Below are 56,653 nucleotides of genomic sequence, written 5' to 3'. Positions count from 1 at the left end.
TCATGTACGCGGTCAAGAAGGTCGAGGACCAGATCGCGCAGCGGCGTCAGATGTACAACCAGGTCAACGAGATCCACGCCCGCATCAAGCAGTCGCGCGCCTGAGGGCCTCCTGACGAACGATTCCGGCCCTTCCCGGGTCGACGATCGCCCTCGCGCGCCCGAACGGGCCGAATCGTTCTCCCAGAGCGGTCGTGGCGCGTCGGGACGATGCGCGGGTCGCCGGATCCTGCCGGGCGCCTCGCGCACGGTCCGCCGCCTCGACGGCTCCTGACGACGGATTCCGGGGCTCCTGCCGCAGCGAACGCCGTCGGTGCTCCACCGGGGCCGGAATCGTTCTCCCAGCGCCATCCTCATGGCAGGCGCGCGACGCATGCCGGCCGATGAAGCGGCCGCTCCCGGAGACGATGGACCGGCGGGACCTCCGACGCATGCGCGACAATCCGCCAGCGCCGTCCTGAGCCGTCCTGACGACCGTTTCCGGGCCTCCGCCCCGGCTGCAGGGTCTGCGGGCGCAGAGAGGCCCGATTCGTTCGTCAGGAACGATCGTGGCCGTCCCGCCCGGGACGATGCCGTCGCCGGCCTCCATACGCCCTCCAGCGGCCCGCAGGACGGCCGGGCGTCCCAGGGCCTCCTGACGAACGATTCGGGGCCGTCACGGCGGCCGGCACGCGCCCGAGCTCCGCGGGGGCCGATTCGTTCTCCAGGAAGGGTCCTGCTGCCGGGTCGGCCACCGCCGTCGCCCGCCGAACGCGAGCACGGCACGTCACGGGGACGGCGACGGCGACGGCGACGGACAGCGGTCGGATCCGCTCCCGCGCGCTCCCGCAGACGGTCGCACCACGGACCCGTCAGGACGACTCCTGACGAACGATTCCGGCCCGTCACGCAGGATGACGCTCCGCGACCACCGCGGCGACGGCGCCGGGGCCCGCACGGGGGCCCGATTCGTTCGCCACGCGCCCTCCTCCTGGAGCCCGGCTCGAGGCGAACGGCACGCCCCGGGACCCCCGCATCGTCCCGGCCCTCGCGCGCGACACGCCCGCCAACCGTCCTCATGGCCCTTCTGAGGCCCTCGGAGCCCCGTTCGCTCACAATTGTGGAAAAGTCTGTGGACGCCCGTGGATGACGTGCTCCGTCCACAGGGGACGGTCTGTGAAGAACTACAAGGCTCCTGTGGTCGTTCGACAGCCCATCCCCGGCCCCACAGCGTGATCCCCAGGATCCACCCCCAGGGATCACACATCCCGATTCCTGTGATTTCCAGCGAGAACGTCGAGCATCCACAGAATCCACGGGCCCTAATACGACTACGAGCCCCTCTCTCATCCTTTGTCCACATGACCTTCATCAAAGTCCGCGCCCCGCGGCCCGTCCGCCGCCCGGAGGTGCCTACCGGCAACGTCCGACCCGTGGCATAGTCTGTGCTCAAACCTGAGGAGCAAGCATGAAGTTCACCGTCGAGCGCGACGTCCTGGCGGACGCCGTCGCATGGACGTCGCGCGCCGTGCCGGCGCGCCCCCCGGTTCCCGTCCTCGCGGGAGTGCGCATCACCGCGGACTCCGAGGGACTCGTGCGGCTCGCGAGCTTCGACTACGAGGTCTCGGCCCGTGGCGAGTTCCCCGCGGACGTCGAGGAGCCCGGCGAGGTCCTGGTGAGCGGCCGTCTCCTCCGCGAGATCGCGAACGCGCTCCCGCACAAGCCCGTGCACCTCTCGCTCGAGGGCACCAAGGTCTCCGTCACGTGCGGCGCCTCGCGCTTCACGCTCGCGACGATGCCCGTCGACCAGTACCCGTCGCTGCCCGAGCTGCCCGAGCACTCCGGCACCATCGACGGCGCCGCGCTGCAGCAGGCCGTCGCCCAGGTGACCTCCGCGGCGTCGCGCGACGAGACCCTCCCGATCCTCACCGGCGTCCGCGTCGAGATCGAGGGCTCGCACATCTCGCTTCTCGCCACCGACCGCTACCGCCTCGCGCTCCGCGAGCTCGAGTGGACCCCCTCGAAGCCCGACATCAGCGCGATCGCGCTCGTTCGCGCCAAGACGCTCGCGGACACGGCGAAGTCCCTGGGTTCCGGCGAGGTCACCGTCGCGCTCAGCTCGGGCCAGGGCATGGACCTCATCGGCTTCGAGGCTGGTGGCCTCGTCACCACGTCCCTCCTCATGGACGGCGACTACCCGCAGGTGCGCCGCCTGTTCCCGGACTCGAGCCCGATCACGGCGACGGTGCGCACCCAGGACCTCATCGACGCGACCCGTCGCGTCGCGCTCGTCGCCGAGCGCAACTCCTCCGTCCGCCTCGCGTTCGCGGAGGGCGAGGTCACGCTCGACGCCGGCCAGTCCGACGACGCGCAGGCGTCGGAGGCGCTCACCGCGCACCTCCACGGCGAGGCGATCACCGTCGCGTTCAACCCGCAGTACCTGCTCGACGGCCTGACCGCGCTCGGGACGGACTTCGTGCAGCTCGGCTTCACGCAGGAGACCAAGCCGGTCGAGTTCGTCGGCCTGTCGGAGCCGGGCGGTGACGTCGCGTCGGACTTCCGCTACCTGCTGGTGCCCATCCGCATCGCCTCGTAGTGCGCGTCACCCACGTCCAGCTCGCCGACTTCCGCTCGTACCCCGAGGCAGACGTCGAGCTCGGACCGGGCGTCACCACGTTCGTCGGCCGCAACGGCCAGGGCAAGACCAACCTCGTCGAGGCGGTCAGGTACCTGTCGGTGCTGGGCTCGCATCGCGTCGCCAGCGACGGCCCGCTCATCCGCTTCGGCGCCGAGCGCGCGATCGTGCGGGCGAAGGTCGAGAAGGACGGTCGGTCGCTCGGTCTCGAGGTCACGCTGAACCAGGGCCGCGCGAACACCGCGCGGCTCAACCGCGGCGCGGCACGGCCGCGCGACCTCATCGGGATCCTGCGGACCGTGCTGTTCGCGCCCGAGGATCTGGCGCTCGTCAAGGGCGACCCCTCCGGTCGCCGCGCCTTCCTCGATGAGCTGTGCGTCGCGCTGCAGCCCGCGCTCGCCGGCGACCTGTCGGACTACGAGCGCGTGCTGCGCCAGCGCACGTCGATGCTCAAGACCGCGAGGAACGCGCGCGGCGACCTCACGATGCTCGACATCTGGGACGAGAAGCTCGCGGAGCTGGGCGGACGCATCGTCGCCGCCCGTCTGCGCGCTGTCGCCTCGCTCGCGCCGCACGTGTGGGCGGCCTACCAGGACGTCGCGCCGGACGGCGGCGACTGCGCCATCACCTACGCGACGTCCCTGGCAGATCAGCTTCCCGAGGGTGCGGCGGAGATCGGCGCGTTGCTCCTCGAGCGGCTGCGCGAGGTCCGTCCCAAGGAGCTCGATCGCGGGGTGACGCTCGCCGGCCCGCACCGCGACGACCTCGAGATCCGGCTCGCGGGCATGCCCGCGAAGGGCTACGCGAGCCACGGCGAGTCCTGGTCGTGCGCCCTCGCGCTGCGCATCGGCACCTACGACCTGCTCACGTCGGACACCGGGCCCGACTCGGACGACGACGGCGAGCCGGTGCTCATCCTCGACGACGTCTTCGCGGAGCTGGACTCCGGGCGTCGCGCCGCGCTGGCCGCGCGGCTCGAGCGGGCCAGCCAGGTTCTCATCACCGCCGCGGTCGCGGAGGATGTACCCGAGGCCCTCGCGGGCCGGGTCATCCCCGTGACGAAGGGACGGGTGGGCGATGAGTGACGAGCGGCCGGACGATGCGCAGGCGACGCCGGCCGAGAACGTCGCCGCTGGTAGCACCGGCGATGCGGACGATCCGTTGGTGCCCGGTGACGCGGCGCGGCTCGCGCGCGAGGCCATGGAGCGCGCGAGGCAGGCCGCGCGTCAGCGCGGCGCCCGGCGCACGAGCGCGAAGCGCGGCCGCGTCCAGCGCGAGGACGCGCGCCGGTCGACCGTCCCCTACACGAACGGCCGGGACCCCCAGCCGATGAGCGACGCCGTCGCGTCGCTGCTGCGGCGCATGGGATGGACCGAGCAGATCGAGGTGTCCTCGGTGACGGGCCGGTGGCGCGAGGTCATCGGCGACCGCATCGCCGACCACTGCGAGCCGCTCGGCTTCGACGAGGGCGTGCTCACCGTCAAGGCGACCTCGACGGCCTGGGCGACGCAGCTCCAGATGATGTCCGGGCAGATCCGCCACCGCATCAACGAGGAGTTCGGCCGCGAGATCGTCAAGGAGCTCAAGGTCCTCGGACCCACCGCGCGGTCGTGGACCAAGGGGCCGCGCACGGTGAAGGGCAGAGGACCGCGCGACACCTACGGGTGACCCCAATTCCCAAATGTGAGCAACAGCACACCTTGTGGGTGGCATCAGTGTCGGAGGCCTCCGTAGAGTGGACACACATCCATTGGCGAGGCTGGGGGGCCGCGCGCGGTTGCCAATCGTGTTCAAACCTTCTCCACTCGTCGCGGGCACAGTCGCCCTACACGTGCATCGCTGATGGCTACGCCACATGCGTCGTTGACGCGAGCTGAGGAGAAGAAGAATGAGTGAGCAGCTTGCTCCCGAAGTGCCTGCACAGCCGCAGGCGCCTGCCAAGAAGGGACTCGCCGTCACGGCGCTGGTCCTGGGAATCGTCGCGATCGTCGGTTCGTGGATCCCGATCCTGAACATCATGTCGATCCTTATCGCGATCGTCGGCCTCGTGTTTGGCGTGATCGCCATCGTCAAGTCGCTGAAGGCAACCGCGGGCGGCAAGGTCATGGCGATCGTCGGCACGGCGCTTGCCGCCCTGGCGATCGTGCTCGCGCTCGTTGTCAACGCGGCGACGGTGGCTGCGGTTGACGATGCGCTCGATGAGGTCGGAAGCGAGGTCGTTGCGGAAGAGGCCGCGGATGAGGTCGTTGCGGAAGAGGCCGCGGATGATGTCATTGCCGATGAGAGCTCGGATGACTCGGCCGCGGATGACTCGGCCGCGGACGACACGACGTCCACGATCGAGAACGGTGACCACTTGGTGGGCGTCGACCTTGAGCCTGGCCAGTACCGTGCCGGCGTCGAGCAGGGTCTCTTCGAGGTCTGCATGATCACCCAGGAGGACGAGAACGGCGACATCATGGATGTCGCGACCGCCACCTCGGGCAACGTCATCCTGACGATCAAGGACGTCAAGGGGTCTGTCGCGAGCTTCGACGGTTGCGAGAACATCCAGTCGACGAACGATGTGCCGGGCGAGGCCGTGTCCGAGATCAGCAACGGCTACTACCTTGTCGGCGCGGAGATCACGGCGGGCAAGTACCAGGGTGTTGTCGACGAGGATGCGATCATCCCGGTTGGCCTGATTACGCAGTACAAGAAGGACAACTCGATCGTCGACGTCAACACGGGCGATTCGGGCAAGGTCATCTTCACCGTCAAGGACATCGAGGGCTCCGTCGTCAACTTCAGCGGTCTGAAGGACATCTCCAAGATCAACTGACAATCCAAGTGCACGACGGGCCGCGAACCTTGGGGTTCGCGGCCCGTCTATGTGTACCCGTCGGACGTCGCCGCGACGCCCGACGCCCTCCCGGACGCGCGCATCGTCCCGCCGCCGCGCCGATACGGACAATCCGTGACAAAACCGTGACCATCGTCGCGGCACTAAGTGCCATATATCCGGTATCGTCGATGCGGCGTCGGGGCCGGAGGCGAGCTGGGGGCGCCTCCGGGGCCCGCGCCGGAACCCGCCGCAGAGCCGCTCACGGGACGCGATGACGCTCAACCCCGTTTCTGCGGACCGTCGACATGGGCTGAACGGCCTGTGAAACGCGCCAGATCGCCCCTCAGAGCCACTAGAATGGGCCGAGATAGGACGGGACTTGTGCAAAGTCCCGTCAGCGGCTTGAAAGGCGAATCTGTGGCGAATAGCGAGGAGCGGGCGAACGAGCCCGCCTACGGCGCCGAGAACATCACCGTCCTGGAGGGCCTCGAGGCCGTCCGCAAGCGCCCGGGCATGTACATCGGGTCGACGGGTGAGCGGGGTCTCCACCACCTGGTCTACGAGGTCGTCGACAACTCCGTCGACGAGGCGCTCGCCGGTTACTGCGACACCATCACGGTGACGCTGCAGGCGGACGGCGGCGTCAAGGTGCAGGACAACGGTCGAGGCATCCCGGTCGACATGCACCCCACCGAGGGCAAGCCCACGGTCGAGGTCGTCATGACGATCCTGCACGCGGGCGGCAAGTTCGGCGGCGGCGGCTACGCGGTCTCCGGCGGCCTCCACGGCGTCGGCATCTCGGTCGTCAACGCGCTCTCCTACAAGGTCGAGACCGAGGTCAAGCGCCAGGGCTTCGTGTGGCGCCAGCGCTTCGCCGAGGGTGGCAAGCCGCAGGGCACGCTCGTCAAGGGCGAGGCCACCGAGGAGACCGGCACGCAGCAGACGTTCTACGCGGACCCGCTGATCTTCGAGACCACCGACTACGACTACGAGACGCTCCGCGCGCGCTTCCAGCAGATGGCCTTCCTCAACAAGGGCCTGTCCATCACGCTGGTCGACGAGCGCCCCGAGCACATCGCGGCGGAGGACGATGCGGAGGCCGAGGAGCAGCCGACGTCGCGCACGGTGACGTACAAGTACGACGGCGGCCTCGTCGACTACGTCGCCCACCTCAACGCCACCAAGAAGGCCGAGCTGGTCCACCCCGAGGTCGTGTCCCTCGAGTCCGAGGACACCGAGAAGAAGATCTCCCTCGAGATGGCCATGCAGTGGACCAACGCCTACTCGGAGTCCGTGTTCACCTACGCGAACACGATCTCGACCACCGAGGGCGGCACCCACGAGGAGGGCTTCCGCGCCGCGCTCACCACCCTGGTGAACAAGTACGCGCGCGAGAAGGCGATCCTCAAGGACAAGGACGACAACCTCACGGGCGACGACGTCCGCGAGGGCCTCACCGCGGTCATCTCCGTCAAGCTCGGCGAGCCGCAGTTCGAGGGCCAGACCAAGACCAAGCTGGGCAACACCGAGGCGAAGACCTTCGTGCAGCGCGTCGTGAACGAGCAGCTCACCGACTGGTTCGACGCGCACCCCAACGAGGCGAAGGACATCATCCGCAAGGCGATCCAGGCCTCGCAGGCCCGCATCGCCGCCCGCAAGGCGCGCGAGGCGACCCGCCGCAAGGGCCTGCTCGAGTCCGGCGGCATGCCCGGCAAGCTGTCGGACTGCCAGAGCCGCAACCCCTCCGAGTGCGAGATCTTCATCGTCGAGGGCGACTCGGCCGGCGGCTCCGCCAAGGCCGGCCGCGAGCCCTACAACCAGGCGATCATGCCGATCCGCGGCAAGATCCTCAACGTCGAGCGCGTGCGCCTCGACCGCGCGCTGTCGAACCAGGAGGTCCAGGGCCTCATCACCGCGTTCGGCGCGGGCATGGGCGAGGACTTCGACATCTCGAAGGCGCGCTATCACAAGATCGTGCTGATGGCCGATGCCGACGTCGACGGCCAGCACATCCGCACGCTGCTGCTCACGCTGCTGTTCCGCTACATGCGCCCCCTCATCGAGGCGGGCTACGTGTACCTCGCGCAGCCGCCGCTGTTCAAGCTCAAGTGGACGAACGCGGACCACGAGTACGTGTACTCGGACCGCGAGCGTGACGCGCTCCTCAAGGACGGTCTTGCCAACGGCAAGAAGATCCCCAAGGACAACGGCGTGCAGCGCTACAAGGGTCTGGGCGAGATGAACCACGAGGAGCTCCGCGTCACGACGATGGACCCCGCCACCCGCACCCTGCTCCAGGTCACCATGGACGATGCCGCGCAGGCCGACGAGATCTTCTCGGTCCTCATGGGCGAGGACGTCGAGTCCCGCCGCAGCTTCATCCAGCGCAACGCGAAGGACGTGAGGTTCCTTGACATCTGAGACCCCCGAGATGGATCACGGACGGATCGAGGCGGTCGACCTCAACACCGAGATGCAGCGGTCCTACCTGGACTACGCCATGTCGGTCATCGTCGGCCGTGCCCTCCCCGAGGTGCGCGACGGCCTCAAGCCCGTGCATCGTCGCGTGCTCTACGCGATGTTCGACGGCGGCTACCGCCCCGACCGCGCGTTCTCCAAGTGCTCGCGCGTCGTCGGCGACGTCATGGGCAAGTACCACCCGCACGGCGACAGCGCGATCTACGACACGATCGTCCGCATGGTGCAGCCGTGGTCGCTGCGCTACCCGCTGATCTCCGGCCAGGGCAACTTCGGCTCCGCCGGCAACGACGGCGCCGCGGCCTCGCGGTACACCGAGTGCAAGATGGCGCCGCTGGCCATGGAGATGGTCCGCGACATCGACAAGGACACCGTCGAGTTCGAGGACAACTACGACGGCCGCGAGCAGGAGCCCACGATCCTGCCGTCGCGCTTCCCCAACCTCCTGGTCAACGGCTCCGCGGGCATCGCGGTCGGCATGGCGACCAACATCCCGCCGCACAACCTCACCGAGGTCGCGGCCGGCGTGCAGTGGCACCTCGACCACCCGGACGCGAGCCGCGAGGAGCTGCTCGAGGCGCTCATCGAGCGCATCCCGGGCCCCGACTTCCCCACCGGCGCGACCATCCTGGGACGCAAGGGCATCGAGGACGCGTACCGCACGGGCCGCGGCCTCATCACGATGCGCGCGGTGGTGAACATCGAGGAGATCCAGGGCCGCATGTGCCTGGTGATCACCGAGCTGCCCTACCAGGTCAACCCCGACAACCTCGCGATCAAGATCGCGGAGCTCGTCAAGGACGGCAAGGTCTCCGGAATCGCAGACATCCGCGACCAGACGTCGGGCCGCACCGGCCAGCGCCTCGAGATCGTGCTCAAGCGCGACGCGGTCGCGAAGGTCGTGCTCAACAACCTGTACAAGCACACGCAGCTGCAGGAGACGTTCGGCGCGAACATGCTCGCGATCGTCGACGGCGTGCCCCGCACGCTCTCGCTCGACGGCTTCATCCGCCACTGGACGGCCCACCAGCTCGAGGTCATCCAGCGCCGCACCGCCTACCGCCTGCGCGAGGCCGAGCGCGAGGCCCACATCCTGCAGGGCTACCTCAAGGCGCTCGACGCGCTCGACGAGGTCATCGCCCTCATCCGCCGCTCGCCCACCGTGGACGAGGCCCGCACGGGCCTCATGGCGTTGCTCGACGTCGACGAGGTCCAGGCGACCGCGATCCTCAACCTCCAGCTGCGCCGCCTCGCGGCCCTGGAGCGCCAGAAGATCACGGACGACTACAACGCGCTCATGACCGAGATCGCGGACCTCAAGGACATCCTCGCGAACGAGGCGCGCCAGCGCACGATCATCTCCGACGAGCTCGCCGAGATCGTCCGCAAGTACGGCGACGACCGCCGCACGGTCATCCACCCGTACGACGGCGACGTGTCGATCGAGGACCTCATCGCCGAGGAGGAGATGGTCGTCACCATCACCCGCGGCGGCTACGTCAAGCGCACCCGCTCGGACCAGTACCGCGCCCAGAAGCGCGGCGGCAAGGGCGTCCGCGGCGCGACCCTGCGCAACGACGACGTGGTCGAGCACTTCTTCGTCACAACGACGCACCACTGGCTGCTGTTCTTCACGAACCTCGGCCGCGTGTACCGCGCCAAGGCCTACGAGCTGCCCGAGGGCGGCCGCGACTCCAAGGGCCAGCACGTCGCGAACATGCTCGCGTTCCAGCCGGGCGAGGAGATCGCCCAGGTGCTCGACCTGCGCAGCTACGAGGACGCGGACTACCTGGTCCTCGCGACCAAGCGCGGCCTCGTGAAGAAGACCGAGCTCAAGGCCTACGACTCCAACCGCACCGGCGGCCTCATCGCGATCAACCTGCGCGAGGTCGAGTCCGAGGACGGCGAGCTCAAGTCGGACGAGCTGGTCTCCGCGCGCCTCGTGTCCGCGGAGGACGACCTCATGCTGGTGTCGCGCCTGGGCCAGTCGCTCCGCTTCAACGCCAAGGACGAGGAGCTGCGTCCCATGGGCCGCGCGACCTCCGGCGTCAAGGGCATGAGCTTCCGCGGCGACGACGAGCTCCTCGCGATGGACGTGATCCTGGCCGGCACCGCCGTCGCGGGCGACGAGGCGGAGCTCGAGACGGACGACGAGGAGGCCCCCCTGGTCTCCGACGGTCCGTTCTCGTTCGTCGTCACGCGCCACGGCTACGCCAAGCGCACGAGCGCGTCGGCGTGGAACCCCAAGCACCGCGGCGGCCTGGGCGTGAAGGTCGCGACCCTCACCGAGGAGCGCGGCGACCTCGTGGGCGCGATGCTCGTCGAGGACACCGACGAGGTGCTCGTCATCATGGAGTCCGGCAAGGTCGTGCGCTCCGCGGTGTCCGAGGTGCCCGTCAAGGGCAAGAACTCGATGGGCGTGATCTTCGCCAAGCCCGCCAAGGGCGACCGCATCATCGGCATCGCCCGCAACGTCGAGCGCAACCTCGAGGCCGAGGAGGAGGCCGAGGCCGCCGAGGCCGAGGCGGACGCGGCGGAGACGGTCGAGGCCGCTCCCGAGGCCGAGGCTCCGGAGGCTCCCGCCGCGGAGTGATCCGATGACGTCCGAACGGGCCGGTCGCGCATGCGGCCGGCCCGTTCCGCGTCCTCGCGGGTATCCGCCGCCTATCCTCGGGTGATGGGCACGATGCGGTGGGCTCCGGACATCCTCACGGGCTACGAGGCCGCGGACCTGGGCGCTCCGTCCGCGGCACCGGCGGCGGGGCCCGACGGCGCGCTCGCCCGCACGCTCGTGCGACGGATCGCTGTCCCCGAGTCGCCGCGCGCCGTGGCGTTGATCGTCCACGGCTACAACGACTACTTCTTCGCCGCGCACCTCGCGGACGCGCTGACCGGGTCCGGCTGCGCGGCCTACGCGGTCGACATGCGCCGAGCCGGCCGCTCGCTCCGGCCCGGCAACCAGCCGCACCACATCGCCGACATCGACGAGCTGGGCGACGACATCGCCGACGCCGCGGCGGCGGCCCGCGACGATGCGGCGGCGCGCGGGCTCGGCGAGCTGCCGCTGATCGTCCATGCGCACTCGACGGGCGCCCTCGCGGCGCACGTCTGGGCGGGCGACCGCCCCCACCCCGCCCTTGCCGGCCTGGTCCTCGACGGACCCTTCTACGGGCTCGCGCTGCCGGCGTCGCGGCGTGCTTTGCTGGCCTCGATGCCCGCGGTCGCACGCGTCCTTCCCCGGCTGGTCGTCGATCCGGCTCGCTCGCCGTACACGGCCGGGCTCCTCGCCCGGGGCTGGACGTTCGACACCGCATGGAAGGACCCCGCGGGCGTCGGCGCGACCGCCGGATGGCTGGCCGCGACGAGCGCCGCGCAGAGGCGCGCCGCCCGGGGGCTGCCGATCGGCGTCCCGGTGCTCGTCGCATCGTCCGACTCGTCGGGCCCGGACCGCCCGGACAACCCCCGTCTGGGGAGCCAGGACACGGTGGTGGAGGTGACGGCGATCGAGCCCGTGGTCGCCGGACTCGGGATGCGGGCGAGGCGCCTGGTGGTCGCCGGGGCCGTGCACGACCTCGCCCTCAGCGCCCAGGTCCCTCGGGCCCGCTACCTCGCGGCGGTCGAGAGCTTCATCGACTCCGTGCTGCGCACGGATCGGAGCGAGGCACCTGCTGTCTGACCGTCGGGGCGCGGGCGGGCGGGATCGAGCCGCCGACGCCCGCGCGCGGCACAGAAACCGCTGGTAGCGTGCGAATCGGGGGTGATCATGGGCGCAGGGTTCGTGCTGACGGGGCTGCTGCTGGTGATCACCCTGGCGGCGGCAGCGGTCCTGCGTTGGGAGTCGCGCCCCGGTCACGCCATCGGGCTCGCCGTCTCCGCGGTCGCGATGGTCGGCGCGATCGGCCTGGGCAGCATCGTCGACCTGCGCGCCGCGGTCGCGGCCGAGCCCGACGCGCTGCCCTCGATCTCCACCCTGGTGGCGGAGGAGCCCGCCGAGGAGGCCACCGTGACGGCCACCCTCGAGGTGTCGTGGCTCGACGTCGAGGGAGACGAGATCCACGCCGCGATCCCGTGGCCGGCGGATGCCGGCGGGGTCACGGTCCGAGAGGGCGTGCCCACGGCCGTCGACGTCGACATGGCCGAGCTCGACCTGCTCTACTCGCGGCTGGGCCTGCTGGCGAGCGACGGCCGGACGTACCTGGTGCAGACCCGCGCGGGATGGCCGGCACGGGTCGAGCTGGACGGCGGCTACGTCACCGTCAGCTTCAGCTGACCGGCGCGGGTCCGGACGCGGCGACGCCGCACCGCCCGAGGGGACGATGCGGCGTGCCGGCGCGAGAGCGGCGGATCAGATGAACAGCGTGGTGCCGGACTCGTTGGCCTCGCCCAGGAAGGTCGCGACGCCGGCGAGCTCGACGCCGTCGAGCAGGTCGGACTCCGACATGCCGAGCAGGTCCATCGTCATGGTGCAGCCGAGCAGGCGGGCGCCGCCGTCCTGCGCGGACTTGATGAGCTCGGGGAGCGACGGCACGTCGTTCTGCTTCATGACGTTCTTGATCATCGCGGTGCCCGCGCCCATCATGTGCATCTGCGAGAGGCTGAGCTTCTCCGCGCCACGCGGCATCATGGCGCCGAACATCGTGTCCATCATCGACTTGTCGCGCTTCGGCGGGTCCGTCTTGCGCAGGGCGTTGAGGCCCCAGAAGGTGAAGAACATCGACACCTCGTCGCCCATGGCGACCGCGCCGTTGGCGATGATGAACGCCGCGAGCACCTTGTCCAGGTCGCCGCTGAAGACCACCATCGAGGTCTTGTTTCGTCCGCCGGCCGCCTTGCCCGTCTGGACCGGCTCGACGCCGCCCTTGCGGAAGGTGCCGACGAAGCCCGGGCCCTTGGGGTCGAGCGAGACGAGCGTGTGGCCGTTCTTCGCGGCCCACGCGGGGCCGTCGAGCGCGAAGCCCGGGTCGGAGACGGTCACGCGGACCTCGTCGCCCGCATCGGCCTTCTTCATGGCGTCCGAGAGGCGCATGATCGGTCCCGGGCACGCGAGGCCGGTGCAGTCGAGCTCGGTCAGCTGGCCGGTCGCGGCGGCGACGGCCGAGGCGACCGAGACCTTCTCCGCGTAGTTCTCCATCGGGGGCTGCGCGGAGTACTGGTCGGCGGGGTTGTCGTGCACGTGGCCGTACGTGGTCGAGCCGCCGGAGAGCGTCGCGACGTCGGTGAAGCCGTTCTGCACGAGGATGCGGTGCGCGAGGTACGAGCGGAAGCCCACCGCGCAGTACAGGCGGATCGGCTGGTCCTTGTCGGTCCAGCCCTTGATCGCCTCGCGGAACGTGGCGAGCGGCACCGACTCGGCGCCCGGCAGGTGGTGGATGCCGTACTCCTCGGGCGTGCGGACGTCGACGAGGCGGGCGCCGTCGGGGACCGGCCACTCCTCCGCGTACCAGAGGGTGAAGTCGCCGCGGATGGTGTTGGCCGCGACGAAGCCGGCCATGTTGACGGGGTCCTTCGCGGAGCCGAACGGCGGGGCGTACGCGAGCTCCTGCTCCTCGAGGTCGAAGACCGTGAGGCCCGCGCGGACCGCCATCGCGAACACGTCGAGGCGCTTGTCGACACCGTCGAAGCCGCAGGCCTGCGCGCCGAGGACCTTGCCGTCGGTGGGCGAGAACAGCAGCTTGATGTGCATCATCGCGGTGCCCGGGTAGTACCCGGCGTGGCCCGAGGGGTGCACGTGCACCACGCGGTAGTCGACGCCCGCGGCGTCGAGCTGGCGCTTGGTGGCGCCGGTGCCGCCCGCGACCATGTCGAAGACCTTGACGATGCTGGTGCCCTGCGTGCTCTTGTACTCGGTGTCGCGGCCGCAGATGTTCTCGGCGGCGACGCGCGCCTGGCGGTTCGCCGGGCCGGCGAGCGGCGCGAGGTACTGGCCGGGGAGGACGGGGTGCGGCGTCTCGACGGCGTCGCCCGCGGCGTAGACGTCCGGGTCGGACGTCTGCATGTGGAGGTCGACCTTGATGCCGCCGCGCTCGCCGAGCTCGATGCCGGCGTCCTTGACGAGCTGCACCGCGGGCTTGACGCCGGCGGCGAGGATCACGAGGTCCGCCTTGAGGACGGTGCCCGAGTTGAGCTCGACGCTCACGCGGTCGTCGCCGTCGCTGTCCGCCAGCGCCTGGAACGCCGCGGCGCCGGTGGAGAGGTGCAGGCCGATGCCGCGCATGCGCAGGTGCTGCTCGACGGGGATCGCGATCTCGTGGTCGACCGGGGGCAGGATCTGGTCGGACAGCTCGACCACGTCGACGCGCACGCCGCGGTGGTGGAGGTTCTCCGCCATCTCGAGGCCGATGTAGCCCGCGCCCACGACGACCGCGGTGACGGTGCCGCGCTTGCCGGCCTTCTGGGCGGCGAGCGCCGCGTCGAGGCGGGCCTTGATGCGGTCCATGTCGCCGATGCGGCGGAGGACCTCGACCGCGGGGTGGTCGATGCCGGGCAGCGGCGGGCGCACCGCGTCCGCGCCCATGCACAGCGCGAGCTTGTCGTACGACTCCGTGTACTCCTTGCCGGTGTCGACCTCGCGGGCCGTGACGGTCTTCTTCTTTCGGTCGATCGAGACGATCTCCGTCGCGATGCGGACGTCGATGTTGAGGGACTCGCGCAGGCTCTCGGGCGTCTGCAGCAGCAGGCGGGAGCGCTCGGAGATCACCTCGCCGACATGGTACGGGAGGCCGCAGTTCGCGAACGAGACGTGGTGACCGCGCTCGAAGACGACGATCTCCGCGGACTCGTCGAGGCGACGCGCCCTCGCCGCGGTGGATGCTCCGGCGGCGACACCGCCGACGACGACCAGCTTCATGGTTCCCTCCTGGGGGTCTCGAACCTGCTCATGACGATATCCCCCGGGGTATGCGCACCTGGGGGTATCTGGTCCCGGTTGGCCGATGCGCCGGGCGGGGGAGCGCGGGGCGAACGGCGCACGTTGGTACGGGTGGCGGCTCCGCCGGCCCGCAGACCTGCGCATCGTGCATGGGATCCAGCGTGGCACGGGGGTCCCGGGAGCGCAGGACGTGCACACGGATGCGCGCCGCGCCGGAGCCGTGATTTGAAGAAGTCAAAAAAAGGACGTACGCTGACCGTCATGACAGAGCTCGACACGCACGGGATGCTCCGCGGAGCCGGCCTGCGCGTCACCGAGCCCCGGCGCGCGGTGATCGAGGCCCTCTCGGGCCTGCCGCACGCCTCCGCCGACGCGGTCCACGCACGGGTCTCGCAGAGCCTCCCGGACGTGTCCCTGCAGACGGTCTACAACGTCCTCCACGACCTCACCGGTCGCGGGCTCGCGCGTTCGATCGAGCCCGGCGACCATCCCGCCCGCTACGAGCTGCGGGTGGGAGACAACCACCACCACCTCGTCTGCACGCACTGCGGTGCGATCGCGGACGTGGACTGCGTGGTGGGCCAGGCCCCGTGCCTGACCCCCGACGACGACCACGGGTACGCGGTCGCCGAGGCGGAGGTCACGTTCTGGGGTCTCTGCGCCGACTGCAGACATGCGGTCGTCGCGCCGTCCCCGGCCTCTGTCCACCTCTGAACGCCGCAACCACGAAGGAGCGCTCCCATGTCGGAGAAGTTCACCACCACCAACTCCGGTGCACCCGTCGCCTCGGACCAGCACTCGCTGACCGTCGGCAACAACGGCGTCACCTCGCTCACCGACCACTACCTGGTCGAGAAGCTCGCGCAGTTCAACCGTGAGCGCGTGCCCGAGCGCGTGGTCCACGCGAAGGGCGGTGGCGCGTTCGGCACGTTCACCACCACGAACCCCGACATCGCGAAGTACACGCGCGCCGCGCTGTTCCAGGACGGCGTCCAGACCGAGATGCTCGCGCGCTTCTCCTCGGTGGCCGGCGAGCACGGCTCGCCCGACACGTGGCGCGACCCCCGCGGCTTCGCGCTGAAGTTCTACACGACCGAGGGCAACTACGACCTCGTCGGCAACAACACCCCGGTGTTCTTCATCCGTGACGGCATCAAGTTCCCCGACTTCATCCGCTCGCAGAAGCGCCTCCCCGGCTCGCACATGCGCGACAACGACATGCAGTGGGACTTCTGGACCCTGCAGCCGGAGTCGGCGCACCAGGTGACCTGGCTCATGGGCGAGCGCGGCCTCCCCCGCTCGTGGCGCGAGATGCAGGGCTACGGCTCGCACACCTACCAGTGGATCAACGCCGAGGGCGAGCGCTTCTGGGTGAAGTACCACTTCAAGAGCCAGCAGGGCGTGCACGGCCTCACAATCGAGGAGGCGGGCCAGCTCGCGGGCTCGGACGGCGACCACCACATCCGCGACCTCTACGAGCACATCGAGGCCGGCGACTTCCCGCGCTGGGACCTCTACGTGCAGATCATGCCGTACGAGGACGCGAAGACGTACCGCTTCAACCCGTTCGACCTCACCAAGGTCTGGCCGCACGGCGACTACCCGCTCATCCCGGTGGGCGTCATGGAGCTCAACAAGAACCCGGAGAACTACTTCGCGCAGATCGAGCAGGCGACCTTCGCGCCCTCGAACTTCGTCCCGGGCATCGGCGCCTCGCCGGACAAGATGCTGATGGCGCGCATCTTCTCCTACGCGGACGCGCACCGCTACCGCGTGGGCACCAACCACGCCGACCTGCCGGTCAACTCCCCGCACGCCGCCGACGCGAACGGCCACTCCTACGCCAAGGACGGCGCGATGCGCTACTCGTTCGCCTCGCCCGACGCCCCGGTGTACGCGCCCAACAGCAAGGGCGGCGCGCACGCCGATGCCGCCCGTGCCGGCGACGCGGGCAACTGGGAGTCGGACGGCGAGATGGTCCGCGCCGCCGCGACCCTGCACGCCGAGGACGACGACTTCGGCCAGGCCGGCACGATGTATCGCGAGGTCTTCGACGACGCGGGCAAGGCGCACATCCTCGAGCAGATCACCGGCCACGTCGGCGCGGTGAAGTCGGACGACATCCGCGAGCGTGCGATCCAGTACTGGACGAACGTGGACGCCGACCTCGGTGCGAAGCTCCGCGCGAACCTCTCCGGCGAGGCGCCGGTCGAGGCCGGCGAGCCCGGCACCGGCGTGGAGCCCGTCTCCGTCTAAGCAGTCCGAACGAAGGCCCGGTCCCCGTGGGGGGCCGGGCCTTCGTCGCGCCCGCCTCGACTCCCGTGCTCGACTCCCAATGACGGATGTGACGCGCGCGTGCCCGCGTGACGGATGGGACCGTCGCACGGGAAGATGCGCGCCCCACCCGTCACATGTGTCATTGGGAGTCGACGGGGCGGCATGGGGAGTCGACGGGGCGGCATGGGGAGTCGACGGGGCGGCATGGGGAGTCGACGGGGCGGCATGGGGAGTCGACGGGGCGGCAGGTACCATGGCCGCGGCCGATGCCGGCCTCCCCTCCCCTCCGACGTGCGCGTCCGCGCGCGCTCACGCCTGTCTTGGACGGAGTCCCCCATGCCCACCGCCGACCGCACCGCGACCGGAGTCCCCGAGGCGACCGGCTGGCGCTCGCTGCGCCGCTACGCGTCGCCGCGCCTGCTGCGCACCGAGCTCGTCTCGGGCCTCATGGTGGCCCTCGCGCTCATCCCCGAGGCCATCTCGTTCTCGATCATCGCGGGCGTCGACCCGCGCGTGGGCCTGTTCGCCTCGTTCACGATGGCGGTGTCGATCGCGTTCCTCGGTGGCCGCCCCGCGATGATCTCCGCCGCGACCGCGGCCGTGGCACTCGTGGTCGCGCCCCTCGCGCGCGACTACGGGCTCGACTACCTCATCGTCGCCGTCGTGCTCGGCGGCCTCATCCAGGTGGTGCTCGGCCTGCTCGGCATCGCGAAGCTCATGCGCTTCATCCCGCGCTCGGTGATGGTCGGCTTCGTGAACTCGCTCGCGATCCTCATCTTCATGGCGCAGCTGCCGCACCTCGTCGACGTGCCGTGGATCGTCTACGTGCTGGTGGCGGCGGGGCTCGCGATCATCGCCCTCCTCCCGCGCCTCACCACCGTCGTGCCGGCGCCGCTCGTCGCGATCGTGCTGCTCACCATCGTCACGGTCTCCGCCGCGATCGCGGTCCCGACGGTCGGCGACGAGGGCGCGCTGCCCGAGGGCCTGCCCGGCCTCTTCATCCCCGACGTTCCGGTGAGCCTCGAGACGCTGCGAATCGTCTTCCCGTACGCGCTCGGCCTCGCGCTCGTGGGCCTCCTCGAGTCGCTCATGACCGCGAAGCTCGTCGACGACATCACGGACACCCACTCCGACAAGACCCGCGAGGCGTGGGGCCAGGGCGCCGCGAACGTCGTCACCGGCCTCTTCGGCGGCATGGGCGGCTGCGCGATGATCGGCCAGACGATGATCAACGTGAAGGCGGGCGGCGCGCGCACGCGCCTGTCGACCCTCTCGGCCGGCATCTTCCTGCTCATCCTCGTGCTCGCGCTGGGCGACGTGGTCGCGATGATCCCCATGGCCGCGCTCGTCGCGGTCATGATCTACGTGTCGTGGGCCACGTTCGACTGGCACTCGATCCGCCTCTCGACGCTGCGCCGCATGCCGCGCTCGGAGACCTCCGTCATGCTCGTCACGGTCGGCGTCGTGGTCGCCACTCACAACCTCGCGTACGGCGTCGTCGCGGGCGTGCTGCTGGCCTCGGTGCTGTTCGCGCGCCGCGTGGCGCACCTCGCGGAGGTCGCGGGCGGTCCCGTCGAGGACGGCGTCCGCCGCTACACCGTCACCGGCGCGCTGTTCTTCGCCAGCTCGAACGACCTCTACAGTCAGTTCGACTACGGCAACGACCCCGAGAAGGTGGTCATCGACATGACCGACTCCCACGTGTGGGACGCCTCGACCGTCGCGGCGCTCGACGCGGTCGAGCACAAGTACGCGACGCACGGCATCGACGTGGAGATCGTCGGCCTCAACGAGGCGTCGCGCGACTTCCACGGCCGGATCAGCGGTCACCTGGGCTCCGGCCACTAGGCGGGGACGATGCGGCGGAGCGTCAGTCGGGGCGCGTCACCGCGGCCTTGACGAGGTCGCCCGCCGTCGCGTCGGGCAGGTAGGCGCGCAGGATCGCGAGCGTGAGCGCGGGCAGCTGCGCCTCGTCCGGGTACATGAGGTACAGCGGGCGGTGCTCGGGCTTGAACTTGGCCTTGAAGCGCTCGAGGCTCGTGAAGCCGTAGTACGGCTCCATCTTGTCCGCGAGGATGTCGAGCAGGCGCTCGACGGTGCCCTCGACCTCGCCCGAGTAGCTGAGCGGGGCGGCCGACAGCGAGATGAACTCGTAGCCGGCCTCCTTGAACGCGACGGCGGACTCCGCGATGAGGAACTCCATGACCCCGCTCATCACGCCGTCGTCGAGCCGGCGCTTCATGATGTCGATGGTCCAGCCGACCACGTCGCCGTCGCGGTAGACGGGCAGCCAGCTCGTCATCCCGTGGACCGTGCCGTCCTCGTCGACGGCGACGTGCATCTCCACGTTCGGGTCGTCCGCCTCGCGCAGGTCGCCGAGCGTGAAGCCCATCTCCGGCAACGACTTGTCCCCCGCCCACTGCGCGGAGATCGCCTCGAGCTGGTCCTTGATGCCGCGAGGCGCGTCGCCGAAGCGGAAGGTCCGCATCGTCACGCCCTCGCGCTTCGCGCGGTTGATGGCCGAGCGGACGTCCTGCCACGCCTTGCCCTTGAACTCGAGGTCCGGCAGCCGCACCACGGTGTCCTCGGCGACCTGGATCGCCCGCCAGCCGGCGTCCTCGAGGCGCAGCCGCGCCTCGTCGCTCACCGCGAAGTACGCGAGGCGCCAGCCGCGCGAGCGGCAGAAGTCCGCGAACTCGGCGTGCGCGGCAGGGAGGTCCGCGGTGCGGCCCACCGGATCGGACAGGACGATGGCGGTGCCGCCGACCTGCTTGAAGCCCAGCGCGGCCGTGCCCTCCTCCGACACCCAGTGGTCGATGCCGTCCCAGCGGGTCATGTAGCCGATGCTCGTCATTGCCTCGGTCTCGCGCTGGATCGCCTCGAAGCGGTCGCGCACCGCCTCGTCGGTGGTGTGGCGGCGCGACGCGAGCAGCAGCCCGACGAGGAAGATCGCGAAGGCGGTGAACCACACGACGCCGATCGCGCTCAGCAGCGTGCGGGACAGGGCGGTGGTGCCCTCGATGCCGGTGGTCCCGCCGAAGACGCGGACCGCGGCCTCGCCGATCGCCGTGCCGAGCGTGGGCTCGGGGTCGAGCTGCGAGCCGAGGGCCATGATCGCGACCACCGTGAACGTCATGAGGCCCGCGACCGTGAGCAGGCCGCGCCGCCACACCGTGCGACGGCTGGCGCGGTCCGCCTTGACCGCGAAGTGGCGCCGCCAGCCGATGAGGAGCACCAGCAGCGCCGCGTCGAGGGCCAGGTCGAGCACGATCGACGGGGTGCCCTCGCCGACGGCCACCACGAGCAGGCTCGCGAGCAGCGCGAGCACGGTCAGCACGACCACGAACCACCACGCGCCCCGCCGGCCGCGGTGGAGCGCGTATGCGAAGGCCAGCGAGATGACCGCGCTGCCGACGAGCCCGAGCGTGGTGAGGCCCGCATCGTCCGCGGTGCCGCCGAACTCGAGGATGCCGCCCTCCCCCGGCCAGATCCGCGTGAGCAGCTGGTGGAGACCGCCGAAGGCGAGGATGACCGCGGCGGTGTCGCGGACCTCCTGGGGACCGAAGCGCCAGTCGAAGGGCTCGCGGGCGCGACCGACGATCCACGGGCCGATGAGGAGGCCCGCCCAGAACGCGATCGCGTGGGTGAAGTCCCAGATCTCCGCCGCGTAGAGGATCATCGCGATGCAGTAGAGCGAGCCGACGAGCCGCACGCGTCGCCGCCACAGCAGCGGCATGCCGGCGGTGGCGGCGCCGAGCGCGCCGAAGCCGCCGTTGCTGAGCCCGACGTCGGGCACGTGGGCCAGCGTCTCCGCCCATCCCACGCCCAGGGCGCCCAGGCCGAGCAGCAGGAGCGCGGTGCCGAGCACGGCGACGATGTGCGTGCCGAGCACCGCGAGCAGCATCCGCACGGTGCCGTAGCGCAGCTCGAGGAAGCCTCCGCCGACGCAGAACGTGCCGAGGATGAGGGCGTACATCCACGGCTCCGGCGCGATCGCGGCGCCCGCGAGCAGGTTGATCCAGTGCCCGTCGGCGAACGCGTCGAGGCCCCAGCCCCAGCGGTCGACGAGGCCCGACTCCTCTGCGGGGTTCCACAGGGCGCCGGTGAGGGCGCCGACGACGAGGACGACGACGGTGACGGTGATGGTGCCGGGCAGGCGGCGGGCGAGCTCGACGGCGCGCGACATCGCGGACTGCTCCTCGGTGGCGGTCGCTTCGGAGGCCATGCAGCCACGCTAACCGCGCACGGGGCTTCGGGCGAGGTCGAATCGCGCCGCGCTGCCAGGGGGAATGACCAGCGGACGTGCCTCGGTTACCCTTGGGTAGATGCCCGCGCACCCACGCGTGGATGACTGGAACGCCATTCGCGCGTCAGACGACAGGGAGCAAGATGAACGCGGACGACCGCACCACCACGTCGACCCGCGGCCTGTACACGCCGCGACCGACCGAGCCGACCACCGGCCAGGTGCCGTCGCGACGCGCGTTCATGCCGGTCGGCGACGCCGCCGCGGACACCGCCCCCGTGAGCGCGCAGACGCCCACGCGGACCCCGGTGACGGGCCAGACGCCCACCGCATCGTCCGCCGCGCCCTCGACCGGCTCGATCCCGCAGCGCACCGCGCTGCGTCCGCAGTCGACCCCGGGCGGCATCCCCACGACCACGCAGCCGGCTCCCGAGCGCGAGGCCGCGCAGCCGCAGGCCTTCTCCCCGACGGGCGCGCCCGCCGCGGTCCCGACCACCGACGAGCCCTCGCGCCTCGACGGCGCGGTCGGCGCCGGCAGCGCCGCGCTCGGCGCGGGTGCCGCGCGGGTCAAGGGCCTCGCGGGCCGTGCGGCCGAGAGCTTCAAGGCGGGCGACGACCTCGCCGTCCCGACCAGCAAGGGCGGCCCCCGCAAGGCCCGCGTGCTGCTGTCGCGCATCGACCCGTGGTCGGTGCTCAAGCTCGGCTTCCTGCTGTCGATCGCCGCGGGCATCATGCTCGTCGTCGGCGTCTTCGTGCTGTGGAACGTGCTCAACGGCATGGGCATCTTCGCGCTCGTCAACGAGTGGGTCGTCAAGCTGTTCGCGCAGGACTCCGAGATCGACATCATGCAGTTCTTCGACCGCAACAAGGTCATGAGCGCCGCGATCCTCGTGTCCGTGGTCAACGTGGTGCTGCTGACCGCCCTGGCGACCATCGGCGCGTTCCTCTACAACGTCGTCTCGTCGGTTGTGGGCGGCGTCTACGTCACCCTGACGGACGACTGAGCGGCCCCCGTCGCCGCGATTTTGTCTCGCGGCGACGGTGCGGTATCGTTTAACGCCGCGGCGGTGAAGCCGCGAGGGGCCCATAGCTCAGGCGGTTAGAGCGCTTCGCTGATAACGAAGAGGTCGGAGGTTCAAGTCCTCCTGGGCCCACCATGGTGATTCGATGGCTGCGCATCGCGCTCATCACCTTCAGATCCACTCCCGGATTGTGGGACGATGTCCTTCTTCCCACCACGGGGCCTTGGCGCAATTGGTAGCGCACCTGCTTTGCAAGCAGGGGGTTAGGGGTTCGAGTCCCCTAGGCTCCACCACTCGATGAAGGCCCTCGCTCCGGCGGGGGCCTTCTCGCCTGTCCGGGCGGGTGCCCCGGGGCGCTGTTCCTCCGCGGCGCCCGCACGCCGGACGATGCGCGACCGCGCGGGCGGCCTACCGCCCGAGCGTCCGCACGAGCAGCCGCAGCGCCTCCGCGCGCTCCCACGCGGCCGCGGCGTCCGCCGTCATGCCCCGCTCGAGCCGCCACTGCCGCACGCCCTCGTACGAGCGGACGTGGGACATGATCGTCTGGATGGTCTGGCCGAGCGGCGTCACCGGGATGGGCGACGTCAGCAGCGCGGCCCCGCCGGTCTCGGCCCAGTCGCTCAGCACCTGCGCGCCGAGGTTGTCGTGCTCCAGGCCCGCATGGCCGTTGTCACGCGTGCAGCGCAGCACTCGGCCGCTGAGCTCGTCCACGTGCACCACCGCGCCGCACAGGACGCGCCGCTCGGGCGGCGTGAGGTCGTGGGCGGGCTGCGAGAACAGGCGGTCGAGCAGCGCGGGCCGATCGATGGCGGCGAGCTCGTCCGTGGCCTCCGGTCGGGAGCCGAAGGTGCGGCGTGCGCTCGACCGTACGGCGACGGCGGTCCCGCCGGACACCTGGCCCCGGTAGGCCTCGGGCCAGACCGTCATCGCGCCGCCTTGCGGGCGCGCCTGCCCGTGTGTCGGTCGGGCCGCTTCGGCTCGGGCATGCGCACCTCCCTGTCCTGGTATGGACCCTATCGACGGGGTTCGTCCGGCTCCAGACGCGACGGGCGGTTCGTCGTGTGCAATTCACCACAGAACCCACGTTTCCTACATCGGCGCCTCCCGGCCGTCCGCGCGCGGCGCGGGTCCCGCCCGCACGGGCTTACCATCGTGGGATGGGCGATCTCCAACGTTGTAATGACCCCGCCACGGTGCCGGCGCACGGGGCGCGCGCGTTCCCGCAGGGCGCCATCACGCTGACGGGCGGCCCGCTGCTCGCCGCGCTCGAGCGCTCGGTCGCCACGGCCCTCGCCCACGACCCCGCCCGCCTGCTCGCGCCGTACCGCCGCGAGGCCGGCCTGCCCGCGGTAGCCGAGTCCTACGGCGACTGGGAGTCGCGCGGCCTCGACGGCCACATCGGCGGCCACTACCTCTCCGCCCTCTCCCACCTCGACGCGGCCACGCGTCGCGAGGACATCCGCGCCCGCCTGCGCGCGATGCTCGACGGGCTCCGGGAGTGCCAGGACGCCGTCGGCACCGGCTACCTCGGCGGCACGCCGCGCGGCGTCGAGCTCGGCGAGGAGCTCCGCGCCGGCCGCATCGAGGCCGAGCCCTTCGCCCTCAACGGCCGCTGGGTCCCCATGTACAACCTCCACAAGGTGTTCAACGGTCTGCTCGACGCGTACGAGGCCGCGGGACAGGACGATGCGCTGGCCATGGCCGTCGCGTGGGCGGACTGGTGGATGGGCATCAGCGCCCGCCTCACCGACGCGCAGGTCGAGACGATCCTCACCGCCGAGTTCGGCGGCATGAACGACGCGTTCTTCCGCCTCGCCGCGATCACCGGCCGCGAGGACCTCGTCGCCGAGGGCCGCCGCTGGTCCCACCACCTCCTCCTCGACCCGCTGCTCGCCGGCGAGGACCGCCTCACCGGCCTCCACGCCAACACGCAGGTGCCCAAGGCCGTCGGCTACGCCCGCTCCGGCGCGGAGGACCTCGAGGCCGCCGCCCACCAGTTCTGGGACGAGGTGGTCCACGACCGCACCGTGTCGATCGGCGGGCACGGCGTGCGCGAGCACTTCCACCCCGCCGACGACTTCCGCGCGATGGTCCTCGAGGCGCTCGGCCCTGAGTCCTGCAACACCTTCGGCATGCTCACGCTCACGGACCTCTTCCGCCAGGAGTCGGACGACCTCGAGCTCGTCGACTTCGCCGAGCGCGCCATCGTCAACCACGCGCTCACGGTCCAGCACCCGGGCCACGGCGGCTTCGTCTACTTCTCCCCGCTACGTCCCGCGCACTACCGCGTGTACTCGAGCCACGGCGAGTCGATGTGGTGCTGCGTCGGCTCGGGCCTCGAGAGCCACTGCCGCTACGACCGCTTCCTCTTCTCGCGCGACGGGGACAGCCCGCGCGTCGAGATCTACGAGCCCGCGGTCCTCGACTGGGACGGCATCCGCATCGAGGTCCGGGCGGACCTCAAGGCGTCGTGGCGCGTCGAGATCGACGTGACGGCCGAGGTCCCCCACGACCGCATCGTCCGCCTGCGCGTGCCCGACTGGTCGGAGGGCGCGGACCTCGTCGTCGACGGCGAGCCCGTCGAGGTCGCCGCCGGCGTCGCCGAGGTCGACCTCGAGCGCCGCTGGGAGGGCACCACGCGCATCGTCCTCGACCTCCGGCCGCGGCTCGCGCTCGAGGGCCTGCCGGACGGGTCGCCGTGGGCGTCGTTCCGGTACGGGCCGTTCGTGCTCGCGCACCGCGACGGCGCCGCCGACCTCGAGGGCATGATCGCGACCGGCAAGGACGCGCCACACGTGGCCATCGGCCCCAAGCGCCGGATGATCGGCACGCCCGTCGTGCTCGGCGAGGGCGAGGAGGGCGCGCTCGAGCTCACCGCCGAGGGAGCGTCGGCGACGCTGACCGCGTGGCGCCTCGACGGCGACGAGCCGGAGCGCGTGGAGCTCGCGCTCGAGCCGTACAACGGCATCCACGACGAGCGGTGCACCGTCTACTTCCCCGTCGGCACGTCCGCGGAGGAGCTGCGCGAGATGCTGCTCGAGCTCGACCGCGACGAGAGCGAGGACGCCGACGTGGTCGACGTGGTCGCCCCCGGCGAGCAGCAGTCCGAGATGGACCACGGGTACGTCTCGCACGCCTCGCGCATCGAGTGGACCAACGCGCGCAGCTGGCGCATGGCCGACGACTGGTTCGCGTACCGGCTCAAGCCGCGCATCGCGGGCCCGCACCTCGTGCGCATCCGCTCGCTCGTGGGCCTGCCCGCGGGCGGGGACGATGCGGTGGTGCGCCTGGCCGGCGCCGTCGCGACCCCGGCGTCGAGCGTGGTGCGCAACGTGCCGCTGTACGGCGACGTGGTCGAGGCCGTCTACGCGGTCGACGTCGAGGCCGACGGCATCGAGGTGCGCTTCGAGGCCGGCCCGGGCGGGGCGACCGCCGGGATCGCGGGCGTCGCGCTCATGACGCCGCCGGAGTAGAGGCGAGGCACGCGCCGGGCTGCCCGCCCGCCGGACCCGCGCATCGTCCCTAGCGCGCGACGGCCGCCGCGTCCTTCGCGGTGAGCCGCTGCGCGATCGCGAGCGGGATCACCGAGAGCACCGCGAGGATCACCGCGATCACCGCGACCACCGGGGCCTGCGACGGGCGGAACATGTTCTGGAGGATCCACAGCGGCAGCGTCGCGACGCCGGTGCCGGCGGTGAACGTGGTGACGATGATCTCGTCGAAGCTCAGCGCGAACGCGAGCAGCCCGCCCGCCATGAGCGAGGACTTGAGGTACGGGAACGTCACCAGCCGGAACGTGGTGAACAGCCCTGCGCCCAGGTCCATCGACGCCTCCTCGAGGCGCGTGCCGGAGGCGTTGAGCCGCGCGAACGCGTTGTTGTAGACGGTGACGATGCAGAACGTCGCGTGCGCGACGACGAGCGTCCACATCGCCAGGTCGACGCCCATGAGCGTGCGGAACGCGTTGTTGAGCGCGATGCCGGTGACGATGCCGGGCAGCGCGATCGGCAGCACGATGAGGAGGTTGACCGTCTCCTTGCCGAAGAACCGGTAGCGGGACAGCGCAATCGCCGCGAGCGTCCCGAGCACGAGGGCGATCGCGGACGCGATGAGCGCCACCACCACGGACGTGCCGAGGGCCTCGAGCGCGCCGGTGCTCTCCAGCGCGCGACCCCACCACTCGAGCGTGAAGCCCGGCGGGGGCCACGACAGGCTCTCCGAGGTGCTGATCGAGTTGAGGAAGACCACGCCGAGGGGCAGGTAGACGAGCCCGAGCACCACGACGGTGATGGTGCCGAGGACGATGCGGGCGGTGCGTCCGAGCTGCATCAGAGGCTCCTGAGCGCCCCGGTCCGGCGGACCGCGGCGAGGTAGATGAGGATGATCCCGATGGGGATGAGCGAGATCGCCGCGGCCAGCGGCAGGTTGTTCGCGGCGCCGACATTCGTGTAGACGAGCGTGCCGATCATCTGCGTGGCGCCGCCGACGATCTTGGTGGTGATGTAGTCGCCCAGGCTGAGCGAGAACGCGAAGATCGAGCCCGCGATGATGGCCGGCCAGATCATCGGCAGCACCACCGACACCAGCGTGCGCCAGCCCTTCGCGCCCAGGTCCGCCGAGGCCTCGAGCAGGCGGTCGGGGACGCGGTCGAAGCCCGCGTAGATGGGCATGATGACGTACGGCAGCCACAGGTAGGACAGCGTGAGGACCACCCCGACGATGCCGTAGCCGGGGGTCGAGCCGCCGAACGGGGACGCGGCCCACTCGATGAGCCCGTCCGAGGACAGCAGCGCGCGCCACGCGTACACCTTCACCAGGTAGGACGCCCACAGCGGGGCGAGCACCGCGACGACGAGCAGGTGGCGCAGGCGCGTGCCCGCGACCTTCGCCATGAAGAACGCGACCGGCACGGCGACCGCGATGTCGATCAGGGTGACCAGCAGCGCGATGCCCAGGGTGCGCAGCGTGACGGTCCGGTAGAGCGCCTCGGTGAACACCTCGACGACGTTCTCGGTGGTCCACTCGATCTGCACCTGGCCGGTGAGCTCGTTCACGGTCCAGAACGCGGTGACGAGCAGCGCGGCGAGCGCGACGATGTACACGAGTCCGAGCCACAGCACGGGTGCGGTGAGCAGCCCGGCGAGCCGGAGCCGGCGGCGCGGGGCCAGGTAGGCGGAGAGGCGTTGCGTGGTCATGCTTCCTTCGCGGGACGATGCGGGGATGGGTGCGCCGGGCCCCAAGGGGGCGGGGCCCGGCGCGGACGCGGGGACGATGCGCATCGTCCCCGCGTCACGGCGTCAGCCCTTGATCTCCTGCCAGGCCTTGGTCCACTCGGAGTAGTCGACGCACTCGACGTCCTCACGGCCGTCGACGCAGTCGCTCACCGGCGTGGTCCAGTACCAGATCTGGGCCGCGTACTCCTCGTCGCCCGCGTGGTACGCCTCGCAGTCGTCGCGGAAGTCGCAGGCCGCCTCGGACGAGGGGGCCTCGCCGAAGTAGGCGGTCGCCTGGGCGTTGACCTCGGGGCTCGCGATGTAGTCGAGCCACGCGTACGCGCAGTTGGGGGCCTCGGACTCCGACGCGATCATCCAGGTGTCCGACCAGCCGGTCGCGCCCTCGTCGGGCAGGACCACGTCCGTGTTGCCCGTCGAGATCGAGTTCTGGATGACCTGCCAGGTGGTGCCGGCGACCGAGTCGCCGGACTCGAAGGCCTGGATCTCCAGGAGGTAGTCGGACCAGTACTCGCCGATGCTCTCGTTCTGCTTCTTGAGGAGCTCGACGGCCGCGTCGAACTGGTCCTGGTCGAGCGCGTACGGGTTCTCGATGCCCAGCTCGGGGCTGTGGGTCATGAGGTAGACGGCCGCGTCGGCGATGTAGATGGGCGAGTCGTACGCCGTGACCTTGCCGGCGTAGTCCGACGCCTTGTCGAACACGACGTCCCAGCTCGTGGGGGCCGGGGTGACCTCCTCGGTGTTGTACATGAGGAGGTTCGCGCCGTAGCCGTGCGGGACGCCGTAGGCGACGCCGTCGACCGAGTTCCACTCCTTGTCCTTGAGGAAGCCGAAGATCCCGTCGTAGCTCTCGAGCAGGTCGGTGTTGACCGGCGCGACGAGGTCCGCGGCGATGAGGCGGAGCGTGAGGTCGCCCGAGGCCGCGACCACGTCGTAGCCGCCGCTCTGCATGAGCTGGTAGGCCTCGTCGGAGGTGCCGTACGTCTTGGCGTCGACCATGCAGCCGGTCGCCTCCTCGAAGCCGGACACCCAGTCGACGGACGCGTCGTTGCTGCCGTCCTCGACGTAGCCGGGCCACGCGAGGATCGAGACCGCGCCCTCGGTGTCGCCGAGCTCGGAGGCGGCCTCGGAGCCGGCGTCCGAGCTGGACGTGCCGCAGGCGGCGAGAGAGGCGACCGCGACGGACGCGAGGCCGGCCCGGAGGGCCGTGCGGGACAGGGACTTCGACACGGGGACTTCCTTTCCTAGGTGGTGGTGCTGCGGGTGGTGCGGGTGGTGCGGTCAGGCGGCCTCAGGCTCGAGCGGCGCCGCGGCGGCGGGCTCGACGCCGACCATGACGCGGTCGCCGCGCTCGCGGCGGTGGTGCGCGCCGATGTTCGGCTCGAGGGCGGTGATGCGGGCGTCGAGCCCGTCGAGGTCGACGACGATGCGGTGCTCCGGGCCGGTGTAGATGACCTCGGCGATGGTGCCCGGCGCGCCCGGGCCGGAGTCCGCGAGGGTGACGCGCTCGGGGCGCACCGCCATGGGTGCGCGGGCGAGCCCGAGCGCGGCGGCGACGTCGGGCTCGAGCAGCGTCGAGGAGCCCACGAACGAGGCGATGAAGCGGTTGCGCGGGTGGTCGTAGACCTCGCGCGGGGTGCCGAGCTGCACGACCTCGCCCGCGTCGAACACCGCCACGCGGTCGCTCAGCGTGAGCGCCTCGTCCTGGTCGTGGGTGACGAACACGAAGGTGATGCCGAGCGAGCGCTGGAGCTCCTTGAGCTCGACCTGCATCTGCTCGCGCAGCTTGAGGTCGAGCGCGCCGAGCGGCTCGTCGAGCAGCAGCGCCTGGGGGCGCAGGACGATGGCGCGGGCGAGGGCGACGCGCTGGCGCTGGCCGCCCGAGAGCTCGTGCGGGCGCCGGTCCTCGAGGCCCGCGAGCCGGACCGCGCCGAGCGCCTCCTCGGCCTTGGCGCGGCGCTCGCGGCGGCCGACGCCGGCCACGCGGAGCCCGTACTCGACGTTCGCGATGACGCTGAGGTGCGGGAAGAGGGCGTAGTCCTGGAACACGGTGTTGACGGGGCGGTCGAACGGCGCGAGCCGCGTGACGTCGGCCCCGAAGAGCGACACCGTGCCGCGGGTGGGCTGCTCGAAGCCCGCGATGATGCGCAGCACCGTCGTCTTGCCCGAGCCGGACGGGCCGAGCATCGAGAAGAACTCCCCGGGCTCGATGTCCAGGTCGAGGTCGGCGACGGCGATCGTGTCGCCGAAGCGCTTGTGCAGGCCGCGCAGGCGGATGGCTGACTCCATGCGGGCTATTCATCTAGTTCCAGATGTCATATGCAAGGCCCGCCGTGTAACAACTCGATTAAATCTCTGGACCCAGACCTTTGCGGGGGCGCCGGCGGCGGCGACAATGGCGGCCGGGGAAGGGAGTGCCATGGGCATGTCGTGGGGTCCGGGGGCCGCCGCCGCGCGGTCGGCGACGCACGCGGCGATCTTCGCGCCGCTCGCGCCCGTGGGCCGCGCGGACGCCGTCGCGCAGCGCCTCGCCGACGCGATCCAGCTGGGCCTGCTCGAGCAGGGCGAGCGCCTCCCGACCGAGCAGGAGCTCGGCCGCCAGTTCGGCGTCGCGACCGTGACCGCGCGCGAGGCGCTCGAGTCGCTGCGCTCGGCGGGGCTCATCGAGACGCGCCGCGGGCGCGCGGGCGGCAGCTTCGTGTGCGGCAGCGGGGACGATGCGCGGACGGCGCTCGTCTCGCGGCTCGCCGCCATGTCGCGCGTCGAGTTGCGCGACATGGGTCTCGTCTACGGGCTCATCGCCGCCGGCGCGGCCGAGCGCGCAGCCCTCTTCGCCACGCCCGACGAGGTGGACTCGCTCGCGCTGCTCGTCGAGGGCGGCGCGGCCGCGAACGGCGCGGCGGCGCGGCGCGCGGAGAACGGCATCCGCCTCGAGGTGGCGGCGCTGTCCCGCTCGGCGCGGCTCGTGTCCGAGCAGGTGAGGCTGCAGGCGGAGTTCGGCCCGCTGCTGTGGATCGCGCTCCAGGAGCAGGCCGTCGTGGCGGGCAACGCCGCGCGGCACCGCCGGCTCATCGCCGCGATCGCGGACGAGAGCCCCGAGGAGGCCCGCGCCGTCGTGGTCGAGCAGGTGGGCTGGCTGGTCGACCGCCTGCTCGCGGTCCGCGAGGCGGCGGAGCGATGATCACCGCCGCGATCCTCGAGATGGCCGACGTGCTCGGCGCCTCCCTCGCGCCCCTGTTCGCCGAGGTGTCGGACTGGCGCGACCGGCTCGAGGGCGTGCTGTCCGGCGGTGACGCCCGTGCCGCCGACGTCGACGAGGCGGTCGAGTGGCTGGTCGCGCCGTCGCTCGCCGACTCGCGGCCGACCCTCGGCGCCGGCTTCGTCGCGGCGCCGGGCTTCCTCGAGGACGCCCCGTGGCACCTCGCCTGGTGGGCGAGCGCGGCCAACGGCGTGGGCCTCGGCGGACGACCGGGCACGTTGCGCCGGCTCGTGTCGATCGAGGACCCGCTCGACGAGTCCTTCCACGACTACACGCGCCTCGAGTGGTGGCGCGGCGCGGTCCTCGGGCGCGGCGCGTACCTCGCCGGCCCGTACGTCGACTACCTGTGCACCGACGAGCTCACGCTCACGCTCACCATGCCCGTCGAGGCCGACGGCCGCGTGGCCGGCGTGGTCGGCGCGGATCTCTCCGTCGCGCGGCTCGAGCGGCTCACCGACGGCGTCATCGGCGCCGCCTCGGTGCCCGCCGTGCTGGGCACGGCGGCCGGACGCGTCATCGCGGCGACCGATGCGGCCGTCGAGCCGGGCACGCCCGCGCGCCGCCTCGGATGGTCGTGCGAGTGGCACCCCGTCCCGGGGTGCGGCGGCACGCTCGCGGTCTCCCGCGCCGCCTGAGCGCGGTCTCCCGCGCGGCCTGAGCGCGGTCTTCCGCGCCGCCTGAGGCTCAGCAGCAGCTGTCGGAGCCGCCGCCGCAGCACGAGGCGTCGTCGACGGCGACCGCGACGGGCTCGGGGGCCTTCGCCTCGGCCCCGCCGCAGCCGCAGGCGCCGCCGCCACCGCAGCCGCCGCCGCCCGCGCGCTTGGCGCGCTCGGGGCGGGCCTGGGCGCCCTCGAGGGTGTAGCCGGCGTCGTGGATCGCGGCGTCGGCGTCGAAGGCGAAGTCCTCGGCGGCGGTCTCGGCGTCCAGCAGGACGACGGCGCGGCCGCTGGCGTGGTCGACCGACGCCGAGCGGACGCCGGCGAGGCCGGTGAGGGCCTTCTCGACGGACGACGAGCAGCCGTCGCAGGTCATGCCCGACACGGCGAGCTCGACGACGGTCCCGGGCACGTGGCTCATGATCTCCATGCCACGACCGTATTCCTTCCAGCCCGGGGCAAGGTCAACCCTTGGTCCCGGGAGACGCGAGCGGGGCCCGGCCGCCATGGCCGGGCCCCGCTCGCGTCGGGTGCCGCTACTTCTCGTCGGGCTTGGCCTCCTCGGCCACGTCCTCCCACACGTCCTCGGCGTCGTCGATGGTCGAGACGACCTCCTCGGCCGCGCGGGCGCGGGCCTCGTCCGCCGCGTCCTTGACCTTCTTGGCCTCGGTGATCGCGGTGTCCTTCACCTTGGTGAAGGCCGGGCCGGCGACGTCGGCGACCTTCTTGGCCTCGGTCACCGCGGTGTCGCGGATCTGCTCGGCGGCGGGGCCGGCGGCCTCGCGCACCTTCTCGTACGTGGGGCCGGCCTTGTCGTTGATGACCTCGGCGGCGGCGTTAGCCGCGGCGGTCGCGGCGTCCGCGGCCTTCTTGGCGGCGTCCGCGGCGGCGTCGACGGCCTTGTTCACGTTGCGACGGAGGTTGTCCTTGAAGTCGCCCTCGGCGGCGAACTCCCACTCCTCGTCCTCGCCCGCCCACGGGTCACGGTCGCGGTCCCGGCGCGCCCACACGACCACGGCGGCACCCGCCGCAGCGGCGAGGGCGATCGGCACGAGGACGCGACCCCAGCCACGGCCGCCCTTCTCGTCCTCGGCGCCCGCCGCATCGTCCACCGCCGCCAGCACCGCGGGGATCGCGGCACCGACGATCGCGGCGTGCGCGACGTCGACCCAGTGCTCGGTGGTGTCGCCGGCCTTGTGCACGTACGGCGAGGCCTTCTTCGCGCCCTTGTGGTACGCGTCCTTGGCGCGCGGCGTCGCCCACTCCTTGGCGCTCTCGTACTGGGGCTCGGCCCACTCCTTGGCACGCTTCGCGGCCTTGCGGGCGGCGTCCGACGCCTCGCGTGCGGCCACCCGCGCCTGCTTCGCCGCGTCGGCCGCCTGATCGCGCGCCTTGTCGGCGTCGAAGCTCTGGAAAGAAACCTTGCCCATGTTGCGCTCCTCCTGGTCCGTGCCTGATTCATCCTTCTCATCGGACAACCGGCACTCGTCCTCAACCCTTCCATCCATCGTGCCACTTGAGGCGCGTGGTGGCGAGGGCCATGGAACAATGGCGGTCATGATCGCAACGCTTCAGACCACCGCAGGGGACATCCGCATCGAGCTGTACCCCGACCACGCGCCCGTGACGGTCAAGAACTTCGTGGGCCTCGCCACCGGCGAGAAGGAGTGGAAGGACCCGAAGACGGGCGAGAAGTCGACCAAGCCGTTCTACGACGGCCTCGTCTTCCACCGCGTCATCTCGGGCTTCATGATCCAGGGCGGCTGCCCGCTCGGCACCGGCACCGGCGGCCCGGGCTACAACTTCGACGACGAGATCCACCCGGAGCTCCGCTTCGACGAGCCCTACCTGCTCGCGATGGCGAACGCCGGCCAGCGCCTCAACCCCATCACCGGCCGCCCCGGCGGCACCAACGGCTCGCAGTTCTTCATCACCGTGGACAAGCCGAGCTGGCTCAACGGCAAGCACACGATCTTCGGCAAGGTCGCGGACGACGAGTCCAAGGCCGTCGTCGACGCGATCGCGAGCACGCCCACCGATGGCCGCGACCGTCCGCAGCAGGACGTCGTGATCACCGGCGTCACGATCTCCGAGTAAGGCTCGCATGACCCAGGATCCGGGTGCCGCTGCGCCCACGTGCCCGCGGCACCCGGACCGGGTGTCCTACGTCCGCTGCCAGCGTTGCGGACGCCCCGCCTGCCCGGAGTGCCAGCGCCCGGCGCCGGTGGGGATCCAGTGCGTCGACTGCGTGCGCGAGGCGCGCGCGTCCGCACGGCCGACGGTCAACCGCCTCGGCTTCACCACCGCCCACGGCACGCCCTATGTGACGGTGAGCCTCGTCATCGCGAACGTCGCGGCGTTCGCGTACGGCTACCTGGTGCTCGGCAAGCAGCTGTGGTGGGCGCGCTGGGCGCTCCTGCCCGCCGCGGGCGAGGCCACGATGGGCGTCGGCGACGAGTGGTACCGCTGGATCAGCTCCGGCTTCGTCCACTTCTCCATCTGGCACATCGCGATGAACATGCTGGTGCTGTGGCAGTTCGGCTCGCAGCTCGAACCCATCCTCGGGCGGCTCCGCTTCGGGCTGCTCTACGGCGTCTCGCTGCTGGGCAGCTCGGCCGCGGTCGAGCTCCTCGCGGACGGCGGCGCGCACGGCGGAGCCTCCGGCGCCATCTTCGGCGTCATCGCCGCGTACGCCGTCGTGCTGTCGAAGCTCCGGCTCGACTTCCGCGCGCTCGTCACCACGGCGGGCCTGTGGCTCGTGCTCGGCTTCGTCATCCCCGGCATCTCGTGGCAGGGCCACCTGGGCGGCGCCGTCGCGGGCGCGCTCACCATGCTCGCCATGCTCCGCTGGGTGGGCCGCAAGCCCTCGTAGCGCGGCCTTGCGCTCTCACGGCCCCGTCGCAGCAGCGGCGGGGCCGTTCTGCTTGTCCGGCCGGGCCGGGAGCCGCAGGCCCCGCGGAGGGGCCGCGTCCCCAGGTAGTGGCCGAATCTCTCCACAGGCCGGGGTTGTGGACAAGTACGGCCGGAATCCCCGAAATCCCCACAGTCATCCACAGATGTGAATGACATCCGTGTAGTTATCCCCATCGTTGTGCACAGCCGGGGATAACTACATCCGTGTGGTTTCTCCACCGTTGTGGACGGGCATGGGGATAACTACAGCGGTGCGATTCACTTCCAGCGCGTGAGCAGGACCATGCCTGCGGCCATGAAGACGAAGCCGAACCCGAGGTTCCAGTCGTAGATGCCCGGGATCGGGTACTGCGCCTTGGAGACGTAGTAGATGACGATCCAGGTGGGGCCCAGCACCAGGAGCGTCAGCGCCGTGGGCAGGAGCCACTTCGGGTTGTCGCTCTGGGGCTTGCCCAGGTTGCGGGGGGCCTTGTAGACCTTCTGGTCACGCTTCTTCGAGACTGCCACTGTCAACTCCGTGGGTTCTGCGGTCGCGCACGCGCGCGGGGGATGGCTCCAAGGGTACCGAGAGAGGGTCCCGGAACGGGATTCCCGCTGGTGCGGGGCTCCCGTAGGCTGGGCGCATCATGACGGCATCCGTCCAGGTCCCCACCGAGCCCGGCCCGCCGCGGCCCGGCCGCGCCGGCATCGGCACGCGCCTCATCGCGCTCGTCGGGGAGCTGCTCATCATCGCGGGCGCCGTCATCGGCCTGTATGTCGTCTGGCAGCTCTTCTACACCGACGTCATCGCGGGCAAGGAGCAGGAGCACGTCCTCGAGACCCTCGACTGGGCGTACACCGAGCCGATCGTCGCCGCCGATGCGGAGGAGGACGCCGGCCCCGAGGTCATCCCCGTCGGGGCGCGCATGCCCCCGGAGAGCGCCCCGGTGATGGACGAGCCCGCCTTCGCCACGACGTTCGCGACCTTCTACGTGCCGCGCTGGGGCACCGACTACGTCAAGCCGATCTCCGAGGGCGTCACCCGCGCGGAGGTGCTCGACGTGCTCGGCATCGGCCACTACCCGGGGACGGGCATGCCCGGCGAGTACGGCAACTTCGCGATCTCGGCCCACCGCACCACGTACGCCAAGCCGTTCAACCGGATCGCGGAGCTCGAGCGGGGCGACGCGCTCGTCGTGCAGACGGAGGAGGCCTGGTACGTCTACCGGGTCACCGACGACCTCATCGTCTACCCGACCCAGGTCGAGGTGATCGCGCCCAGGCCGGGCGAGATCGGCGCCGCACCCGACGGGTACTACATCACGCTCACGACCTGCCACCCGATGTACTCCGCCGCCGAGCGCTACATCGTCCACGGCGAGCTCGAGTACTGGGCGCCCACCGGCATCGGCGTGCCCCCGGAGATCCTCGAGGAGATCCCCCAGCCATGATCTTCCCGTTCGTCTGGAGCCTGCTGCCCGGCCCCGTGTGGCTGAGGGTCGCGCTGCTGCTCGTCCTCATCGCCGCGATCGTCGCGGTGCTCTTCCAGTGGGTGTACCCGTGGTTCTCGGTCACCTTCGACATCCAGGACCAGAACGTGGAGGCCGTGCCATGACCCGCATCCTCGTCGTCGACAACTACGACTCCTTCGTCTACACGATCGTCGGCTACCTGCGGCAGATGGGCGCCGAGACGGTCGTCGTGAGGAACGATGCGGTGGCGCAGGCGGGCGACGTCACCGAATACGACGGCGTGCTCATCTCCCCCGGCCCCGGCACCCCGGCGGAGGCCGGCTCGTCGATGGACGTCATCCGTCGCTGCGCGGAGACCGGCACGCCGATGCTCGGGATCTGCCTCGGCCACCAGGCGCTGGCCGAGGTCTACGGCGGCGTCGTCTCGCACGCCCCGGAGCTCATGCACGGCAAGACCTCGGACGTCACGCACGCCGGTGACTCCGTCATGGACGGGCTGCCGTCGCCGTTCACCGCGACGCGCTACCACTCGCTCGCGGTGGAGAACCCGACGGTCCCCGACGACCTCGAGGTCACCGCCTCGACCGCGAACGGCATCATCATGGGGCTCCAGCACCGGGAGCTGCCCCTGCACGGCGTGCAGTTCCACCCCGAGTCCGTGCTCACCGAGGGCGGCCACCGCCTGCTCGCCAACTGGCTCGAGGTGTGCGGCATGCCGGATCCCGAGGCGCGCGCCGCGGGTCTCAGCCCGCTCGTGCGGAGGTAGGCGGCCGGGCGGCTGCGCGGCCGCGTCACGGTCCGCCGCGCCCTCCGCGACGCGGTTCCGCCGTGCGGCGCGCGGCAGGTTGGGTGCACGACGCGCTCGCCGCGACGCGACTGCTACGTGCGGCAGGTTGGGTGCACGATGCTCCCGCTATTTACGCACGAAGGAACCGAGCGCTCGTTCGTGCATAAAAAGCGGGAGCATCGAACAACTACACCGCCTCGCGCACCCGCGCTCCGACCGTCCGCCAGCCGAGCGCCGACACGAGCGCGAATGCGGAGACGACCGCGCACGCGACCATCACCGCGGCGAGCGGCACGGCCGAGGCGCCGCCGATGCTCACGAGCGGCGACACGAGGGCCGCGAGCCCGAACTGGAGCGCGCCGAGCACGGCTGACGCGGCGCCCGCGGCCGCCGGCACGGCGTCGAGCGCCAGCGCGGTCGCGTTGCCGAAGACGAGGCCCATGCTGCCCACCGCGGTGAACAGCGGGACGGCCAGCCAGCCGGTCGGCAGCCCGAGCACCACCATGAGCGCGAGGACGAGGGTGGACGCGAGCACGAGCAGGACGCCGAGGACCAGCAGCAGGCGCACGTCGCGCGTCTCGGCGGCCTTGGCGGACAGCCCGCTCACCACCATGAGGGCGAGCGCGTTGACGCCGAACGCGAGCCCGTAGCCCGTCGAGTCGAGCCCCATCATGTCCTGGTAGAGGAACGGCGAGGCGGAGATGTACGCCATCATCACCGCGAACGCGAAGGAGAACGCCGCCGCGTAGCCGAGGAACGCCCGCGAGCGGAGCGCGCGCAGGGGGGAGCCGGAGGCGATGCGCTCGGCGCGGTCGGCGAGCCGGCGCTCGGCGGGGTAGGACTCGCGCACGACCGCGACGACGGCGACGAGCATGACGACGGACAGGCCGAGGACGATGCCGAGGATGCCCCGCCAGCCGAGCGGCTCGACGAGGAATCCGCCCACCACGGGGGCGATGACCGGCGCGACGCCGCCGACGATCATCATGAGGCTGAACGCGCGCGCGGCGGCCTTCCCGGTCGCGAGGTCGGAGATGATGGCGCGGCCGATCACCATGCCCGCGGCGCCGCCGAGGCCCTGCGCGAGGCGCGCCACCACGAGCACGCCGACCGACGGCGCGAGCACCGTCGCGATCCCGCCCGCGACCATGAGCGCCGCGCCCGCGAGCAGCGGCGGCACGCGCCCGAAGCGGTCGGACAGCGGGCCGAAGACCAACTGACCCGCGGTGACCCCGAGGAGGAAGGCGGTGAGGGTGAGCTGGATGGTCGTCGCGCCGGTGCCGAGCTCCTCGGCCATCTGGGGGAAGGCCGGCAGGTAGAGGTCGGTCGCGAACGGCGCGATCGCCGAGAGCAGGCCGAGCACGGCGAGCAGGGCGGCGGTGATGGCGGCCCCGGCGGTCGCGGGTGCGGTTGCCGTCGCGGGTGCGCTTGCGGTCGCGGTTGCGCGCGCGGTGATGGCGGCGCCGGCGGGCTCGGCGGTCGCGGTCGCGGCGGCGGCGGCGTGGGGCGTGCTCGGGGCAGCGGTCATCGACGGGTCCTCCCGGGGTTGAGTTATGAAAGTATAACTAAATATCCCGCGGAGCGGTAGCCTCTGACGCATGGTTGACGACGACCCCACCGACCGGCAGCTCGCCGAGCTCGCCGACGCGATCATGCGGATCGCCCGCGACCTCGATCCGCAGGCGGGAGGCCTCGACCTCGTCCCGCTCACGGGGACCGAGACCACGGTCCTCCGCTGGGTGCACCGGAACCCCGGCACCTCACCGAGCGCGGCAGCCGAGGCCACGGGGCTGCGCCGCCCCAACCTCTCCGCCGCGGTGCGCAGCCTCGAGGACAAGGGGCTCGTGCGGCGCGCTCCCGACCCCGCCGACCAGCGTCAGCAGCGGCTCGAGGCGACGGCGCTCGCGGACGAGAGCGTGGCGCGGATCCGGGAGTACTGGACGGCGCGGGTGCGCGCGGCGCTCGGCGGGGACGTCGGCGAGGCCTGCGCGACCGTCGACCTGCTCGAGCGGCTCGAGACGGGGCTCCGCGCGCGCTGATCCTCCCGGCCTACCCCCAGCCCTTCCAGGTCGCGATCACGAGCATCGTCACCGCGAAGCCCACGGGCTGGTTGAGCCACAGGAAGGTGCGCCAGCCGCGGTTCGCGTCCTCGCACGTCTCGTCGGTGACGCCGACGAAGCGCGCCACGGACGCGACGTAGGCGAGAGGAAGGAGCGCCGCGAGGTTCGCCGGCCACGGCAGCGCGAGCAGGACCAGGGACGATGCGGCGTACAGGGCGAGCGCGAACCACACCGTGGCGCGCGCCCCGATAACGGTGGCCACCGATGCGATGCCGCCCTCGCGGTCCGCGCGCACGTCCTGGACCGCGCCGAAGGCGTGGCTCGCCATGCCCCAGAGGATGAAGGCGACCCACACGGGCCAGGCGCCCGGGTCGAGGAGCGGGACCTCGGCGACCACGAGCGCGTACAGCAGCGGCCCGCAGAAGTGCAGCGCCGAGGTGAGCGAGTCGAGGAACGGCCGCTCCTTGAACCGCAGGCCCGGCGCCGAGTACGCGACCACGCCGAACAGCACGAGCGTGAGCGTCACGCCGGCCGCGACGCCGCCCTGGGTCAGCAGCCACACGTACGGCGGGATCACCGTGATCGTGCAGGCCCACAGGATGGCGCGATGCACCCGGCGCGCGTGGGCCCGGTCGCGCACCACGTCGCCCTCGATGCCGCCCTTGCGGGGGTTGGCGAGGTCCGACTCGTAGTCGAAGACGTCGTTGATCCCGTACATCAGCAGGTTGTACGGGACGAGGAAGAACAGCGTGCCGACCACGAGCACCGCGTCGACCTCGCGCGCCGCCAGCAGGTACGCGGCCGCGAACGGGAAGGCGGTGTTGATCCAGGACACCGGGCGCGAGGCGCGGATGAGCGACCCGAGCAGCCCGGGCGCGGGCGGCTGTCCGGTGGGTGCGGGATCGTGCGACTCAAGCATGGTGGGCATCCGGGCCGGTGGAGGCGGTGGTGGGGGTGGGACCGGCGAGCCACGTCCACAGCGCCGGCACGAGCATCACGGCTCCCAGCGTGTACGAGAAGTCCTCGATCGGCGCGGAGCCCACGCGGACGCCGGAGATGAGGGCCTCGTCGTAGGCGACGATCCCGAGCCCGACGATGACGTTGTCGAAGACCGCGGTGAGCACGATCAGCGCGAGCCCGGTGAGCAGCAGGGGACGCTGCGGGAGGCGCCGCAGCGTGGGGACGGTCGCCGCCGCGATGAGCGCGAGCACCGCGAGGGACAGGAGCACGTAGCTCATGCCGGGGCCTCCTGCCGGGCGCGGGCGCGCCGGTCGAGCCAGCGCCACAGCAGCAGCGTCTGGTAGGCGAGCAGCACGAGGAAGAACAGCTCCTCGAGAGGCACCTCCGGGGCGATGGTCACGCCGGACAGGTACGCCGCGTCCCCGATGAAGAAGATTCCGAGCCCCACGCCCGCGGCGTCCCACGCGAGGAACGCCGCGACCGCGATCGCGATGGTGAGCAGCGCGGGGCGCGGGCGGTCGAAGACCGCGACCCGGTAGCGCAGGTCGATGACGGCGAGGCCCGAGATCGACACGAGCAGCGCGGCCAGGTAGGCGTACGAGGTCACGCGCCCGCCCGCCGCGCGAGGTTGCCGAGCATCCCGTCCGCGCGCGAGCGGCCGAGGAAGCCGCGCGGTGCCGGCGTGGGCAGCGGTCCCGCGTCGACCGCGCCGAGCAGGCGCTTGGCGACCAGCTCCGCGGAGATGAGGCACAGCGGCACGCCGATGCCGGGCACGGTCGACGCCCCCGCGTAGAGCAGGTTGGGGATCTTCGACGACACGTTGGCGGGGCGGAAGACCGCGGACTGCGTGAGCGTGTGCTCGAGGCCGAGCGCGCCGCCCTGCCACGCGCCGAGGCCGTCCGCGAAGTCCGCGGGCGTCGTGACGCGCAGCACCGTGGACCGCTCGGGCAGGTCGGGCACGCCCGCCCAGGCGCCCACCTGCGCGAGGTAGCGGCGGCCCAGCGCCATGAGGTCGGCGCGGGACTCGGGCGTCGCGCCCAGGGACGGGTCCGCGGGGAACGGGACGAGCATAAACAGCGAGTCCTTGCCGGCCGGCGACACCGCGGGGTCGGTCGCGCCCACCCGGGAGACGTAGATGGACGCCGGGACGGGAGGGAGCTCGCGCGCGAGGATCGCGTCGAAGTTGGCGTCCCAGTCGCGCGTGAAGAACAGGTTGTGGTGCGACAGCTCGGGCACGTCGCCGTCGACCTCGGCCATGACGAGCAGCGCGCCCACACCCGGCTTGCGGCGCCGCCACGCCCGCTCGGGATGCGTGCGCCTGTCTTCGGGCACCAGGGCCGTCTCGACGTGGTGGAGGTCCGCGGCGCCGACCACCGCATCGGCCCGCACGACCTCGCCGTCGTCGAGCTCGACGCCCGTGGCGAAGCCCTGGTCGTCGACGAGGATCCGGGCGACGGGCGCGGAGGTGCGCAGCTCGGCGCCCTCCTCGCGTGCCACGCGCGCGATCGCCTCGGTGAGCGCGTACATGCCGCCGCGCGGGTAGCGGACGCCGTCGGTGAGGTCGAGGTGGCTCATGAGCGAGAACAGGCCCGGCGTGCGCTCCGGCGACGAGCCGAGGAACACCGCGTGGAAGCCGAGGATCTGCCGCAGGCGGGGGTCCCGGACGCGGGCCGCGATGCGGGCGCCGAGCGAGCGGCTCAGCAGGCCCGCGAGCAGCGGCAGCCGGCGCAGCACGTCGCGGTTGATCGCCGTGTGCGGGCGGGCGAACGTCGTGTAGAGGAAGCGCTCGAGCGCGAAGCGGTAGAGCACCCCCGCCTCCTCGGCGTAGGCGCGCATGGCCTCGCCCTCGCCCGGGCTGAGCGCGTCGAAGCGGCGCCAGTTCTCCTCGGGGTCCGCGGACACGTCGAGCGTCTCGGCCGCGCCCCACGCATCGTTCCCCTCGAAGAACACCCGGTAGCGCGGGTCGAGGTCGACGAGGTCGAGCTCGTCCGCGACGTCGCGCCCCATGAGCGCGAACCACTGCGCGAAGGCCTCGGGCATGAGGTACCAGGACGGGCCGGAGTCGAACGTGTGGCCGGCGACCTCGATGCGGCCCATGCGCCCGCCGAGCGACGCGTGCCGCTCGAGGAGCACCACCTGCGCGCCGCCGCGTGCGAGCAGCCCGGCGGTCGCGAGCCCCGCGACGCCTCCCCCGATCACCGCGATCCGCGGTCCGGTCATGCGGTCCTCCTTCGCATCGAGGCGAGGTTGCGCGCCGCCAGCGTGGCCTTGACGGGGTTCGGCACCCGCACGCGACGGGTGACGAGGTTCCGGGCGGGCGTCGCCGCGATCTGGTCGAGCAGGCGGCCGTAGATGTCGATCGTCGTGCCGACGGCCGCGCGCGCCCGCGTCGGGAGCGCGTCGAGGGTCTGCTCGGCGGCCTCGATGTCCGCCCGGCACTCGGCGACGAGCTCGGCGAGCCGCGCATCGTCCAGCGTCGCCGCGGTGACGCCGGGGAAGTACGAGCGCCCGAGGTCGCCGTCGTCGGTCGCGAGATCGCGGAGGAAGTTGACCTTCTGGTACGCGGCGCCGAGCCGTCTGGCGCCGGCGCGCACGTCGGGCGCGAGCGGGCGCGGGCCGTGGCCGGTGTTGACGAAGACCGCGAGGCACATCTCCCCCACGACCTCGGCGGAGCCGAAGATGTAGCGCGCGAGCGACGCGTCGTCGTGGACGGCCTCGGTGAGGTCCATGCGCATCGACGCGAAGAACGGCTCGGTCTGCTCGCGGGTGATGCCGACCTCGCGCGCGGTGAGCGCGAACGCGTGGGCGACGAGGTCGGAGCTGAAGCCGGCGTCCATGGCGCGGTGCACCTCGGCCTCGAAGCGCGCGAGCTGGTCCGCCGCATCGTCCCCACGGTAGGTGTCGACGATCTCGTCGGCGACCCGCACCATCGCGTAGACGGCGCGGATGTGCGCGCGCTCGGCGCGCGGGAGGATGCGCGTGCCGAGCCCGAACGAGGTCGAGTAGCGCGCGATCACGCGGGCTGCGGCGTCGCGGGCCGTCGCGTCGTAGAGCGCGAGGGAGGCGTCCTCGTCGTCGTGGTGCCGGCGCCGCGAGCGGCGGCTCACGACGGCCGGTCCTCGAGGCTGTCGATGAGGTCGACGAGGTAGCCCGACAGCGGCGCGGGGATGCGCTCGGAGGCGACGCGCCGCGCGATGCGGGCGTGCTGGCGTGCGACCCGCAGCGCCCGGTCGCGCGCGCCCGAGGCGATGAGCACCTCGCGCACGCGGGCGGCGCCGTCCTCGTCCAGGTCGGGGTCGCCGACGGCGCTCGCGAGCACCTCCCGGCCCGCCGCATCGGCCTGCTGGAAGCCCAGTCGCAGCAGCTCGGTGCGCTTGCCCGCCCGCAGGTCGGACAGCACCGACTTGCCGGTGACGGCGGGGTCCCCGAACACGCCGAGGTCGTCGTCGACCAGCTGGAAGCTGAGGCCGAGCGAGGCGCCGAGCTTCTCGAGGTGGCCGACCATGGTTGGGTCGGCGCCCGCGAGCTGGGCGCCGGCGAGCAGCGGCACGATGCACGAGTACGTCGCGGTCTTGAGCTCGGCGACCAGCAGCGAGTTCGCGTCCTCGGGCGCCACCATGTCGCCGTACATGTCGAGCAGCTCGCCCGCGATCGTGGTGCGGATCGCGCGGGTGACGAGGTCGAGGCACGCGATGCGGTGGTGCGCGGGCAGCTTGGCCCGCGAGATGAGGTCGTAGGACGACGCGAGGGCGAGGTCGCCGCCGAGCAGCGCGGCGGACAGCACATGCGAGTCGACCTGGTCGGGCGTGAGCCGGGTGCCGGCGAGCGCGCGGCGGCGGGTGCCGGCGACGTTGGGGCGGCCGCGGCGCACCTCGTCGCCGTCGAGGATGTCGTCGTGGACCAGCATCGCCGTGTGGAGCATCTCCATCGCGGCGGCGACGGGCACCACCGCGTCGGGCTCCTCGCCGCCCAGGCCCGCGTATGCGGCGAGCGTGAGCGAGGGGCGCAGGTTCTTGCCGCCGAGGTACTGGTCGCCCAGGGAGGCCCAGAGGTTGCGGTAGTCGGTGCCGGCGGCGGGCAGCTCCGCCATCGCCTGCGTCACATGGTCGTCGAGGGTCGCGCGCACGGCGTCGAGGGCGGAGTCGACGAAGGCGCGCACCCCGTCGACGGTCCCCAGCGGCGTCATCACGCCAGCATAGACAGCGGCGCCCCCGAGGGTATTCCCCGGGGGCGCCGTCGTTATCGAAGCGTCATCAGCGGCATTCGTACTGCTGCTCCGTCACGTCGGGCTGGCCCGGGTCCGGCGTGACGAGCACGGCGCGCACGTCGCACCACATCACGAGGTCGACCGCCGTGCCGGGCGCGACCTGCGTGCCGCCGTTGGGGTTGGTCGACTTCACGGTGCCCGCCAGGTTCGGGTCGGCCGCGCTCGTGTCGACGGTGACGTTGCCCACGGCGAGGCCGTCGCCCTCGAGGTCGTTGCGCGCGGCGTTCTCGGACTTGCCGGTGACGTCGGGCACGGCGACCGTCGACGGCGCCTCGGAGACGACGAGCTGGACCGTCGAGCCGCGCTCGACGCGGCCCGGGCTCGGGTCCTGCGAGAGCACGGTGCCGGGGTCGACGTCGGTGGTCTCCTGGTACGTCTCGGACGGCACGAGGTTGAGCTTGCCGAGGCGCTGGCGCGCCTTGTCGATCGTGAGGTCGGTGAGGTCGGGGAGCTCCACGAGGCCCGTCGCGAGGTACAGCGTCACGGCCTCGCCGTTGGCGACCTCGGAGCCCGCCTTCGGGTCGGTCTTGGAGGCGCGGCCCTCGTCGAGCGACGGGTCGTCGACCGTGTCCTTCGCGACCACGCGCAGGCCCGCGTCCTCGAGCCGCTGGATCGCGTCCTCCTCGGTGTAGCCCTTGACGTCGGGCACCTGGACCACGTCGGGACCGCTCGAGATGAACACCGTGACGGTGCTGCCCTCCTCGACGTTGCGTCCCGCCTTGGGGTTGGTGCGCGTGACGAGGTCCTGCTCGATCTCGTCGGACGCCTCGTTCTTGAACTCGGCCTCGAGCCCGAGCGTGGCGAGCTCCTCCTTCGCATCGGCCTTGGTGAAGCCCTCGAGCTCGGGGATCTCGACGCTCGCGGCGGACGGGCTCGGCTCGACCGCCGGCGCCTCCCGGGTCATCATGAACAGCGCGGCGATGAGCAGCGCGGCCGCGACGAGCGCGGCGCCGAGGATCGACCACTGGATGATCCGGCGGCGACGGATCGCGGCCGGGTCCTCGTCCTCCTCGATCGTGTCGACCGCGGCGGTCGCGGGGGCGCCGCCCGGGGTCACCGACGTCGGCTGGCCGTTCGCCGCCCACGCCGCGCCGGGCATGACCGCGGTCTGCCCGGAGACGGCGGGCTCGGGCATGATCTCGGTCGCGCCGGACTCGGGCTCGGCCTCGTCGCCGCCGGCCATCGCGGCGGCGGCCACGCCCGCGGCCCCCGCGCCGAGCGCGGCGGAGCCGAGCGCGACCGCGCCGGTGGACGGCGAGACGCCGTCGCCGGCCATCACGCTCCGGAGGTCCGCGAGGAACTCCTGCGCGCTCGCGTAGCGCTCGTCGCGGTTCTTCGACAGGGCACGCATGACGACCTGGTCGAGCTCCGGCGGGACGTCCGACGCGAACTGCGACGGGCGGGGCGCGGGCTCGCGCACGTGCTGGTACGCCACCGACACGGGCGAGTCGCCCACGAACGGCGGGCGGCCGGTGAGCAGCTCGAAGAGCACGCAGCCGGTGGAGTAGAGGTCGGAGCGCGCGTCGACGTTCTCGCCGCGCGCCTGCTCCGGCGACAGGTACTGGGCGGTGCCCACGACGGCCTGCGTCTGGGTCATCGTCTGGCCGGCGTCCGCGAGGGCGCGCGCGATGCCGAAGTCCATCACCTTCACGGCGCCGGTGGGCGTGAGCATGATGTTGGCCGGCTTGATGTCGCGGTGGACCAGCCCGGCGTGGTGCGAGTAGTCGAGCGCGGCGAGCACGCCGGCGGTGATCTCGACGGCCTCGTCGATCGGCGCGGCGACGTCGCCCTTGAGGATCTCGCGGACCGTGTGCCCCTCGACGTACTCCATCACGATGAACGGCACCGCCTGCGGGTTGCCGTCGGGGTTGACGATGGTGTCCTCGCCCGTGTCGTACACGGCGACGATGCTGGGGTGGTTGAGGCCCGCCGCGGCCTGGGCCTCGCGGCGGAAGCGCGTCTGGAAGGACGGGTCGCGCGCGAGATCCGCACGGAGGATCTTGATGGCGACCGTGCGTCCGAGGCGCGTGTCGTAGCCGACATGCACCTCGGCCATCCCGCCCCGGCCGATGAGGTCGCCGACCTCATACCGTCCGGCGAGGATCTTCGGTTCGTCGTTCATTCACTGTCCTTCGTGGTCCGTGTTCGGGGGCCATTGTCGCATCTAGCGCGGACCCGGCCTGCGGCGCTCGACGTCGGGGCGGGGGCGGTACTCGCGCGGCGCGATGCTCGGCGGCATCGCGCGCCGCGGCGGTCCGGCGGGTGCCGACGTCGCCACCGGCACGCGCTGGCCGGTGCCGGGCTCGACGAGCGTGAGGCCCGCGAGCATCCGGTCGAGCTCGAGCGCGGAGTCCGGGCGCCGCCGCGGGTTCTTCTCGAGCAGGCGCAGGATGAGGTCGGCCAGCTCGGGCGAGACGCCCTTGGGCAGCGGCGGCACGGGGTCGTTGACCTGAGAGATCGCGATGTCGACGGCGCTCGCCGCCGTGAACGGCCGCTTGCCGGCGACGGCCTCGAACGCGATGATCCCGAGCGCGTACAGGTCGGAGGCGGCGGTCGCGGGCTTGCCGAGCGCGAGCTCGGGCGCGAGGTACTGGGCGGTGCCCATCACCATGCCCGTCGCCGTGAGGGTCGTCTGGTCCGTGCCGCGGCTCACGCCGAAGTCGGTGATCTTCACGTGGTCCGCCTCCTGCACGAGCAGGTTGCCGGGCTTGATGTCGCGGTGCATGATCCCGGCCGCGTGCGCGGCCTCCAGGCCGCGGCACGTGTGGCGCATGATCGTGACGAGCCGCGCCTCGTCGAGCGTGCGCTCGCGCTCGAGGATGGTCGACAGCGGCTCGCCCTCGACGAGCTCCATCACGATGTAGGGCGTGCCGTCGTGGTCGCCGTAGTCGTAGACCTGCGCGATGTTGCCGTGGAGCAGCCCCGCCGCGTTCTTGGCCTCGTTGCGGAAGCGGCGCAGGAACGTCTCGTTCTCCGCCGCGCCCTCCTTGAGGACCTTGATCGCGACCTCGCGGTCGAGATCGGTGTCGGTGCCGCGCCAGACCTCGCCCATCCCGCCGACCGCGAGCAGCGATCGCAGGACGTAGCGTCCGCCGAGCGTGGTGCCTGCATGGATCCCCATGTCAGCTGCCTCCCCGGGATGCGAGCGCGGCCTCCATCACGGAGCGCGCGATGGGGGCGGCCACGCGGCCGCCGGTGACCTCGCCCTCGGTCGAGCCGCCGTTCTCGACCAGGACCGCGACCGCGACGGTGGGGTTGTCCGCCGGCGCGAAGCCGACGAACCACGTGTGCGGCCGCTCGTCGGTGCCGGTCTCCGCGGTGCCGGTCTTGCCGGCGACCTCGACGCCCGGGATCTGCGCGGCGGTGCCGGTGCCCGACGTCACGACGCCCACCATCATGTCCGTGAGCTCGTTGGCGTCGGCCCGGGTCATCGGCTGCGACATCTCCTCCGGCTCCGTCTCCTCGATCACGCGGAGATCCGCGTCGCGCACGTTGTCGACGAGGTAGGGGCGCATGAGCACGCCGTCGTTGGCGATGCCGGCGGCGACCATCGCCATCTGGAGCGGCGTCGCACGGTCGTCGTACTGGCCGATCGAGGCCATGGCGGTCTGCGCCTCGTCCGGGTTGGTCGGCAGGCGCGACGGCGTCACCGCGAGCGGGATGGACAGCTGCTCGCCCCAGCCGAACTCCTCGGCCTTGCGCTCGACCACGCCCCAGCCGAGCTGCATGCCCAGGTTCGCGAACGACGTGTTGCAGCTCATCTCGAGCGACTCCGCGAGCGTCTGCCGCTCGTTCGCGGAGCACGACTCGCCGCCGTAGTTGCCGAGCGTGCGCGAGCTGTCGGGCAGCTCGAGCTGGTCGGGCGCGTAGAGCTCGGAGTCCGCGTCGTAGCCGGCCTCGAGCGCCGCGGCCGCCACGACGAGCTTGAACGTGGAGCCCGGCGGGTAGGTGTCGCCCGCGATGGCGCGGTTGACCAGCGGGCCGTCCTCCTGCGCGAGCAGCGCTTGGTAGTTCTCGTTGACCTCGGCGGAGCTGTGGCCCGCGAGGGTGGCCGGGTCGTACGTCGGGCTCGTCACCATGGCGAGCACCTCGCCCGTGGACGGGTCGAGCGCGACCACCGCGCCCGTGCTGTCGCCGAGCGCCTCCGCGGCCGCCTGCTGGACCGCCGCGTCGAGGGTGAGCTCGACGCTCGCGCCGCGCTGCGTCTCGCCGGACACGAGGTTGCTCAGGCGCGTCCAGAACAGCGAGTCCGCGGTGCCGGACAGCAGGTCGTTCTCCGTCTGCTCGATCGCGGTGCGCCCGAAGACGATGCTGTAGTAGCCCGTGGCGGCCGCGTACAGCGGCCCGTCGGCGTAGGTGCGCTGGTAGTTGAACGGGTCGTCGACCGCCTTGGACCACACGACCGACTCGCCGTCGACGACGATCGGGCCGCGGAACGTGCCGTACTCGCGGTACAGGGTGCGCACGTTGCGCGCGTCGGCGTTGAGGTCGCCGGCCGCGATGACCTGGATGTAGGACGCGGCCACCATGAGCGTGAGGATCATCGCGAGCACCACGATGGACAGGCGGCGGATGGGCTCGTTCACGGCGTCACCGCCTCGGGGCGGCGGGCCTGGTCGGAGATGCGCAGCAGCAGTCCGACGATGATCCAGTTGGCGAGCATCGAGGATCCGCCGTACGCGAGGAACGGCGTGGTGAGGCCGGTGAGCGGGATCACCCGGGTGACGCCGCCGACCACGATGAAGACCTGGAGCGCGATCGCGAAGCCGAGGCCGGCGGCGAGCAGCTTGCCGAAGCCGTGGCGCACGCCGATCGCGGTGCGCATCGCACGCTGCACGATGATGACGTACAGCGTGAGGATCGCCATGAGGCCGGTGAGGCCCAGCTCCTCGCCGAGCGACGCGACGATGAAGTCGGACTCGGCGTACGGCACGAGGTCCGGGCGGCCCTCGCCCAGGCCGGTGCCGAAGAGCCCGCCGGAGGCCATGCCGAACAGGCCGCGGACCAGCTGCTCGCTCGCGCCGGAGGAGTAGACGGCCGAGTCGAGGGCGTGGAGCCACGCGGTGTAGCGCGAGCCGACGTGGCTGAACAGGGTGCCGGCGAGGACCGCGCCGACGCCGAACATGCCGAGGCCGAGCACGACCCAGCTGAGCCTCTCGGTGGCGACGTAGAGCATCGCGACGAAGATGCCGAAGAGCAGCAGCGAGGTGCCGAGGTCGCGCTCGTAGATCTGCACGAGCATCGCCGCGACCCACACGAGTGCGAGCGGCCCCATGTCGCGCGGGCGCGGGAACCGCATGCCGAGGATCTTGGGGCCGGCGAGCGCGAGCGTGTCGCGGTTGGACACGAGGTAGCCGGCGAAGAACACGACGAAGGCGATCTTCGCGAACTCGCCGGGCTGGAGCGACTTGCCGAAGACGTTGATCCAGATGCGCGCGCCGTTGATCTGCGTGCCGATCACGGGCATGAGCGGCAGCAGCAGGCCGATGAGCCCGACCAGGCCCGCGGTGTACGTGAAGCGGCGCAGCAGCCGGTAGTCGCGCACCAGCAGGAGGACGCCGAGCGCGAGTCCGATGCCGAGCAGGGTCCAGATGATCTGCACCTGGCCGAAGTCGGTCTCGCGCCCGCGGCTCGCGTACGCGAAGTCGATGCGGCGGATCATCGCGAGGCCGATGCCGTTGAGCGCGAGGACCGCGGGGACGAGGACCGGGTCCGCGTACGAGGCCCAGCGCCGGATCGCGAGGTGGATCGCGCCCGCCACGGCGGCCCACGCGGCCGCGTAGATCGCGAGCTCGTCGAGCTCGAGGAAGTCGGCGTGATAGTCGACCAGGCCGCGCGCGAGCACGGCGACGGCCACGGCGAGGCCGAGCAGGCCCAGCTCGCCGCGGCGCCCGGTGCGGACCATGACGTCGGAGACGGTGGCCACTAGTCGCCCGCCTCCAGCGAGGCGACCACGCCGGCCGCCTGGTCGAGGCTGCGCACCCGGATCGCGTCCGTCACGCGTTCCCGCTGGTACGGCGCCAGCTCGTCGACCAGGATCTCTGTCTTCTCGACCACGTGCGACATGCCGATGCTGCCGAGCGACTCGGGGATGCCCCGGTACACGGCGACGAAGCCCTCGTCCTCGCCCACGTAGTACTGCTGCTGGGACCACCAGTAGCCGCCCCAGGCGGCGCCGATGAGCACGAGCAGCGTGATGATGGGGAGCAGCCAGGGCCGCACGCGCTGCCAGCCTTCTCGGGAAGGCTCCTCGTCGTCGTCGGGCTCGTCGCGCGCCGCGAGGCGCGCGGCCTTGCCCGCGGGGGAGTCGCCGCCCGCCGACGGCTTGCGACGGTCGCGTGCCGCCGAGCCGACGATCTGCGAGGTGGTCGCGGGCCCGATCCCGTCCGGGGAGGCGTCGATGTCGACGATGTCGCCGATGACGCACGTGACGTTGTCGGGCGCGCCCGCGGCGAGCGCGAGGCCCACGAGGGCGTCGGCGCAGTCGCCCGGGTCCTCGACCTCGAGCATCGTCTTGCGCAGGGTGTCCTTGCTCACGACGCCGGACAGGCCGTCGGAGCACAGCAACCAGCGGTCGCCGTCGCGCGTCTCGCGCACGGAGATGTCGACGGGCACGTCGGCGTCGATGTCGCCGAGCACGCGCAGCAGCATCGAGCGCTTGGGGTGGTGCTCGGCGTCGGCGACCGACAGGCGGCCGGTGTCCACGAGGTGCTGGACGAAGCTGTGGTCGGTGGTGATCTGCTCGAGGTCGCCGTCGCGCAGCAGGTAGGCCCGCGAGTCGCCGATGTGCGCCATCGACAGCGTCGAGCCCGAGCGCAGCAGCGCGGTCACCGTTGTGCCGAGACCCGAGAGCTCCGGGTCGTTGCGGGCCCGCTCAACGATCTGCGCGTGCGCGTCGGAGATCGCCTCCTTGAGCTCGTCGAGCGCATCGTCCGGGCCGTGCGCCTCGCCCTCGAGGGCCGCGAGGCGCGCGATCGCGATCGACGACGCGATGTCGCCGCCCGCGGCGCCGCCCATGCCGTCGGCGACGGCGAGGAGGTGCGGGCCGGCGAAGCCGGAGTCCTGGTTGTTCGCGCGCACGAGGCCTACGTCGGAGCGCGCGGCGAAGTGGATGCCCAGATACATCAGCCGCGCAGCTCCAGGGCTGTCGCACCGATGCGGATGACGTCGCCCTCGCGGAACGGCACGGGGTCCGTGACCTTCTGGTTGCCGAGGTAGGTGCCGTTCGTGGAGCCGAGGTCCTCGACCATCCAGCGGTCTCCTTCGAGATAGATGCGGCAGTGGCGGGCCGAGCAGTAGTCGTCGTCGATGACCAGCGTGCACGTGCTCGCGCGGCCGACCAGCACCGGCGCGGTGCCGAGCGGGATCGTGGTCCCCTTGAGCGGCCCGCTCGTGACGGCGAGGTGGCCGGCCGAGGGATCCTTCGTGGAGATCGAGCCCGTGCGGATGCCCGTCGCCGCGCGGCTGGGCGACGCGGTCTTCTCCGCCCGCGCATCGTGCTCGCGGCGGGACTCGCGGCCGCGTCCGCGTGCGGTGATGCGGGTGCCGTAGAGGTCCGCGCGGAGCACCGCGATGGCGGACAGCACGAGCGTCCACAGCAGGACGAGGAAGCCCATGCGCAGCAGGGTGATCGAGAGCTGGCTCACGTCAGTAGTCCTCGTCCCCGTCGACGGCGTCCCAGTACATGATGGTGGTGCGCCCGATGGTGACGGCGTTGCCGTCGAGCAGCGTGGCCTCGGACACCCGCTGGTCCTCGACGAACGTGCCGTTGGTCGAGCCCAGGTCGGTGAGGATCGTGCCGTGGTCGGTGACCTCGAGCCGGACGTGCTTGCGGCTCACGCCGGTGTCGTCGACCACGATGTCCGACTCCGAGCCACGGCCGATCGTCGTCGACTCGCCCGTGAGGTAGTAGCGGGTGCCGTCGATGTCGAGCAGCGGGTAGCGCGAGCTCGGGTTGGTGCCCGTCACCGGGGCGACCGGGCCGCGCGTGGTGCGGGACACGACCGCGTAGCGGCCGGTCGCGAGCGTGTCGTCCACGTCGAGGGCGACGTCGACCGCGCCCACGAAGGAGTAGCGCTGGCGCTCGGCGTGCGCGCGCAGGGACTCGACGAGCTCGTGGACCATCGCGTCGGCGCCCCACTGCTCGACCGTCTCCATGTCGGCGGGTGCGAGCGCGATGCCGTACTCGTTCGGCACCACGGTCCGGCCGCGGTCCACCACGGCCGCGCGGGCGTCGCACTCGCGCTTGAGCGCGGCCGCGAGCTCGACGGGCTTGACGCCCGACTTGAACGTGCGCGCGAACGCGTTCTGCATCACGTTCTCGACGCCGCGCTCGAAGCGGTCCAGCACACCCATGCGGGCCATCGTATAGGTCCCTAGAAACGTGCTAAAGTAACCCGGCGCGCGCGAGTGGCGGAATAGGCAGACGCGCACGGTTCAGGTCCGTGTGCCCGAAAGGGCGTGGGGGTTCAACTCCCCCCTCGCGCACCAACGGCTGGTTCGGTAATCGGGCCAGTTCTGTTGGGGAAAGTCCCTCAGGGTGGACCCGCAAGGGTCGCCTGGGGCCCCCAGCAAGGCGAGAAGGCCGCCTCCGACTGATGTCGGGGGCGGCCTTCTGCTTTGTGCGGCTATGTATAGGTGTCTAGGGCCTGTTTCGGCTGTTTCCGGGCATGCTTGCGCCTCCGGCCCTTGCGGGTCCGGAGGCGATCTGAGCTGTTCTGTTCCGGTGGCCGCCGCTTACGCGGCGATCTCATCGGGTGGCGAGAGGTCCTCGTCGCGGACGGCGATGCTGTGGTCGGGGTCGGGGTCGGGGTCGGGGTCGGGGTCGGGGTCGGGGTCGGGGTGGCCGGAGGGGCCGGGGTCCGTGGGGCTGTTCTGCTTGTTGGCGTTGCGAACTGCGTTGAACGCGTTGATGCGCTTGACGTTAGTCGCGGCGGCGAACATGGCGGCGAGGATGCCCTGCTTGGCGAAGCCGCGTACGCGGCGGCGCTTGGTGTCGCTCATGCCGTTGGCCTTGACGTCCTTGTTGAACGTCTCGACCTGCTGGCGCTGGCCGTACATCTTGTACCAGCTGGGCGACTTGTAGGCGTAGTCCTGGTAGTACTTGCCGGTCTTGTCGTCGAGCTTGACCTTGTGCGTCAGCTGCGTGCTGGTGCAGATCGCGCCGGGCATGACGGGAGGGTTGGTGATGCGGAGGCGGGTCTTGCCGTCGTTCATGCGATCGGTGAGCTTGTTGCGTAGCTCGGCGTCCTCGATCTGTGCGACGACCCGCTCTCGCAGCGGGCACGAGACCCCACCGCGCGGGTCCGATGCAGGGCATGAGATGCGGAGCTCACCGTCGGCGTTGGGTATCTCCTTGATGGGCAGGTTGAGTAGCGTTCGGCGCTCGAGCTGCTGTGCATAGGTGCGGTCGGGCTCGGCAGTGTCGGCGTCGTCATCGACCGTGTCCAGGCGTTTGCGGGCGTTCTTGGTTGCGTTCGTCATCGCGGCAGAGATCGCCGGGCAGCAGAACTGGCCCTCGACTTGCACAGAGCCGATCGGGCCGTCGATCTTGCCCAACTGGGTGCTGGTGTAGTCGTGGCACGTCTTGTAGCCGAGTTCGCGGGCCGGCTTCTTGAACTTCTTGTACTGCGCGTTGGGCATCACGGCGCGGTCGCCCACTACGGTGCCGGGGCCGATGCCGTTCTCTGTCGCGAACTTGTGGGCGGCCTCGAGGACGGTGAGGGAGTTCTCACCGATCCGCGCACCCGGTGTGTCGATCGAGACCGCGACGGCGAGGTTCAGCGTACGGTTCGACTTGGTTGCATGCTCGTCGTCGATCATGACGCCGAAGTGGACCTCGAGGGCCCACGTCGCGTCCCGGACTTCCTTGCGGCTCAGGGGGGTGACGCCGTCTTCGTGGAAGCCGCCGTGGTCACCGAGGCGGACGTACCAGCCGCCCATCGCCTCTGAGTGGTGCATGCGGGTGGAGTTGCAGTTGCGGTATTCCTTGCGCACGCCGCCACCGAACTTCGTGGAGGAGATGGCGAGCTTCGTGCCGTCGATCGCGAGCGATCCGCGCCAGGTCCTCTTGATCGCGCGACGAACCTCACGGTTGTAGCGGTACAGCGAGCCGTGCACGATGGCGTTCATCAACCACAGCAGGCGGTCGCGCTTCGCGGCGATCTCGTCCGCGTCGAGCGCTGCGATGGCGGCTTCGACCTCGTTGATGGGACGCGGCGCGCGCGTCGCGATGCCAGGGAAGGGTTCGACGAGGTCGCTGAGGCGGTCCATCGCGGACTGCATTCGGTCTGTCCTGCCCCCCGTTTTTTGGTCCGTTTCTTCTGTGAGTCCTGTCCAATGGTGAGAGTGCTTGTGGAGGTGTGAGGTGGCGGCTGCGAAGCGGTACACGACGGAGCAGATCGTGGCGAAGCTGCGGGAGATGGAGAAGCTCCAGGCGCAGGGGATGTCGATCCCGGCGGCGTGCAAGCGGTTGGGGATCTCGGATCAGACGTTCTATCGGTGGCGACTCAAGTACGGGGCGCTCAAAGAGGACGAGGCGCAGCGGTTGAAGGCGTTGGAGGCTGAGAATGCCCGTTTGAAGCGCATCGTCGCGGAGCAGGCGTTGGACATCAGCATGTTGAAGGATCTGACCCGGGGAAATTGGTGAGCCCGGCTCGCCGCCGGGCTGCCGTGGCGCGGCTGGTGCGCCGCTTCAAGGTGTCGCAGCGGCGTGCATGCACGGTGGTGGGACAGCATCGCTCGAGCCAACGGTATGTGCCGGTGGCGTCAGACTTCGAGGCGCGCCTGATGGCCGCGATGCGCGTGATCGCCGACGCTCATCCGCGATGGGGGTATCGACGAGTCCATGCGGGGCTCGTCGCGGATGGCTGGCAGGTCAACGTCAAACGGGTCGAGCGGTTGTGGCGGGCCCAGGGCCTGCAGGTGCCCCCGCGGCGCAAAGGTGCTGGTCAGAAGGCGTTGGGGTCGGATGAGCATGCCTTGTGGTCGTTGCCGGCGCTGCGGGTGGGGCATGTGTGGTCGTACGACTTCATGAGTGTGCGTACCGAGCGTGGGGTGGCGCTGCGGGTCCTCAACATCGTCGACGAGTACACGAGGGTCTGTGTCGGCTACGACGTCGACTATTCGATCGGCGCGGCCGGGGTGCGACGCGTCCTGGAGCGGGTCTTCGCCGAGCATGGTCGACCCGAAGTGATCCGGTCGGACAACGGACGGGAGTTCATCGCCACATCGCTGCTGGGATGGCTGCGTGAGCTGGGGGTGAGGCCGGTGCAGGTCGCGAAGGCCAGCCCGCAGCAGAACGGCTTCATCGAGCGGTTCAATGGGTCGATGAGGGATGAGCTGCTGCATCGGGAGGTGCTGCACTCGCTGACGGAGGCCCGGGTCCTGATCGGACAGTGGGTGCGCCACTACAACACGGAGCGACCCCATTCGGGTTTGCAGATGCGGACCCCGGCGGCGTTCGCGCGCTACTGTGCCGAGCAGGCAGCTACGACACCCGTGTCACGGCAGCCTGTGTGACGTGAGAGGGGGTGGATGAGGGTGACTACCAACACGCTGGCTGGACCAGTCCAGATCGCCCTCGAGGGCCCCGGAATCACGATCCACTCGCAGTCGACGTGGACCAAATCATCGGGGCAGGTCAGTGGAACTCCTCGGGCTTCGACTACGGGACTACGGCGGCGGGCGTAGTCAACATTGGTTGGGGAGGCGTGAAGGTCGTCACAGGCGCTGCGACCATGGTGGGGGGTGGTTTTGTCGCACCGATCCCGGGCGTCAATATCCTGACCGTGCCGGCTGAGCTGAAGGGCGGCTATGACGTGTTGACTGGTGGCCTCAAGGTGGTCAAGGGTTTCAAGCAGATGGCATTCGGAATCACGGTCGAGTGCGTGGATGACTGCAGCGCGGCGGGAAATGCACGGAAGCTCCTTTGGGGTACGGTGCCCGGCATGACGCAGATGACCGAAGGGCTGCCCACGGTGTCGACGGAGGCGCGTCCCTGGTTGAATGCCATTCCCGGTGGGGCGTGGTATCTGGAGTCTGCCGACTGGTACAACGGCGCGCCTCGCGAGGCTGCCGTGAAGTTCCTCGAGGGTCCGCGGCCTCTCGCCAATGCGCCGGCGCCGGACACCTTCGCTGGAAAAGCGGCCCTGGGACCCGTGCTTGCGTGGAATCGCTTGTCACAGACGGCGCTCATCCCTACGGAGCAGTACCGCACGGCGTACTCGGATTTCGGGCCTGACTTGACCTGGGTGGCAGATCACTTTGGAGGACTCTCCTGATGGGGAAGCACCCGGAAAGGGCTGAAGTTCCGGCGGAGGGCGCTCGACGCCTTCTCACTCTCCGATACCGGCGGCACTTTGATGGTGCTTTGTCAGTGTGGAGCGGTGACTTCGCCCGCGCGCGAGCGTGGTTCGTCATCGCGCTGCGCCAGTATTCGATCGCCCAGTGGCTGCTATGCCCGCGGGCCCTCAAGCGTTCGGGCCACTACCTGCTGGGGTATGGCCCGGATGGCGTTCTGGTCGCCAGGTTTTGGGCGGTCGGCTTCAGGCCGTTGAGAAATCCGGTGAGCTTTCCATGGGATGAGGTGGAGTACGGTCGCGTCGACGGCGATCTCCAGCAACTATTGATAGGCGGACGCGAGTACGTTGCGGACGTCGAGGATGCGCGGAAATTCGTGGAAGACCGCTATCGGTACCAAGCGCCCGGCTCCGAGACGAGCCGATAGCCGCGTGCACATCG

Annotated in this window: 51 protein-coding genes and 3 tRNA genes (1 of these 54 running past the window's edge); 29 read left to right on the top strand and 25 right to left on the bottom strand. The window is 71.2% G+C overall.

Annotated elements, in window-relative coordinates; genetic code table 11:
- The 9 genes from dnaA to AOM07_RS12380 form a co-directional block, all read left to right on the top strand.
- Positions 1–104, top strand: the 3' end of a protein-coding gene (dnaA, locus tag AOM07_RS12420) for a chromosomal replication initiator protein DnaA (RefSeq protein WP_062314276.1). 1,288 nt of this gene lie to the left of the window's left edge; the window shows 104 of its 1,392 coding nt (coding positions 1,289–1,392); the start codon falls outside the window, past its left edge; it ends in the stop codon at positions 102–104.
- A 1,342-nt stretch (positions 105–1,446) separates the two neighbouring features.
- Positions 1,447–2,574, top strand: coding sequence for a DNA polymerase III subunit beta (gene dnaN / locus AOM07_RS12415; RefSeq protein ID WP_062314275.1), 1,128 nt, complete (start codon positions 1,447–1,449; stop codon positions 2,572–2,574).
- Complete coding sequence (gene recF / locus AOM07_RS12410) at positions 2,574–3,698, top strand: DNA replication/repair protein RecF (protein WP_062314273.1); 1,125 nt, start codon at positions 2,574–2,576, stop codon at positions 3,696–3,698. The genes dnaN and recF overlap by 1 nt, the downstream gene beginning before the upstream one ends.
- Positions 3,691–4,281, top strand: a complete 591-nt coding sequence (locus AOM07_RS12405; RefSeq protein ID WP_084830298.1) for a DciA family protein — start codon at positions 3,691–3,693, stop codon at positions 4,279–4,281. Before recF ends, AOM07_RS12405 begins: the two co-directional genes overlap by 8 nt.
- Positions 4,282–4,501: 220 nt before the next feature.
- A complete protein-coding gene (locus AOM07_RS12400; RefSeq protein WP_156171932.1) occupies positions 4,502–5,434 on the top strand; it encodes a DUF4190 domain-containing protein in 933 nt (310 codons plus the stop codon).
- A 360-nt stretch (positions 5,435–5,794) separates the two neighbouring features.
- Entirely contained in the window at positions 5,795–7,858 is a 2,064-nt protein-coding gene (gyrB, locus tag AOM07_RS12395; RefSeq protein ID WP_082101715.1) for a DNA topoisomerase (ATP-hydrolyzing) subunit B, read from the top strand.
- Between the two features lie 10 nt (positions 7,859–7,868).
- Positions 7,869–10,508, top strand: coding sequence for a DNA gyrase subunit A (gene gyrA, locus AOM07_RS12390; RefSeq protein ID WP_084830297.1), 2,640 nt, complete (start codon positions 7,869–7,871; stop codon positions 10,506–10,508).
- A gap of 84 nt (positions 10,509–10,592) precedes the next feature.
- Positions 10,593–11,591, top strand: coding sequence for a serine aminopeptidase domain-containing protein (locus tag AOM07_RS12385; protein WP_062314263.1), 999 nt, complete (start codon positions 10,593–10,595; stop codon positions 11,589–11,591).
- Positions 11,592–11,678: 87 nt separating this feature from the next.
- Complete coding sequence (locus AOM07_RS12380) at positions 11,679–12,185, top strand: hypothetical protein (protein ID WP_156171931.1); 507 nt, start codon at positions 11,679–11,681, stop codon at positions 12,183–12,185.
- 75 nt (positions 12,186–12,260) lie between these two features.
- Here the strand turns inward: AOM07_RS12380 and AOM07_RS12375 are convergent, their stop codons facing one another.
- Positions 12,261–14,762, bottom strand: a complete 2,502-nt coding sequence (locus tag AOM07_RS12375) for an FAD-dependent oxidoreductase (RefSeq protein WP_062314259.1) — start codon at positions 14,760–14,762, stop codon at positions 12,261–12,263.
- Between the two features lie 282 nt (positions 14,763–15,044).
- On the opposite strand from AOM07_RS12375, the gene AOM07_RS12370 reads away from it, so the two are divergent.
- The 3 genes from AOM07_RS12370 (at position 15,045) to AOM07_RS12360 (ending at position 18,908) form a co-directional block, all read left to right on the top strand.
- Positions 15,045–15,497: a Fur family transcriptional regulator gene (locus tag AOM07_RS12370; protein ID WP_062314257.1), complete on the top strand. Its 453-nt coding sequence runs from the start codon at positions 15,045–15,047 to the stop codon at positions 15,495–15,497.
- Positions 15,498–15,524: 27 nt separating this feature from the next.
- Positions 15,525–17,039, top strand: a complete 1,515-nt coding sequence (locus tag AOM07_RS12365) for a catalase (RefSeq protein WP_062314255.1) — start codon at positions 15,525–15,527, stop codon at positions 17,037–17,039.
- A gap of 357 nt (positions 17,040–17,396) precedes the next feature.
- Complete coding sequence (locus tag AOM07_RS12360; protein ID WP_062314249.1) at positions 17,397–18,908, top strand: SulP family inorganic anion transporter; 1,512 nt, start codon at positions 17,397–17,399, stop codon at positions 18,906–18,908.
- Between the two features lie 22 nt (positions 18,909–18,930).
- Here the strand turns inward: AOM07_RS12360 and AOM07_RS12355 are convergent, their stop codons facing one another.
- Complete coding sequence (locus AOM07_RS12355; protein WP_062314247.1) at positions 18,931–21,285, bottom strand: bifunctional lysylphosphatidylglycerol flippase/synthetase MprF; 2,355 nt, start codon at positions 21,283–21,285, stop codon at positions 18,931–18,933.
- Between the two features lie 164 nt (positions 21,286–21,449).
- Here AOM07_RS12355 and AOM07_RS12350 point away from each other — a divergent pair, with 164 nt between their 5' ends.
- From AOM07_RS12350 to AOM07_RS12340, 3 genes are all read left to right on the top strand, one after another.
- Positions 21,450–22,310: a DUF3566 domain-containing protein gene (locus tag AOM07_RS12350; protein ID WP_062314245.1), complete on the top strand. Its 861-nt coding sequence runs from the start codon at positions 21,450–21,452 to the stop codon at positions 22,308–22,310.
- Between the two features lie 76 nt (positions 22,311–22,386).
- Positions 22,387–22,463 (top strand) — tRNA-Ile (locus tag AOM07_RS12345).
- A gap of 82 nt (positions 22,464–22,545) precedes the next feature.
- Positions 22,546–22,621, top strand: a tRNA-Ala gene (locus tag AOM07_RS12340).
- Positions 22,622–22,736: 115 nt separating this feature from the next.
- Here AOM07_RS12340 and AOM07_RS12335 read toward each other — a convergent pair.
- Positions 22,737–23,255 (bottom strand): hypothetical protein, encoded by a 519-nt coding sequence (locus AOM07_RS12335; RefSeq protein ID WP_062314243.1) that lies wholly within the window; start codon positions 23,253–23,255, stop codon positions 22,737–22,739.
- Between the two features lie 230 nt (positions 23,256–23,485).
- Between AOM07_RS12335 and AOM07_RS12330 the strand changes: the two genes are divergently transcribed.
- Positions 23,486–25,801: a beta-L-arabinofuranosidase domain-containing protein gene (locus AOM07_RS12330; RefSeq protein WP_084830295.1), complete on the top strand. Its 2,316-nt coding sequence runs from the start codon at positions 23,486–23,488 to the stop codon at positions 25,799–25,801.
- A 49-nt stretch (positions 25,802–25,850) separates the two neighbouring features.
- On the opposite strand, the gene AOM07_RS12325 is transcribed toward AOM07_RS12330, so the two are convergent.
- The 4 genes from AOM07_RS12325 to AOM07_RS12310 all read right to left on the bottom strand — a co-directional run bounded on the left by AOM07_RS12325 (position 25,851) and on the right by AOM07_RS12310 (position 29,848).
- Positions 25,851–26,657 carry an ABC transporter permease gene (locus tag AOM07_RS12325; RefSeq protein ID WP_062314227.1) on the bottom strand — a complete coding sequence of 269 codons (807 nt, stop codon included), beginning with the start codon at positions 26,655–26,657 and terminating at the stop codon, positions 25,851–25,853.
- Positions 26,657–27,523, bottom strand: coding sequence for an ABC transporter permease (locus AOM07_RS12320; RefSeq protein ID WP_062314224.1), 867 nt, complete (start codon positions 27,521–27,523; stop codon positions 26,657–26,659). Before AOM07_RS12320 ends, AOM07_RS12325 begins: the two co-directional genes overlap by 1 nt.
- A 102-nt stretch (positions 27,524–27,625) precedes the next feature.
- Complete coding sequence (locus tag AOM07_RS12315; protein WP_228374458.1) at positions 27,626–28,789, bottom strand: extracellular solute-binding protein; 1,164 nt, start codon at positions 28,787–28,789, stop codon at positions 27,626–27,628.
- A gap of 51 nt (positions 28,790–28,840) precedes the next feature.
- Complete coding sequence (locus AOM07_RS12310) at positions 28,841–29,848, bottom strand: ABC transporter ATP-binding protein (protein WP_062314221.1); 1,008 nt, start codon at positions 29,846–29,848, stop codon at positions 28,841–28,843.
- 130 nt (positions 29,849–29,978) lie between these two features.
- Between AOM07_RS12310 and AOM07_RS12305 the strand changes: the two genes are divergently transcribed.
- On the top strand, positions 29,979–30,740 hold the full coding sequence (locus AOM07_RS12305) for a FadR/GntR family transcriptional regulator (RefSeq protein WP_062314219.1): 762 nt from the start codon (positions 29,979–29,981) through the stop codon (positions 30,738–30,740).
- Positions 30,737–31,453, top strand: a complete 717-nt coding sequence (locus tag AOM07_RS12300) for a cache domain-containing protein (RefSeq protein ID WP_062314216.1) — start codon at positions 30,737–30,739, stop codon at positions 31,451–31,453. The genes AOM07_RS12305 and AOM07_RS12300 overlap by 4 nt, the downstream gene beginning before the upstream one ends.
- A 49-nt stretch (positions 31,454–31,502) precedes the next feature.
- Here the strand turns inward: AOM07_RS12300 and AOM07_RS12295 are convergent, their stop codons facing one another.
- On the bottom strand, positions 31,503–31,904 hold the full coding sequence (locus AOM07_RS12295) for a heavy-metal-associated domain-containing protein (protein WP_062314215.1): 402 nt from the start codon (positions 31,902–31,904) through the stop codon (positions 31,503–31,505).
- Between the two features lie 106 nt (positions 31,905–32,010).
- Positions 32,011–32,904 carry a hypothetical protein gene (locus tag AOM07_RS12290; RefSeq protein ID WP_062314214.1) on the bottom strand — a complete coding sequence of 298 codons (894 nt, stop codon included), beginning with the start codon at positions 32,902–32,904 and terminating at the stop codon, positions 32,011–32,013.
- A 127-nt stretch (positions 32,905–33,031) separates the two neighbouring features.
- Here AOM07_RS12290 and AOM07_RS12285 point away from each other — a divergent pair, with 127 nt between their 5' ends.
- Together AOM07_RS12285 and AOM07_RS12280 are read left to right on the top strand one after the other, a co-directional pair.
- Complete coding sequence (locus AOM07_RS12285) at positions 33,032–33,571, top strand: peptidylprolyl isomerase (RefSeq protein WP_062314383.1); 540 nt, start codon at positions 33,032–33,034, stop codon at positions 33,569–33,571.
- A 7-nt stretch (positions 33,572–33,578) separates the two neighbouring features.
- Complete coding sequence (locus tag AOM07_RS12280; protein ID WP_084830293.1) at positions 33,579–34,346, top strand: rhomboid family intramembrane serine protease; 768 nt, start codon at positions 33,579–33,581, stop codon at positions 34,344–34,346.
- A 299-nt stretch (positions 34,347–34,645) separates the two neighbouring features.
- Here the strand turns inward: AOM07_RS12280 and AOM07_RS12275 are convergent, their stop codons facing one another.
- Positions 34,646–34,894, bottom strand: coding sequence for a cell division protein CrgA (locus AOM07_RS12275; protein WP_062314212.1), 249 nt, complete (start codon positions 34,892–34,894; stop codon positions 34,646–34,648).
- 119 nt (positions 34,895–35,013) lie between these two features.
- Here AOM07_RS12275 and AOM07_RS12270 point away from each other — a divergent pair, with 119 nt between their 5' ends.
- Genes AOM07_RS12270 through AOM07_RS12265 form a run of 3 tightly spaced genes read left to right on the top strand, consistent with a single transcriptional unit; the run spans position 35,014 to position 36,604 of the window.
- A complete protein-coding gene (locus AOM07_RS12270) occupies positions 35,014–35,817 on the top strand; it encodes a class E sortase (protein WP_062314211.1) in 804 nt (267 codons plus the stop codon).
- The gene (locus tag AOM07_RS14810; RefSeq protein WP_156171930.1) at positions 35,814–35,981 is read left to right on the top strand and encodes a hypothetical protein; all 168 of its coding nucleotides are present in this window, start codon (positions 35,814–35,816) and stop codon (positions 35,979–35,981) included. The genes AOM07_RS12270 and AOM07_RS14810 overlap by 4 nt, the downstream gene beginning before the upstream one ends.
- Positions 35,978–36,604, top strand: a complete 627-nt coding sequence (locus AOM07_RS12265; protein WP_062314210.1) for an aminodeoxychorismate/anthranilate synthase component II — start codon at positions 35,978–35,980, stop codon at positions 36,602–36,604. Before AOM07_RS14810 ends, AOM07_RS12265 begins: the two co-directional genes overlap by 4 nt.
- A 208-nt stretch (positions 36,605–36,812) precedes the next feature.
- Here AOM07_RS12265 and AOM07_RS12260 read toward each other — a convergent pair whose 3' ends face one another.
- Positions 36,813–38,153, bottom strand: a complete 1,341-nt coding sequence (locus AOM07_RS12260) for a Bcr/CflA family efflux MFS transporter (RefSeq protein WP_084830292.1) — start codon at positions 38,151–38,153, stop codon at positions 36,813–36,815.
- Positions 38,154–38,223: 70 nt separating this feature from the next.
- Here AOM07_RS12260 and AOM07_RS12255 point away from each other — a divergent pair, with 70 nt between their 5' ends.
- Complete coding sequence (locus AOM07_RS12255) at positions 38,224–38,664, top strand: MarR family winged helix-turn-helix transcriptional regulator (protein WP_062314209.1); 441 nt, start codon at positions 38,224–38,226, stop codon at positions 38,662–38,664.
- 10 nt (positions 38,665–38,674) lie between these two features.
- Here AOM07_RS12255 and AOM07_RS12250 read toward each other — a convergent pair whose 3' ends face one another.
- The 13 genes from AOM07_RS12250 to AOM07_RS12190 all read right to left on the bottom strand — a co-directional run bounded on the left by AOM07_RS12250 (position 38,675) and on the right by AOM07_RS12190 (position 52,267).
- Positions 38,675–39,604 (bottom strand): prenyltransferase, encoded by a 930-nt coding sequence (locus AOM07_RS12250; protein ID WP_084830291.1) that lies wholly within the window; start codon positions 39,602–39,604, stop codon positions 38,675–38,677.
- On the bottom strand, positions 39,597–39,923 hold the full coding sequence (locus AOM07_RS12245; RefSeq protein WP_084830290.1) for a lycopene cyclase domain-containing protein: 327 nt from the start codon (positions 39,921–39,923) through the stop codon (positions 39,597–39,599). Before AOM07_RS12245 ends, AOM07_RS12250 begins: the two co-directional genes overlap by 8 nt.
- Positions 39,920–40,252: a lycopene cyclase domain-containing protein gene (locus AOM07_RS12240; protein ID WP_062314208.1), complete on the bottom strand. Its 333-nt coding sequence runs from the start codon at positions 40,250–40,252 to the stop codon at positions 39,920–39,922. Before AOM07_RS12240 ends, AOM07_RS12245 begins: the two co-directional genes overlap by 4 nt.
- Positions 40,249–41,865, bottom strand: coding sequence for a phytoene desaturase family protein (crtI, locus tag AOM07_RS12235; RefSeq protein WP_062314206.1), 1,617 nt, complete (start codon positions 41,863–41,865; stop codon positions 40,249–40,251). The genes AOM07_RS12240 and crtI overlap by 4 nt, the downstream gene beginning before the upstream one ends.
- Complete coding sequence (locus AOM07_RS12230; protein WP_062314204.1) at positions 41,862–42,752, bottom strand: phytoene/squalene synthase family protein; 891 nt, start codon at positions 42,750–42,752, stop codon at positions 41,862–41,864. The genes crtI and AOM07_RS12230 overlap by 4 nt, the downstream gene beginning before the upstream one ends.
- Entirely contained in the window at positions 42,749–43,831 is a 1,083-nt protein-coding gene (locus tag AOM07_RS12225; RefSeq protein WP_062314202.1) for a polyprenyl synthetase family protein, read from the bottom strand. Before AOM07_RS12225 ends, AOM07_RS12230 begins: the two co-directional genes overlap by 4 nt.
- 67 nt (positions 43,832–43,898) lie before the next feature.
- Entirely contained in the window at positions 43,899–46,034 is a 2,136-nt protein-coding gene (gene pknB, locus AOM07_RS12220; protein ID WP_062314201.1) for a Stk1 family PASTA domain-containing Ser/Thr kinase, read from the bottom strand.
- A 42-nt stretch (positions 46,035–46,076) separates the two neighbouring features.
- Entirely contained in the window at positions 46,077–47,033 is a 957-nt protein-coding gene (locus AOM07_RS12215; RefSeq protein WP_062314200.1) for a serine/threonine-protein kinase, read from the bottom strand.
- Position 47,034: 1 nt separating this feature from the next.
- Positions 47,035–48,498, bottom strand: a complete 1,464-nt coding sequence (locus tag AOM07_RS12210) for a peptidoglycan D,D-transpeptidase FtsI family protein (protein WP_062314199.1) — start codon at positions 48,496–48,498, stop codon at positions 47,035–47,037.
- Positions 48,495–49,838, bottom strand: a complete 1,344-nt coding sequence (locus AOM07_RS12205; RefSeq protein WP_062314198.1) for an FtsW/RodA/SpoVE family cell cycle protein — start codon at positions 49,836–49,838, stop codon at positions 48,495–48,497. The genes AOM07_RS12210 and AOM07_RS12205 overlap by 4 nt, the downstream gene beginning before the upstream one ends.
- Entirely contained in the window at positions 49,838–51,037 is a 1,200-nt protein-coding gene (locus AOM07_RS12200; protein WP_156165463.1) for a PP2C family protein-serine/threonine phosphatase, read from the bottom strand. The genes AOM07_RS12205 and AOM07_RS12200 overlap by 1 nt, the downstream gene beginning before the upstream one ends.
- Positions 51,037–51,558 carry an FHA domain-containing protein FhaB/FipA gene (locus tag AOM07_RS12195; protein ID WP_062314197.1) on the bottom strand — a complete coding sequence of 174 codons (522 nt, stop codon included), beginning with the start codon at positions 51,556–51,558 and terminating at the stop codon, positions 51,037–51,039. The genes AOM07_RS12200 and AOM07_RS12195 overlap by 1 nt, the downstream gene beginning before the upstream one ends.
- A 1-nt stretch (position 51,559) precedes the next feature.
- On the bottom strand, positions 51,560–52,267 hold the full coding sequence (locus AOM07_RS12190; protein WP_062314196.1) for an FHA domain-containing protein: 708 nt from the start codon (positions 52,265–52,267) through the stop codon (positions 51,560–51,562).
- Between the two features lie 48 nt (positions 52,268–52,315).
- Here AOM07_RS12190 and AOM07_RS12185 point away from each other — a divergent pair.
- A tRNA-Leu gene (locus AOM07_RS12185) sits at positions 52,316–52,402 on the top strand.
- 246 nt (positions 52,403–52,648) lie between these two features.
- Here the strand turns inward: AOM07_RS12185 and AOM07_RS15050 are convergent.
- Positions 52,649–54,301, bottom strand: a complete 1,653-nt coding sequence (locus tag AOM07_RS15050) for a hypothetical protein (protein WP_156171929.1) — start codon at positions 54,299–54,301, stop codon at positions 52,649–52,651.
- Positions 54,302–54,314: 13 nt separating this feature from the next.
- On the opposite strand from AOM07_RS15050, the gene AOM07_RS12175 reads away from it, so the two are divergent.
- The 4 genes from AOM07_RS12175 to AOM07_RS12160 all read left to right on the top strand — a co-directional run bounded on the left by AOM07_RS12175 (position 54,315) and on the right by AOM07_RS12160 (position 56,639).
- Positions 54,315–54,560 (top strand): transposase, encoded by a 246-nt coding sequence (locus tag AOM07_RS12175; RefSeq protein WP_156156145.1) that lies wholly within the window; start codon positions 54,315–54,317, stop codon positions 54,558–54,560.
- Between the two features lie 35 nt (positions 54,561–54,595).
- Positions 54,596–55,432 (top strand): IS3 family transposase, encoded by an 837-nt coding sequence (locus tag AOM07_RS12170; protein WP_267127784.1) that lies wholly within the window; start codon positions 54,596–54,598, stop codon positions 55,430–55,432.
- Between the two features lie 98 nt (positions 55,433–55,530).
- Positions 55,531–56,193, top strand: a complete 663-nt coding sequence (locus AOM07_RS12165) for a hypothetical protein (RefSeq protein WP_062314191.1) — start codon at positions 55,531–55,533, stop codon at positions 56,191–56,193.
- Positions 56,193–56,639, top strand: coding sequence for a hypothetical protein (locus AOM07_RS12160; protein ID WP_156171927.1), 447 nt, complete (start codon positions 56,193–56,195; stop codon positions 56,637–56,639). The genes AOM07_RS12165 and AOM07_RS12160 overlap by 1 nt, the downstream gene beginning before the upstream one ends.
- Positions 56,640–56,653 lie beyond the last annotated feature (14 nt).

The sequence above is a fragment of the Demequina rhizosphaerae genome (assembly GCF_000971255.1).
Lineage (GTDB): Bacteria > Actinomycetota > Actinomycetes > Actinomycetales > Demequinaceae > Demequina > Demequina rhizosphaerae.
The sequence above is the reverse complement of the archived record's forward strand: the minus strand, read 5'-3'. Positions and strand labels throughout refer to the sequence as shown.

Excerpts from the sequence above, each read along its gene's own strand:
- dnaN (WP_062314275.1), top strand. The coding sequence starts at position 1,447 with ATGAAGTTCACCGTCGAGCGCGACGTCCTGGCGGACGCCGTCGCATGG.
- AOM07_RS12405 (WP_084830298.1), top strand. The coding sequence starts at position 3,691 with ATGAGTGACGAGCGGCCGGACGATGCGCAGGCGACGCCGGCCGAGAAC.
- AOM07_RS12400 (WP_156171932.1), top strand. The coding sequence starts at position 4,502 with ATGAGTGAGCAGCTTGCTCCCGAAGTGCCTGCACAGCCGCAGGCGCCT.
- gyrB (WP_082101715.1), top strand. The coding sequence starts at position 5,795 with ATGGGCCGAGATAGGACGGGACTTGTGCAAAGTCCCGTCAGCGGCTTG.
- gyrA (WP_084830297.1), top strand. The coding sequence starts at position 7,869 with ATGGATCACGGACGGATCGAGGCGGTCGACCTCAACACCGAGATGCAG.
- AOM07_RS12385 (WP_062314263.1), top strand. The coding sequence starts at position 10,593 with ATGGGCACGATGCGGTGGGCTCCGGACATCCTCACGGGCTACGAGGCC.
- AOM07_RS12380 (WP_156171931.1), top strand. The coding sequence starts at position 11,679 with ATGGGCGCAGGGTTCGTGCTGACGGGGCTGCTGCTGGTGATCACCCTG.
- AOM07_RS12375 (WP_062314259.1), bottom strand. The coding sequence starts at position 14,762 with ATGAAGCTGGTCGTCGTCGGCGGTGTCGCCGCCGGAGCATCCACCGCG.
- AOM07_RS12370 (WP_062314257.1), top strand. The coding sequence starts at position 15,045 with ATGACAGAGCTCGACACGCACGGGATGCTCCGCGGAGCCGGCCTGCGC.
- AOM07_RS12365 (WP_062314255.1), top strand. The coding sequence starts at position 15,525 with ATGTCGGAGAAGTTCACCACCACCAACTCCGGTGCACCCGTCGCCTCG.
- AOM07_RS12360 (WP_062314249.1), top strand. The coding sequence starts at position 17,397 with ATGCCCACCGCCGACCGCACCGCGACCGGAGTCCCCGAGGCGACCGGC.
- AOM07_RS12355 (WP_062314247.1), bottom strand. The coding sequence starts at position 21,285 with ATGGCCTCCGAAGCGACCGCCACCGAGGAGCAGTCCGCGATGTCGCGC.
- AOM07_RS12350 (WP_062314245.1), top strand. The coding sequence starts at position 21,450 with ATGAACGCGGACGACCGCACCACCACGTCGACCCGCGGCCTGTACACG.
- AOM07_RS12335 (WP_062314243.1), bottom strand. The coding sequence starts at position 23,255 with ATGACGGTCTGGCCCGAGGCCTACCGGGGCCAGGTGTCCGGCGGGACC.
- AOM07_RS12330 (WP_084830295.1), top strand. The coding sequence starts at position 23,486 with ATGGGCGATCTCCAACGTTGTAATGACCCCGCCACGGTGCCGGCGCAC.
- AOM07_RS12325 (WP_062314227.1), bottom strand. The coding sequence starts at position 26,657 with ATGCAGCTCGGACGCACCGCCCGCATCGTCCTCGGCACCATCACCGTC.
- AOM07_RS12320 (WP_062314224.1), bottom strand. The coding sequence starts at position 27,523 with ATGACCACGCAACGCCTCTCCGCCTACCTGGCCCCGCGCCGCCGGCTC.
- AOM07_RS12310 (WP_062314221.1), bottom strand. The coding sequence starts at position 29,848 with ATGGAGTCAGCCATCCGCCTGCGCGGCCTGCACAAGCGCTTCGGCGAC.
- AOM07_RS12305 (WP_062314219.1), top strand. The coding sequence starts at position 29,979 with ATGGGCATGTCGTGGGGTCCGGGGGCCGCCGCCGCGCGGTCGGCGACG.
- AOM07_RS12300 (WP_062314216.1), top strand. The coding sequence starts at position 30,737 with ATGATCACCGCCGCGATCCTCGAGATGGCCGACGTGCTCGGCGCCTCC.
- AOM07_RS12295 (WP_062314215.1), bottom strand. The coding sequence starts at position 31,904 with ATGGAGATCATGAGCCACGTGCCCGGGACCGTCGTCGAGCTCGCCGTG.
- AOM07_RS12290 (WP_062314214.1), bottom strand. The coding sequence starts at position 32,904 with ATGGGCAAGGTTTCTTTCCAGAGCTTCGACGCCGACAAGGCGCGCGAT.
- AOM07_RS12285 (WP_062314383.1), top strand. The coding sequence starts at position 33,032 with ATGATCGCAACGCTTCAGACCACCGCAGGGGACATCCGCATCGAGCTG.
- AOM07_RS12280 (WP_084830293.1), top strand. The coding sequence starts at position 33,579 with ATGACCCAGGATCCGGGTGCCGCTGCGCCCACGTGCCCGCGGCACCCG.
- AOM07_RS12270 (WP_062314211.1), top strand. The coding sequence starts at position 35,014 with ATGACGGCATCCGTCCAGGTCCCCACCGAGCCCGGCCCGCCGCGGCCC.
- AOM07_RS14810 (WP_156171930.1), top strand. The coding sequence starts at position 35,814 with ATGATCTTCCCGTTCGTCTGGAGCCTGCTGCCCGGCCCCGTGTGGCTG.
- AOM07_RS12265 (WP_062314210.1), top strand. The coding sequence starts at position 35,978 with ATGACCCGCATCCTCGTCGTCGACAACTACGACTCCTTCGTCTACACG.
- AOM07_RS12260 (WP_084830292.1), bottom strand. The coding sequence starts at position 38,153 with ATGACCGCTGCCCCGAGCACGCCCCACGCCGCCGCCGCCGCGACCGCG.
- AOM07_RS12255 (WP_062314209.1), top strand. The coding sequence starts at position 38,224 with ATGGTTGACGACGACCCCACCGACCGGCAGCTCGCCGAGCTCGCCGAC.
- AOM07_RS12250 (WP_084830291.1), bottom strand. The coding sequence starts at position 39,604 with ATGCTTGAGTCGCACGATCCCGCACCCACCGGACAGCCGCCCGCGCCC.
- AOM07_RS12245 (WP_084830290.1), bottom strand. The coding sequence starts at position 39,923 with ATGAGCTACGTGCTCCTGTCCCTCGCGGTGCTCGCGCTCATCGCGGCG.
- crtI (WP_062314206.1), bottom strand. The coding sequence starts at position 41,865 with ATGACCGGACCGCGGATCGCGGTGATCGGGGGAGGCGTCGCGGGGCTC.
- AOM07_RS12225 (WP_062314202.1), bottom strand. The coding sequence starts at position 43,831 with ATGACGCCGCTGGGGACCGTCGACGGGGTGCGCGCCTTCGTCGACTCC.
- pknB (WP_062314201.1), bottom strand. The coding sequence starts at position 46,034 with ATGAACGACGAACCGAAGATCCTCGCCGGACGGTATGAGGTCGGCGAC.
- AOM07_RS12215 (WP_062314200.1), bottom strand. The coding sequence starts at position 47,033 with ATGGGGATCCATGCAGGCACCACGCTCGGCGGACGCTACGTCCTGCGA.
- AOM07_RS12200 (WP_156165463.1), bottom strand. The coding sequence starts at position 51,037 with ATGTATCTGGGCATCCACTTCGCCGCGCGCTCCGACGTAGGCCTCGTG.
- AOM07_RS12190 (WP_062314196.1), bottom strand. The coding sequence starts at position 52,267 with ATGGGTGTGCTGGACCGCTTCGAGCGCGGCGTCGAGAACGTGATGCAG.
- AOM07_RS12160 (WP_156171927.1), top strand. The coding sequence starts at position 56,193 with ATGGGGAAGCACCCGGAAAGGGCTGAAGTTCCGGCGGAGGGCGCTCGA.